Source organism: Vibrio hepatarius (genome assembly GCF_011806575.1).
GTDB lineage: Bacteria > Pseudomonadota > Gammaproteobacteria > Enterobacterales > Vibrionaceae > Vibrio > Vibrio hepatarius_A.
Window position 1 is genome coordinate 115,344 of sequence record NZ_JAATOO010000011.1, and the last position, 40,679, is coordinate 156,022.

At 46.3% G+C, this 40,679-nt stretch carries 35 protein-coding genes (1 of these 35 only partly in view); 17 read left to right on the forward strand and 18 right to left on the reverse strand.

Annotated elements, in window-relative coordinates; translation table 11 throughout:
• The 7 genes from HCZ42_RS10980 to HCZ42_RS11010 form a co-directional block, all read left to right on the forward strand.
• Positions 1-749, forward strand: the 3' portion of a protein-coding gene (locus tag HCZ42_RS10980) for an ABC transporter permease (protein WP_167420741.1). It extends 40 nt beyond the left edge of the window; only the last 749 of its 789 coding nucleotides appear in the window; the start codon falls outside the window, past its left edge; its stop codon occupies positions 747-749.
• Complete coding sequence (locus tag HCZ42_RS10985; protein ID WP_167420742.1) at positions 746-1,765, forward strand: ABC transporter ATP-binding protein; 1,020 nt, start codon at positions 746-748, stop codon at positions 1,763-1,765. The genes HCZ42_RS10980 and HCZ42_RS10985 overlap by 4 nt, the downstream gene beginning before the upstream one ends.
• Before the next feature lies 1 nt (position 1,766).
• Positions 1,767-2,426, forward strand: a complete 660-nt coding sequence (locus HCZ42_RS10990; protein ID WP_167420743.1) for an HAD family hydrolase — start codon at positions 1,767-1,769, stop codon at positions 2,424-2,426.
• Positions 2,427-2,815: 389 nt separating this feature from the next.
• The gene (locus tag HCZ42_RS10995; protein WP_167420744.1) at positions 2,816-3,475 is read left to right on the forward strand and encodes a TetR/AcrR family transcriptional regulator; all 660 of its coding nucleotides are present in this window, start codon (positions 2,816-2,818) and stop codon (positions 3,473-3,475) included.
• Positions 3,462-4,772 carry an efflux RND transporter periplasmic adaptor subunit gene (locus HCZ42_RS11000; protein WP_167420745.1) on the forward strand — a complete coding sequence of 437 codons (1,311 nt, stop codon included), beginning with the start codon at positions 3,462-3,464 and terminating at the stop codon, positions 4,770-4,772. The genes HCZ42_RS10995 and HCZ42_RS11000 overlap by 14 nt, the downstream gene beginning before the upstream one ends.
• Positions 4,769-7,870: an efflux RND transporter permease subunit gene (locus tag HCZ42_RS11005; RefSeq protein ID WP_167420746.1), complete on the forward strand. Its 3,102-nt coding sequence runs from the start codon at positions 4,769-4,771 to the stop codon at positions 7,868-7,870. The genes HCZ42_RS11000 and HCZ42_RS11005 overlap by 4 nt, the downstream gene beginning before the upstream one ends.
• 29 nt (positions 7,871-7,899) lie before the next feature.
• Positions 7,900-9,228 carry a D-serine ammonia-lyase gene (locus tag HCZ42_RS11010; RefSeq protein ID WP_167420747.1) on the forward strand — a complete coding sequence of 443 codons (1,329 nt, stop codon included), beginning with the start codon at positions 7,900-7,902 and terminating at the stop codon, positions 9,226-9,228.
• Between the two features lie 44 nt (positions 9,229-9,272).
• On the opposite strand, the gene HCZ42_RS11015 is transcribed toward HCZ42_RS11010, so the two are convergent.
• Entirely contained in the window at positions 9,273-9,788 is a 516-nt protein-coding gene (locus HCZ42_RS11015) for a cytochrome b/b6 domain-containing protein (protein WP_167420748.1), read from the reverse strand.
• Positions 9,781-10,062 (reverse strand): PepSY domain-containing protein, encoded by a 282-nt coding sequence (locus HCZ42_RS11020; protein WP_167420749.1) that lies wholly within the window; start codon positions 10,060-10,062, stop codon positions 9,781-9,783. The genes HCZ42_RS11015 and HCZ42_RS11020 overlap by 8 nt, the downstream gene beginning before the upstream one ends.
• A 455-nt stretch (positions 10,063-10,517) precedes the next feature.
• Here HCZ42_RS11020 and HCZ42_RS11025 point away from each other — a divergent pair, with 455 nt between their 5' ends.
• Together HCZ42_RS11025 and HCZ42_RS11030 are read left to right on the forward strand one after the other, a co-directional pair.
• Positions 10,518-11,717: a type III PLP-dependent enzyme gene (locus HCZ42_RS11025; protein ID WP_167420750.1), complete on the forward strand. Its 1,200-nt coding sequence runs from the start codon at positions 10,518-10,520 to the stop codon at positions 11,715-11,717.
• A gap of 304 nt (positions 11,718-12,021) precedes the next feature.
• Complete coding sequence (locus HCZ42_RS11030; protein WP_167420751.1) at positions 12,022-13,596, forward strand: ubiquitin-like protein; 1,575 nt, start codon at positions 12,022-12,024, stop codon at positions 13,594-13,596.
• Between the two features lie 206 nt (positions 13,597-13,802).
• Here HCZ42_RS11030 and tyrS read toward each other — a convergent pair whose 3' ends face one another.
• The 4 genes from tyrS to HCZ42_RS11050 form a co-directional block, all read right to left on the reverse strand.
• Positions 13,803-15,059, reverse strand: a complete 1,257-nt coding sequence (tyrS, locus tag HCZ42_RS11035) for a tyrosine--tRNA ligase (RefSeq protein WP_167420752.1) — start codon at positions 15,057-15,059, stop codon at positions 13,803-13,805.
• A gap of 89 nt (positions 15,060-15,148) precedes the next feature.
• Positions 15,149-15,946: a helix-turn-helix transcriptional regulator gene (locus HCZ42_RS11040; RefSeq protein ID WP_167420753.1), complete on the reverse strand. Its 798-nt coding sequence runs from the start codon at positions 15,944-15,946 to the stop codon at positions 15,149-15,151.
• 160 nt (positions 15,947-16,106) lie between these two features.
• Positions 16,107-18,272 carry a catalase/peroxidase HPI gene (gene katG, locus HCZ42_RS11045; protein WP_167420754.1) on the reverse strand — a complete coding sequence of 722 codons (2,166 nt, stop codon included), beginning with the start codon at positions 18,270-18,272 and terminating at the stop codon, positions 16,107-16,109.
• Positions 18,273-18,640: 368 nt separating this feature from the next.
• Complete coding sequence (locus HCZ42_RS11050) at positions 18,641-18,793, reverse strand: hypothetical protein (protein ID WP_157052293.1); 153 nt, start codon at positions 18,791-18,793, stop codon at positions 18,641-18,643.
• 166 nt (positions 18,794-18,959) lie between these two features.
• Between HCZ42_RS11050 and HCZ42_RS11055 the strand changes: the two genes are divergently transcribed.
• The gene (locus HCZ42_RS11055; RefSeq protein ID WP_167420755.1) at positions 18,960-19,424 is read left to right on the forward strand and encodes an HAD family hydrolase; all 465 of its coding nucleotides are present in this window, start codon (positions 18,960-18,962) and stop codon (positions 19,422-19,424) included.
• Between the two features lie 80 nt (positions 19,425-19,504).
• On the opposite strand, the gene HCZ42_RS11060 is transcribed toward HCZ42_RS11055, so the two are convergent.
• The 3 genes from HCZ42_RS11060 to HCZ42_RS11070 all read right to left on the reverse strand — a co-directional run bounded on the left by HCZ42_RS11060 (position 19,505) and on the right by HCZ42_RS11070 (position 22,643).
• A complete protein-coding gene (locus HCZ42_RS11060; RefSeq protein ID WP_053407325.1) occupies positions 19,505-20,107 on the reverse strand; it encodes a YitT family protein in 603 nt (200 codons plus the stop codon).
• Between the two features lie 155 nt (positions 20,108-20,262).
• Complete coding sequence (locus HCZ42_RS11065) at positions 20,263-21,627, reverse strand: GGDEF domain-containing protein (RefSeq protein ID WP_167420756.1); 1,365 nt, start codon at positions 21,625-21,627, stop codon at positions 20,263-20,265.
• Positions 21,628-21,641: 14 nt separating this feature from the next.
• Positions 21,642-22,643 (reverse strand): ABC transporter substrate-binding protein, encoded by a 1,002-nt coding sequence (locus HCZ42_RS11070; protein ID WP_167420757.1) that lies wholly within the window; start codon positions 22,641-22,643, stop codon positions 21,642-21,644.
• Between the two features lie 454 nt (positions 22,644-23,097).
• On the opposite strand from HCZ42_RS11070, the gene HCZ42_RS11075 reads away from it, so the two are divergent.
• Positions 23,098-23,976, forward strand: coding sequence for an AEC family transporter (locus HCZ42_RS11075; protein WP_167420758.1), 879 nt, complete (start codon positions 23,098-23,100; stop codon positions 23,974-23,976).
• On the opposite strand, the gene soxR is transcribed toward HCZ42_RS11075, so the two are convergent.
• Complete coding sequence (gene soxR / locus HCZ42_RS11080; RefSeq protein WP_167420759.1) at positions 23,944-24,414, reverse strand: redox-sensitive transcriptional activator SoxR; 471 nt, start codon at positions 24,412-24,414, stop codon at positions 23,944-23,946. The genes HCZ42_RS11075 and soxR overlap by 33 nt on opposite strands.
• A 104-nt stretch (positions 24,415-24,518) precedes the next feature.
• On the opposite strand from soxR, the gene HCZ42_RS11085 reads away from it, so the two are divergent.
• The 5 genes from HCZ42_RS11085 to HCZ42_RS11105 all read left to right on the forward strand — a co-directional run bounded on the left by HCZ42_RS11085 (position 24,519) and on the right by HCZ42_RS11105 (position 31,628).
• Entirely contained in the window at positions 24,519-25,709 is a 1,191-nt protein-coding gene (locus HCZ42_RS11085) for an MFS transporter (RefSeq protein ID WP_254868942.1), read from the forward strand.
• A gap of 356 nt (positions 25,710-26,065) precedes the next feature.
• Positions 26,066-27,685, forward strand: coding sequence for a methyl-accepting chemotaxis protein (locus HCZ42_RS11090; protein ID WP_167420761.1), 1,620 nt, complete (start codon positions 26,066-26,068; stop codon positions 27,683-27,685).
• Positions 27,686-28,120: 435 nt separating this feature from the next.
• The gene (locus HCZ42_RS11095; protein WP_167420762.1) at positions 28,121-28,426 is read left to right on the forward strand and encodes a helix-turn-helix domain-containing protein; all 306 of its coding nucleotides are present in this window, start codon (positions 28,121-28,123) and stop codon (positions 28,424-28,426) included.
• Positions 28,427-28,678: 252 nt separating this feature from the next.
• The gene (locus tag HCZ42_RS11100; RefSeq protein WP_167420763.1) at positions 28,679-29,845 is read left to right on the forward strand and encodes a substrate-binding protein; all 1,167 of its coding nucleotides are present in this window, start codon (positions 28,679-28,681) and stop codon (positions 29,843-29,845) included.
• Positions 29,835-31,628 (forward strand): GGDEF domain-containing protein, encoded by a 1,794-nt coding sequence (locus HCZ42_RS11105; protein ID WP_167420764.1) that lies wholly within the window; start codon positions 29,835-29,837, stop codon positions 31,626-31,628. Before HCZ42_RS11100 ends, HCZ42_RS11105 begins: the two co-directional genes overlap by 11 nt.
• A 49-nt stretch (positions 31,629-31,677) precedes the next feature.
• On the opposite strand, the gene HCZ42_RS11110 is transcribed toward HCZ42_RS11105, so the two are convergent.
• Positions 31,678-31,872 carry a hypothetical protein gene (locus HCZ42_RS11110; protein ID WP_053407315.1) on the reverse strand — a complete coding sequence of 65 codons (195 nt, stop codon included), beginning with the start codon at positions 31,870-31,872 and terminating at the stop codon, positions 31,678-31,680.
• Between the two features lie 338 nt (positions 31,873-32,210).
• On the opposite strand from HCZ42_RS11110, the gene HCZ42_RS11115 reads away from it, so the two are divergent.
• Positions 32,211-33,977, forward strand: coding sequence for an alpha-amylase family protein (locus tag HCZ42_RS11115; RefSeq protein ID WP_167420765.1), 1,767 nt, complete (start codon positions 32,211-32,213; stop codon positions 33,975-33,977).
• A 78-nt stretch (positions 33,978-34,055) separates the two neighbouring features.
• Here the strand turns inward: HCZ42_RS11115 and HCZ42_RS11120 are convergent, their stop codons facing one another.
• Genes HCZ42_RS11120 through HCZ42_RS11150 form a run of 7 tightly spaced genes read right to left on the reverse strand, consistent with a single transcriptional unit; the run spans position 34,056 to position 40,465 of the window.
• Positions 34,056-34,841: a LytR/AlgR family response regulator transcription factor gene (locus HCZ42_RS11120; protein WP_167420766.1), complete on the reverse strand. Its 786-nt coding sequence runs from the start codon at positions 34,839-34,841 to the stop codon at positions 34,056-34,058.
• An 18-nt stretch (positions 34,842-34,859) separates the two neighbouring features.
• Positions 34,860-35,888, reverse strand: coding sequence for a sensor histidine kinase (locus tag HCZ42_RS11125; RefSeq protein ID WP_167420767.1), 1,029 nt, complete (start codon positions 35,886-35,888; stop codon positions 34,860-34,862).
• Positions 35,888-37,153 carry a hypothetical protein gene (locus HCZ42_RS11130; RefSeq protein ID WP_167420768.1) on the reverse strand — a complete coding sequence of 422 codons (1,266 nt, stop codon included), beginning with the start codon at positions 37,151-37,153 and terminating at the stop codon, positions 35,888-35,890. The genes HCZ42_RS11125 and HCZ42_RS11130 overlap by 1 nt, the downstream gene beginning before the upstream one ends.
• A gap of 3 nt (positions 37,154-37,156) precedes the next feature.
• Positions 37,157-37,894 (reverse strand): outer membrane lipoprotein-sorting protein, encoded by a 738-nt coding sequence (locus HCZ42_RS11135; RefSeq protein WP_167420769.1) that lies wholly within the window; start codon positions 37,892-37,894, stop codon positions 37,157-37,159.
• Positions 37,887-39,146, reverse strand: a complete 1,260-nt coding sequence (locus HCZ42_RS11140; protein WP_167420770.1) for an ABC transporter permease — start codon at positions 39,144-39,146, stop codon at positions 37,887-37,889. The genes HCZ42_RS11135 and HCZ42_RS11140 overlap by 8 nt, the downstream gene beginning before the upstream one ends.
• The gene (locus tag HCZ42_RS11145; RefSeq protein WP_167420771.1) at positions 39,134-39,817 is read right to left on the reverse strand and encodes an ABC transporter ATP-binding protein; all 684 of its coding nucleotides are present in this window, start codon (positions 39,815-39,817) and stop codon (positions 39,134-39,136) included. The genes HCZ42_RS11140 and HCZ42_RS11145 overlap by 13 nt, the downstream gene beginning before the upstream one ends.
• A gap of 9 nt (positions 39,818-39,826) precedes the next feature.
• Positions 39,827-40,465, reverse strand: coding sequence for a hypothetical protein (locus tag HCZ42_RS11150; RefSeq protein WP_167420772.1), 639 nt, complete (start codon positions 40,463-40,465; stop codon positions 39,827-39,829).
• Between the last annotated feature and the right edge of the window lie 214 nt (positions 40,466-40,679).

A 40,679-nucleotide genomic window follows, 5' to 3' on the forward strand; every position in this document is an offset into this window, starting at 1 on the left:
ATTCGATTGTTGGGATCATGCTGATTCCGATTCTCGCCACTTTCATTTATTCGATCTCATCCCGTTGGGGCGCTACGATTCTTCCTGACGGCTTAACCTTTGACTGGTATCTCAAACTGCTGATTGACCCACGCTTTATTGAGTCATTTGGCCGCTCACTGTTCATCGGTATTTCGTCGCTGCTGCTCAGCGTGGTGTTGATCCTGCCCGCCATCTTCGTCGTGTTTTACTACTTTCCTAAACTCGACAAGCTGATGAACTTATTGATTCTTCTGCCGTTTGCCGTTCCGCCTGTCGTGTCATCGGTTGGCTTGCTACAGCTTTACGCCGACAGCGAAATTGCACTGGTCGGCACGCCGTGGATACTGATTGGCACATACTTCACGATTGCATTGCCGTTCATGTATCGCGCGATCGCAAATAGCTTTGATGCGATCAATCTGCACGATTTGATGGACGCCGCTCACCTGCTTGGCGCGAGCACCACGAAAGCATTTGTGTTGATCGTGTTACCCAATATCAAAAAAGGCTTGATGGCGTCACTGTTTCTCTCGTTTTCATTCTTATTGGGCGAGTTCGTCTTCGCCAATATTTTGGTCGGTACTCGTTACGAGACGCTGCAAATCTATCTCTACAACATGCGCCAAACCAGTGGTCACTTTACCTCGGCGCTGGTGATGACCTACTTCCTGTTTATTTTCTTACTGACTTGGTTGGCAAGTCGTTTCAGCCAAGGAGCGAAATCATGAGTTACGTAACCGCACAACAACTCAGCAAATCATTTGCTGACAACACGGTGTTTGAAGACATCCATTTTACGATTGAAAAGGGTGAATTTATCACTCTGCTAGGACCGAGCGGCTGTGGTAAGTCGACCCTTTTAAGAAGCCTCGCGGGACTCAACCCAGTCGACAACGGCCAAATTTGGGTAGACGGCGAAGAGATCACCCATCAAGCGCCACAACAACGCGGCATTGGTATGGTGTTCCAATCGTATGCCCTATTCCCCAACATGACTGTTGAAGCCAACATTGCTTTCGGCCTGAAAATGAAAGGTTTATCAAGCTCAGCTATTAAGCCGGATGTAGCAAAAGTGATTGAACTGGTTGAGTTAACAGGCAAAGAGCACCATTACCCGCATCAACTGTCCGGCGGACAAAAGCAGCGCGTCGCGCTGGCTCGTGCACTGGTGGTGAAACCTCGCATTCTGTTATTGGACGAACCACTTTCCGCGTTGGATGCCAAAATCCGCAAACACTTGCGCCAGCAAATTCGTGATATCCAGAAAGAGATGAACCTCACCACCATTTTCGTCACGCACGACCAAGAAGAAGCGATGATCATGTCAGACCGCATCTTTTTGATGAACAAAGGTGAGATCGTGCAAGCCGGCACTCCAGAAGATATTTACACCCAACCAGCGGATGAGTTCGTTGCAGGATTTATGGGCCACTACAACCTAGTGACAGCCGATAAAGCCAAAGACTGGTTTAACATTGAAGCCGATTCCAAGGTTGCGATACGCCCAGAATCTATCTATGTCAAAGAAGCGGGGCGTCACTACGGTAGCCACATTTCTGCCCCACAACTTGCGACCATCAAAAACCATCAACTGCTTGGCAACGTGATTCGCTACCAAGTCGATGTACAACAGTGCGAACTGACCGTTGATTTACTCAACCGTTCATCTGAGCGATTATTAGCTAATGGTAGCCAACTTGAGCTTCTGTTTAACCTCAACGAAATCCAGCCAGTGAGAGCCTGATATGTCTAAGCCTTTATACGTTTTTGATATGGACGAAACCTTAATCAACGCTGACTGCGCAATGATTTGGAACGCTTTCTTAGTCGAAAAAGGCATCGCAACCGACCCTGACTTTATCGAACAAGACCAACGCTTGATGGCGCTCTACAGCCAAGGGAAGATGGATATGGAAGACTACCTTGAGTTTTCTATTGCGCCGTTGACCTCAATACCCAAACCGCAAGTCAAAGCACTGGTCGAAGAGTGCGTTGTCGAGCGCATCTTACCGAAGCAGTTTGCACAGGCAAAATCTCTGATCGAACAGCTGCATAACAAGCAAATTGAAATGGTGATCATTTCTGCGTCAGTAACCTTTCTGGTTGAGACCGTCGGTGAACAATTGGGCATCCAGCACGCGCTCGGCATTGATTTGGTCGAAAAAGACGGTTGCTTTACCAGTGAGATTTCTGGCATCCCTAGCTACCGTGAAGGGAAAGTGTCGAGGTTACACCAGTGGCTAGCGGAGCAGCCTGAATCTTACTCAGAGATCCACTTTTTCACCGACTCGATAAACGACTTACCACTGTGTGAAGCCGCAGACTTTGCCTACTTAGTTAACCCGTGCACTCAACTAAAGCAGTACGCAGACAGGCCAAACTGGCGCCTATTAGAGTGGCATTAGTTCAACAACCTTGTAGCCCGAACTTTTCATTAGTGGAATTTATCTTTTCACTTTTGATTGTTTAAACAAACGTGACAAAAGTGTTACTTTAAACACCATTGGTTACACTGATATAAAGTGAAGTTAAAGACCGCAATAGCTTTATAACAGTTTGGATATGGATATTGGACCAAAAATCTCCAAACTAACAACTAAAAATTGTTGCCCTTTTTGCCCGCAAGGTTTGCCCACTTTGCGGGTTTTTTCTTTTTAACACTCGCCACTTAGCACCCAGCTCACAGTTTTCCAATAAATTAATCATTTGATTAAATAACGTTGAATTATTCCCGTGTTGTTCACTTAAGCATCACTCTATAATTAATCATCTGTTTAATATTGAGTGTTCAAGGATGAGTCAACACCAACGCAAAGTCGGACGCCCGAGTGACAACATCGATGTTCGCGAAAAGCTAATCCATCACGCGCGGGAACTGTTTGTTGTGATGGCGTATGACAAAGTCTCTACCCGGATGATCGCCACCAAGGCAGGAGTCAACGTTGCCATGATCCGTTACTACTTTGGTAGCAAAGAAGGCTTGTTCGAAACCATGTTGCGCGAGACCCTCTCCCCGATACAAAAGCAGCTACAAACGCTCATTGCCGACAACTCTGAAAAAAACTTCCTCGATATCATGCGTACCTACTATCAGGAAATGATTAAAGTGCCGCAGTTTCCGCGTCTGGTCGCGCAAGTCATGCACATGCCACCATCTGAAACCCAGCGTAAGTTGCTGGAAAAAGTGTTCAGCGATATCAGTAAACCGATGCAAGGCATGATGTTTAACAAACTGGTTGATAGCGGGATCTTAAGAAAAGACGCCGACCCGAAACTGTGCCGCGTATCGTATATCAGTTTAATGGTCTTTCCCTTTATCGCACCACCAGCGTTGTTGTCAGTGCATGGCATCGAACTGTCAGAAGAATTCTTGAGTCAGTTGCTCGAACACAACATCAAATTAATGAAATATGGATTCCTAGATACCCAAGGCGGTAGTCATGAAAATCAATAAAAAGCTTCTCTTCTTCCCTGCTCTTGCGGTTGGTATCGTTTTTCTCGTATTGGCTATCAAGCTCAAACCCGAGTTGCCAGTTAAACCCGCTGGAGACCGAGCAAGATTAGTCGAAACGATTCCACTGGAACTCAAAGCGATGGCTCCGGTAGCAGTCGGCTTTGGCAAGGTGGCGCCGAAAGTCGAGTGGAAAGCGATCGCAGAAGTCACGGGTAAAGTGATCTACCGTCATCCTCAACTTGAGAAAGGTCAAATACTCAAAGCGGGAACTGAGATCTTACGTATAGACCCGCTCGATTATGAGCTCAAACTGGTGCAAGCACAGGCTGATTTAAAGTCTTCTCAAACCTCTTTAGCCAAACTTAACCAAGAAGAAGCTAACCTCAAACAAACGCTCAAAATCGAAAAGAACCGTTTGGTGATTGCCAATAGAGAGCTGGAACGTAAACGCAACCTACGACAGAAGAATCTAACCTCGCAGTCAGACGTTGACCAACAAGAGCAGTCTGCCCTTTCGCAGCGCAAACTGGTGTTGGATATTGAAAATCAGATCGGTCTGATGCCTGACGAGAAGAAAGTCGCAGAAGCACTGGTGAAAGTGAGCGCAGCGAAAGTCGAAGAAGCGCAGCGTTCGCTGGACAAAACGGTGATCACGTTGCCAATGGACCTACGTATCTCGCAAGTGGAGATTGAGCAAGACCAAGTCGTCAACCTACAACAGACCATGTTCGTCGCTCACGGTATCAAGGTTATGGAAGTGGAAGCGCAACTATCAATCCACGATATGCGCACGCTGGCTTCAAGTATTGGCGAGTTCAGCCGTGACGAATCCGGTATCCCGCGTCCAGATATGACATTTGTTAAAGCTGAGATCGAACTGAACAGCGGCAACTTACACGCGACTTGGCCCGCACGCGTGTCTCGCATTAGTGAAACCGTCGACCCAAGTCAGGCAACCGCTGGCGTAATTTTAGAAATCAAGCAGGACTATCGAGACCTAAGCCCAAGCAGCACACCTCCACTGGTCAATGGCATGTTCGTTCGCGCCAACATTGAAGGCCAAGAAAACCCGAGTTGGGTGATCCCAGAACGCGCCTTGCACGGTGACAAAGTCTATATCAAAGATGAAAACAACACGCTAAAAATTGTTACGGTTGATGTGCTCTATCGCCGCGATAATCAAGTGATTATCGATGGTGAGTTGATGCAAGGCGAACGCTTGGTGATCAATGATGTGTTGCCAGCAATCGAAGGAATGGCGCTTAAAGAAGCAAACCACGAGGAGTCTGATTCATGATTCGATTCTTCGCCAAACACCCAACCGCCGCCAACCTGCTGATGCTGTCGTTGCTGCTGTTGGGTATCACCACCTTACCCAACATCAAGCGCGAAACGTTTCCCGAGTTTGACCCTCCTTACATCATGGCAGGCGTGGTTTATCCGGGCGCCTCTCCACAAGAAGTGGAAGAGAGCTTATGTGTACGCATGGAAGACGCCGTCGACGGCCTTGCCAACATTGAAGAAACCCAATGTGAAGCGATTGAAGGCTCTGCACGTCTGATCCTTAAGCTAAATGAAAAAGCCGATATCGGCCGAATGTTGGTCGATGTACAGACACAAATCAATTCGATCAACGACTTCCCTAAAGAGATCGAATCACCAGTGGTTCAAGAACTCGACTGGAACGAACCCGTTGTTGACGTCGCCATCACCGCCGATACCACTTGGCCGGAGCTGAAAGCGTACTCAGAGCAACTTAAGCGCACATTGAAGCTCGATTACGGAGTCTCACTTGTTAGCGTCGCGGGCTTTTCTGACCACCAATATCGTGTTGAGCTCGATACCCAGGCGATTCGTCAATTGGGCTTAAGTGTCGGTGATATTGCTGAGCAAATCGGCCGTCAAAACGTCAAACTGCCGAGCGGTAACGTCGAGACACCGGATAAGAACTTTTTGATCCGTTTTGATGAGCGACGAGTAACACCGCAAGAACTTGAATCCATCGTGGTTGGCTCAGGTGAAAATGGCTCTATCATCCGCCTTAAGGACATCGCGAAAATCACTGACCGATTCGAGTTGGACGAACAGAAAGTGCTGTTTGATGGCCACCCGTCTGCTCTACTTAAAATCAGCAAGAACAAAGAAGATGACGCGCTAAGAATCAAAGACCGTGTCGCACAGTTTGTTGAAGACCAACAAGCTATCGCGCCCGACGGTGTCAAACTCGAATTGACCAATGATCTCTCCTCTGTACTTTGGGACCGTTTGACCATGATGGTTCGTAACGGCTGGCAAGGTATTGTATTGGTGTTCGCTACCATGTGGCTGTTCTTCAGCTTGCGCTATTCGTTCTGGGTTGCGGCTGGTTTACCGGTTGCTTTCTTGGGCGGGTTGTTCTTGATGGCGCAACTGGGTTTGTCCATCAACATCATGTCTCTGGTCGGCTTATTGATGGCCATTGGTATCATGATGGACGATGCGATCGTAATAGCGGAATCGATCGCCTCCCACCTCGACCGTGGCGAAGATATCGATAGTGCAGTGGTCAAAGGCGTAAAAAAAGTGCTCCCCGGCGTACTTTCATCTTTCCTCACCACAGTGTGCATCTTCGGTAGCTTGCTGTTTCTTGAAGGGGAAATGGGTGCGGTGCTTAAAGCCGTTCCGCAAGTGCTGATCTTGGTACTGACGCTCAGTTTGATTGAAGCGTTTCTTATCTTACCAAACCACTTATCGCATTCACTGCAGAAAGAAAAACAAGACAAGCCGCCAGCCAAGTTTAAGAAGAAGATTTTGGATGGGTTTGAGAACTTTAGAAATACCCGTCTTATCAACGCAGTAGAAAAAGTAGTGGAATACCGTTACGCGTTTTTGGGTTCAGTAGTCGCTGTACTGCTGATATCCATCGCTACCATCGTTGGCGGTATCCTTAAGTTTCAACCGTTTCCCGACTTAGACGGCGATATCGCCGAAGCGCGGATTATCCTGCCACCCGGCTCTTCGTTATCTCAGACAGAAGCGGTAGTCGATAAAATCGTAGCGTCGGCGCAAAAGTTGGCAGTGGAATGGAGTGAGAAAAACGAAAATGGCACACCGTTGGTCGAGCATATCACTAGCCAATTCAATGCCAACGCAGACGCAAATGAATCAGGACCACACATTGCAACCGTGCGTTTAGACTTACTAGGTGCAGAAAGCCGCAATACCGTCATCGACGACTTTATCAACGCATGGCGCGACGATATTGGTGACCTGGCCGATCCAATTTCTCTGGTGTTTAAGCAACCGACAATGGGCCCCGGTGGACGTGCAATTGAGATTCGCGCCAAGCACGACAATCTCGATGAGTTAAAAGCCGCGTCCATCGATATTCAGCAGTATCTGAAAAAGTTTGACGGCGTACACGGTGTGCTCGATGACATGCGTATGGGTAAAGAAGAAATTCTGGTCAAATTGCGTCCGGGCGCAGAAGCGTATGGCATCAATGGTCAGTTGATCGCCGCCCAGCTTCGCGCCGCTTTCTTTGGCCAAACCGCCGATGAAATTCAGGTTGGGGTTGAGAATATCTCGATTGAAGTGCGCTTAGACAAAGCCCAAGCCGGTGATTTACAGCAGTTGGCTAATTTCCCGATCATTATGCCAAACGGCAGTCAGATCCCATTGGCGACGATGGCGACACTCGATTTCCAGCGTAATTACGTGCGTATTCAACGCATCGACGGCTTGAGAACCATCAGCGTATTTGGCGATACCGATAACACCAAAGCGAACTCGACAGCGATCATTCGTCAGTTCCAGTTGGAAGAAGCGCCGAAGCTCGTCGCTAAGTATCCAGGTTTGCGTTTCGATTTCGAAGGTGAAGCAAAAGACGCAGCGGAAACTGGCGCATCAATGGGTAAGGGGTTCTTACTCGGCTTGTTCGGCGTCTTTGCCATTTTGAGTTACCAGTTCCGCAGTTATCTCGAACCGTTTGTGGTTATGCTCGCGATACCACTCGCCTTTATCGGTGTCGTTTGGGGGCATATATTGCTGGGTCACTCGCTGAGTATGCCGAGTATGATGGGCTTTGTTTCTTTGGCGGGGATTGTGGTCAACGACTCCATTTTGCTGGTGCAATACATTCGCCACCACGTCGATGAAGGCGACAGCGTGCACGATTCAGTAGTCAAAGCGAGCCGCGAGCGTTTTCGCGCCGTGTTCCTGACCTCAATGACCACAGCGGCAGGTTTGTTGCCATTGCTGACTGAAACCAGCTTGCAAGCGCAAGTCATCCAGCCACTGGTGATATCAATCGTATTTGGTATCTTTGCCTCAACTCTGCTGGTACTGTTTATGATTCCTGCCGCTTATGCGATTCTCGCCGACTTTGGCTTGGTCCATAAACACGAAGAAATATAAAAGATAAAAATCAGCCCGTTAGGAACCCTATGACGATTGATATTGAAACGCTTAGCCGCGACTTTCCACTAGTGAAACAACTGATTGAACTGGAAGAAGTCACCTGGTTTAACCCCAATGTGACCAGCTTAGAACAAGGCTTACCTTACGTGGGGTTGAACGCTAAAGACATTCAAGATGCGAGCGATAGGCTCAGCCGCTTCGCTGTGTATTTGGTCAAAGCTTTTCCAGAGACTAAAGCCAGCAACGGCATTATTGAATCAGAGATCGCAGCAATTCCAGCAATGCAAACATGGCTGGAACAAGAATATCAAACCAAGATTCAAGGCAAGCTACTCTTGAAGAAAGACAGCCACTTGTCGATTTCTGGCTCAATTAAAGCCCGCGGCGGTATTTATGAAGTGCTGACCCACGCAGAGCAGTTAGCCATCAAAGCGGGTTTACTCTCAACCAGTGACGATTACAGCAAGTTATTCAGCGATCAGTTTCGCGACTTTTTCAAACAATACAGTATCGCGGTAGGCTCGACGGGGAACTTGGGTCTGTCGATTGGCATCATGAGCGCTAAACTCGGATTTTCGGTATCCGTTCACATGTCAGCGGATGCTCGTCAATGGAAGAAAGACAAACTGCGCTCCCACGGCGTTAATGTGGTCGAGTATCAACAAGATTACGGTGTCGCGGTTGAGCAAGGTCGAAAAGAAGCGGAACAAGACCCGAACTGCTTTTTTATTGATGATGAAAACTCGAAAACCTTGTTCCTCGGCTATTCGGTGGCTGGAGAACGAGTGAAACAGCAATTTGACCAACAAGGCATCCGTGTTGATGCAGAGCACCCTTTATTTGTCTATCTGCCTTGTGGCGTAGGCGGTGGTCCGGGAGGCGTTGCATTTGGTCTTAAAATGGCGTTTGGCGATCACGTGCACTGCATTTTCGCCGAACCGACTCATTCACCATGCATGCTACTCGGTGTGCATACCGGATTGCACGACAACATCTCGGTACAAGATATCGGCATCGACAACATTACCGCAGCGGATGGTCTTGCGGTTGGTCGCGCGTCAGGCTTTGTTGGCCGAGCAATGGAACGTTTACTCGATGGCTATTACACGCTCTCAGATGAGCACATGTACCGTTTACTCGGGCAGCTTAACCAAACCGAGGATATTCAGTTAGAACCGTCTGCACTTGCTGGAATGCTTGGTCCAATATTGGTCAGTCAGAATCCAAGTTATTTGAATCGTATGAACATCAGCAAGCAAGCATTCAAACAGTCAACGCACCTAGTATGGGCAACAGGTGGCGGCATGGTTCCGGCACAAGAAATGGAAAGTTATCTAAACCAAGCCGCTGGTTAGACTCTCAGTGTGATACGGCATCGAGATAAAACGCCACTACGTTTTTAGTGGCGTTTTTGTTTCCAAAGCATAGTGCGGATATAGCTATTTCCGGTCACTCGGCTCATCAGCGCAATGGCGGCAACGTGAATACAGACACACGCGAAGGTTAGATTCGCCGCTAATTCATGAAACTCTTCGACCCAATCCTCGCCCCAAAACTGATCGGTTTCCATCAAATAACCCGACAGCCCTGTCATCAGCAGCCCAATCCACATGCACCAGATCATCACCGAACCCGCAGGGTTGTGACCAGTATGTTGGTCCTCTCTGGTCTCAAGTACCTGCTTTAAGTGCAGCAATGCCGAACGCGGAGAAGGTAGAAACGAAGACAGTCTCGCCGGCGGTGAAGCAATCATTCCCCACAACAAACGGATCACTACTAATCCAACCACGCTGTATCCGACCCACTCATGGATATCGCTGCCCTCTTCGGTGACCAAGTAGTTAGCCAAAAACAGAGCAGCGACAGACCAGTGCGTCACACGCACCAATCTGTCCCAAACAAAATGCTTAGTCATCTTTTTCCTCTTTCACGACTTTGAGGTTGGTTGGGTCATAATAGATTTCTACGCGTTTACCCTGAGCATCTTTGCCATACAGCTCGTAGCAGCCCGTGTCTGTCGTTTTGAATTTTTTAATGCTGTAGCCTTGATCCATCACTTGCTGTTTGGCTTGTTCGAACGGGATCCAAGCTTCTTTACTCGCTTTAGTACAAGTTGGGTCGGCGTACGCAGAAGTTGCAAACATACCCACTACTAACCCAGAAAGAACAAGTGCTTTGTTGATCGTCATGGTCTATCTCCATTGATGTTTGAATTCATAAACCACATTAATCAGTGAATCTTAAGAAACCCTTAAGAAAATTAAACTAATTGAATAATGCACCAAATGGCTTATCTGAACTCTCAACAATATCGCGCCTGAATCCACGCGAAAATTGCCACACCGCCCATCTCACGGGACCTCGAAATCACGTTCAACAATTTCTATCCTGACAACAAAAATGTTTTGCTTTCAAAAGCTCCATTGGGTGTTGCGCAAGAAAAATTATCCACTTAATATCGCCCTGCTTCTTGATGATAGCCAATCCGAGTACATCACAGCGTGTTTTGTGGCAAGGCGATAGAGCAACTATCCAAGAGTGACTTTGACTGCGCAATTGCGCTTTTTTTGACGCTCCACTTTTCATCATTACCTCACTGTACAAAGTGCGAATGAAAAGTGCCTTTACACGTTGGAGGTTTTCTATGGCTCACGCTCATTCTGTATTGGATTTTCAATCTTTTTCTTCTCAAACTCTGTCTGCTGCTGAAGTCTCTCTTATCGAGTCTTCTGTTGAACAGTTCGGTGCGCCATTACTGCTACTCGATTGCGACGTAATTCGCAGCCAGTACCGCGCGCTGAAAAATGCGCTACCGACGGTTACGTTACACTTTGCACTTAAACCGCTGCCACACCCAGCAGTTGTAAAAACTCTGCTTGAAGAAGGGGCGAGCTTTGACCTCGCCACTACAGGCGAAGTTGAGTTAGTCGCGCGGCAAGGCGTACCAGCGGAGCGGACTATTCACACGCACCCAATTAAACGCGATTCAGACATTCGTGACGCGTTAGCGTACGGCTGTAATGTGTTTGTGGTGGACAACCTAAACGAGCTGGCGAAATTCAAAGCATATAAAGATGAAGTTGAGCTGCTGGTGCGTTTGAGTTTCCGTAACTCTGAAGCGTTTGCTGACCTTTCGAAGAAGTTCGGCTGCTCACCAGAGCAAGCTCTGACCATCATCGAAACAGCGAAAGAGTGGAATATCCGCATCAAAGGTCTGTCGTTCCATGTTGGTTCACAAACCATGAATCCACAGAAATACGTTGATGCGATCCGTACTTGCAAACAAGTCATGGAACAGGTGGTTGAGCGCGGTCTTCCAGCGTTGAGTACACTAGATATCGGTGGTGGTTTCCCGGTAAGCTACTCAAAACACGTGACACCAATCGATGAGTTTTGTGTGCCGATTAACGAAGCGTTGAATGAGTTGCCAGAAACGGTTCACGTCATTGCCGAACCTGGACGTTTTATCGTTGCGCAGTCAATGATGAGTGTCGCATCGGTGATGGGCCAGGCAGAACGCGAAGGTCAGATTTGGTACTACTTGGATGATGGCATTTACGGTTCGTTCAGCGGCTTGATGTTTGACGATGCCCAGTACCCGCTAGTAACGCTAAAACAAGGTGGCGAATATCTACCAAGCGTATTAGCCGGACCAACTTGCGACAGCATTGATGTGATTGCAGAAAATGTCATGCTACCGAAACTGGACAACGGTGACTTGGTCGTTGGCCGCATGATGGGCGCTTACACGAGCGCAACAGCAACGGATTTTAACTTCTTCAAACGTGCACAAACGATTGTGTTTAACCAAGAAGAAGCGGCGCAGGAGCGCATGATTGGTTAACGGCACTTAAGTACCAATTAAAACAATGCCAAAGGTTTAGCGTAATTGCTAAACCTTTGATTCATCTACACGACTAACGTTCTATATCGTATTCAACTTTTTTGCTCGCCGTATAGTTTCTTGCTATTTGCAAACGTCACTTGTTAGTTCTTTAAGCAATACAATGCACTATCTAAACTTAAGTTTGACTATAATGTTAAACCAAAAGACTTATATCTATTGACAACAATAAAACTTGCTCCCATTCTTTATTTAACCTTTTTTTGACATTTTTCTGACACTTATTTGTGTATAAGGGGCATGGATGCCGAAGTTTAAAATTGTTATTCAAAGCATTTTAATATGTTGTATTGCTTGGAGTTCATCAGCGTATGCCATGCAAATTTTCATTAAAATGACCACGGGCAAGACCATTACGTTAGATCTTGAGCCTTCTGACTCGATAGAAACGGTGAAAGTTAAGATACAAGAAAAAGAAAACATATCACCAGATAAGCAAACGTTAGTTTTTGCAGGGAAAGAACTGGAAGATGGTCGATCACTGTCTGATTACAATATCCAGAAAGAGAGCACTTTACACTTGATAGTTAGCTCTACAGATAATGCTTCAACGTTGGAAACAGAACTTAAATCCAAAAGGCAACTCTCTCAAGTTTCTTCATTATTAGAAACTAATCAGCTTCAGAAAAACGTGTACTCAAGAGTACGTACCATCCGAGAAAACACCCGTTTTACCAATAAAATTACTACATCCAAAAATAATTTCCCAAATCAATACCAACACAACGTCGACTTTTTTGATGTTAGTCAGTTCGAAGAAGGCTCAACAGCGCAACTTTTGGCGTTAACCGAGTTTGAACTTAACCTCAACAATGCCAGCTATACAGATCCTGTACAAAACATGAGTAGGGATGCTTCTCAACAGACGGGGCAAATTGCCGTTTGGGGACACGCCTCATTCTCAGATATTTCCGGAAACTCACTCATTGAAGACGCAAATCTGTCTTATTCTGGCACAAGTTGGTCGTACAATTTAGGCTCTGATATAAAAGTGACTGAATCTACATACGTGGGCGCCTCTATTGGTTTCACTCATGGAGACATAAATACAAGCCAGGATAGTAACGACTACAAAGAAAATAGTTGGTCGATCAACCCTTACATAGTCTATATCCATTCAGATGAACTAATGTTTTACCTGTTGTCAGGATACTCTATCGGCGAACTAGAATTTCAAGACGAATCAACCGATACAAATCTGTGGTATGTCAAACCGACGATTAACTACAATGTGTCCCCAGATAGCGAATCTCCGTTAAAGCTTACTTTAGGGCTCAGCTTTTTCGCTATGGCCCAAGATTTAGATATAGATGACGAAGGTGAAGACATCTCCTTACCGTCAAAACGAGCGAATACTCGTCAGATCAATCCAAGCATCGAAATCTCATATCTTTCAACTTGGGACGATGCCGTAGTAAAACCTTATGCGAAAGTGATCGGTCTATTTGACCTAGCCGACAGCATCAATGACGATGACGTTGCTTATGAGTTATCAGCAGGTATCACGAGTCAATTGAGGGAAGGATGGTCCGGAAACTTATCAGTGAGCTCGATAGAAGGAAGACGGGAGTACGATGAACGTTCAATAGATGGTCAAATTGTCTATGAGATACCTTTAAGTTCGAGCAAAAGGTCCGATCAAGCCAGCTTAGAAACCTATTTCGGGTCTAGTTTGGAAGATGAAATCGCCATCTACAAAACCGGACTACGCTACACTTTGAGTTCCGCTGTAGTCGAGCTTTCTTATCACCTTTCTACCTCTACAGCAGATTTTGTTGATTCTGACACTATATTTCTCGAAGCCAATATAGGGCTCTAAATTGACTTAGACACATCTAGGTCACTTAGCACAAAACTATCGCGGATAAATTGTAGAACAACTAATTCAACACATGACGTTTACCCGCCCCTTAAAGGGGCGGTACAAGCAATTAGTTCGACGTATACTCACACAAAGCATCAGGCTCCACGCCCCGCTCTTTACAAATCAATATTGAGTAATACTGACTACATTAGTGATTCCTGTTAACGACTCAACAAACGGAACGCTTTCTTGCCACGTTGAACAATCCAATATTTGTCGAACAAGGCAAACTGTTGCTCGAGAGACTCCCCCGATACCACCTCGCCATTGACTCGAATTGCATTGCTGGTCAAAAGCTCACGCGCAATACGCTTTGACTTGGCTAAATCACTTGCCACTAACGCGGTCGCCATATCCCAGTCAGGCTCAATACTGAACGTCGGCAGGCCGTCGAGTGCCAATTGGTCCACCTCAGAGCGGCTGAGCGTTTTCAGTTCGCCATCAAATAGCGCTTGAGTTATGCGTTTAGCGCTGGCTAAGCCCTCTTCGCCATGAACGAATCGTGTCACTTCTTCTGCCAAAATACGCTGCGCTTGTGGTTTACCGGCTTGGTTTTGATCTTGCTGTTCGATCTCTTCAATTTCGCTCAACGGCAAGAAAGTGTAGTAACGCAGAAAGCGGTAAACATCGTCATCGGCGGTGTTGAGCCAGAACTGGTAAAAGGCGTAAGGCGAAGTTTTCTCCGCGTCCAACCACACTGCGCCACCTTCGGTTTTGCCAAATTTCACACCGTCCGATTTAGTGATCAACGGAAGCGTCAAACCAAACACATTGTCGTTGTTCATACGACGCGTCAAGTCAATCCCGCTGACGATGTTGCCCCACTGGTCACTGCCGCCGATTTGCAACTTGCAACCAAACTCTCGGTTAAGGTGAACAAAATCGTAGGCCTGCAGCAGCGCATAACTAAATTCGGTAAACGAGATACCTTGATCTGGGCGCTGCAAGCGCTGCTTAACCGACTCACGGTTGATCATCGCATTGACAGAGAAGTGTTTGCCGATATCGCGTAAAAACTCGATCACATTGATTTGACCTGTCCAATCGGCGTTATTGACGATCTTAAGCGGGCGACTTAAGTGAGAACCCATCACTTGGTTAATCTGTTGCGATAACTGCGATACCCAAGTTTTGACCGTTTCTTCGCTGTTCAAGCTACGTTCGGTCGCTTTAAAGCTCGGGTCGCCGATCATTCCTGTTGCCCCACCAATCAGTGCGATAGGTTTGTGTCCTACGTTTTGAAAACGTTTCAGCATCATCAAAGGTACTAGGTGACCGATATGCAAACTACCCGCCGTAGGGTCAAAGCCACAGTAAAGCACTTGTGGCGTTGCTAGTTGTTCACTAAGTTGTTCTAGGTGGGTGGTTTGCGCGATCAAACCGCGCTGCTGTAAGTCTTGAATAAGTAGCTGTGTCATGGCTTCCTCTCTCTGCTAGACAGTCAGAGTACTGGTGCAGGAAACCATCAGACATATCCCTAAAGGGACAATTTTGGTGTTATTTTGCTTTACCCTGCTGCGATAAGCTGACTTAGAAAGACACGAAACAGTTCGCTGAGCGACGAAATGTTTAACTTGGCGTAAATACGCTTACGATGATTTTTGACCGTGCCGACGCCAATCTCTAGCTGGCTGGCGATCTCTTTAGAATCAAACCCCTGCACCAACAGAGCTGCGATCTCTTGTTCTCGAGATGTGAGTAACTCTGCGCCTAACTGCACTAGCGTCTTGTCTATCGCGTGACGTAAATGAAGCGTCTCATCGCCCACTTCCGGCAACGAAAAAGCTGTTTTTGCCCAATGTTGCTGGCATAACGAGCTCAATACAGCAAAGCGCGTTTGCAGATCCACCAAGTGCTGCGCACTAAACGACGCATCCGCCATGACACCAAGGTAAATCGCGATACCACGCGACGCATCTAATGGAATCGACAAACAAAGCTCATCATTCCAACCCGTTTCTAAATAAAACTCACGTTGGTATTGCTTGTACTCTGTCGCCAAAGACAACACATCTTTGAGGCGATAAATTCGTGCTTGCGGGTATTGCTCAATTTGTCGATAGAAAGGGTCATTTTGAAATGAATCGGTAAGGTAACGCTGAAATAACAACTCACGCGATTCGTTGATCGAATCATAGAGGTAAACCGGACGTTTTCCTTGGCGATAGCCGAGCACCACAGAGCAATCAAACGGCACAACCGCTTGGATGAAAGCACAGAGTTGGGAAGTAAAACTCGTAGAATGCACCGCACTGATCGCGTTCGCAAGTGCCTGATATTCATTTGGAGCTACGTCTGATTTCATCGTCTAAACCTAAAAAGTAGATAGCGTCAGCTTACTCAATTTCAGCCACGATTCAAACGCTTGCTCTCGTCTTGTTAACCCAGAGTGAGTCTGACTAATCGAAAAAACAAAGCCACCCAGAAGGGTGGCTTAATTTCTTTACACTTAGATTCGCGTAATACTAGATATCGAAGCGGTCAGCGTTCATCACTTTAGTCCAAGCTGCGATGAAGTCATTAACGAACTTCTCTTGGTTGTCGTCCTGTGCGTACACTTCTGCGTAAGCACGTAGGATTGAGTTAGAACCAAACACTAAGTCAACACGAGTTGCAGTCCATTTGGTTTCACCAGACTTACGCTCAACGATATCGTAAGAGTTGCGACCTGTTGGTTTCCAGCTGTAGTTCATGTCAGTCAGATTAACGAAGAAATCGTTGGTTAGACTGCCGACACGGTCGGTAAACACACCGTGCTGACTACCACCGTGGTTGGTGCCAAGAACACGCATACCACCTAATAAAACCGTCATTTCTGGCGCGGTCAGGCCAAGCAGTTGTGCTCTGTCTAGCAACAATTCTTCCGGTTTAACCGTGAAGTGTTGCTTCTGCCAGTTTCTAAAGCCGTCAGCGACTGGCTCCAGAACGTCAAACGAATCAACATCGGTTTGTTCGGCGGACGCATCACCACGACCCGGAGCAAATGGAACGGTGACGTTAAAGCCAGCCGCTTTCGCCGCTTGCTCGATACCGACATTCCCTGCTAGCACGATGGTATCCGCGATACTTGCTCCCGTTTCAGCTGCGATCTGTTCTAGCGTGTTGAGCACTTTGCTCAGACGCGCAGGCTCGTTGCCTTGCCAATCTTTTTGTGGTGCTAGGCGAATGCGTGCTCCGTTTGCACCACCACGGGCATCCGAATGACGAAACGTTCTCGCGCTATCCCAAGCGGTCGACACCATATCTGCCACGCTCAAACCACTTGCAGCAATCTTCGCTTTTACTGTGTCTACATCGTATTGCGTGTTACCTGCTGGGATTGGGTCTTGCCAGATTAACTCCTCCGCAGGAACGTCTGGACCAAAGTAGCGAGCGCGTGGACCTAAATCACGGTGAGTCAGTTTAAACCAAGCGCGCGCAAATACTTCTTCAAAGTATGCTGGATCATTATAGAAACGCTCAGCGATCTTACGATACTCAGGGTCCATCTTCAGAGCCATATCCGCGTCGGTCATGATTGGGTTGTAGCGAATAGATGGGTCTTCGACATCAACTGGCTTATCTTGCTCTTCAATGTCGACGGGTTCCCACTGCCACGCACCTGCGGGACTTTTGCTTAGTTCCCAGTCGTATTTAAATAGCAACTCAAAGAAGCCGTTGTCCCATTGTGTCGGATGCGTTGTCCACGCGCCTTCTAGACCGCTAGTGACTGTGTTTCGGCCGATTCCACGTGATTTGTGGTTCATCCAACCAAACCCTTGCTCTTCAAGATCTGCGCCTTCTGGCTCAGGACCAAGGTTCGCTGCGTCTCCATTACCGTGCGCTTTACCCACGGTGTGGCCACCAGCGGTCAGCGCAACAGTCTCTTCATCATTCATCGCCATACGCGAGAATGTCACACGCATGTCTTGTGCGGTTTTCAGTGGGTCTGGATTACCATCCACCCCTTCTGGGTTTACGTAAATCAGACCCATCATTACTGCTGCGAGTGGGTTCTCTAGGTCACGCTCGCCAGAGTAACGGCTGTTCTCAGAACCACTTGGCGCTAGCCATTCTTTTTCGGCACCCCAGTAGGTGTCTTTCTCTGGGTGCCAAATGTCTTCACGACCAAAGGCAAAACCGAACGTTTTGAAACCCATAGATTCATACGCCATGTTACCAGCAAGAATCATGAGATCCGCCCAGCTGATTTTGTTGCCGTATTTCTTTTTGACTGGCCACAATAGTCGGCGAGCTTTATCTAGGTTGCCGTTATCAGGCCAAGAGTTAAGAGGTGCGAAACGCATGTTACCCGTGGCCGCACCACCACGACCATCTGCAGTTCGGTAGGTACCCGCAGAGTGCCATGCAAGACGAATCATCAAACCGCCGTAGTGACCCCAGTCTGCTGGCCACCACTCTTGGCTATCCGTCATCAGTGCTTTTAAATCATTCTTAAGGGCTTCTACGTCTAGTTTCTTAAGCTCTTCACGATAGTTGTAGTTTTCGCCTAACGGGTTGGTCTTAGAATCGTGCTGGTGCAGGATGTCCAGATTCAGTGTTTTTGGCCACCACTCTTTCGCCGTGTTATTGGATGTCATGCCACCGTGCATTACTGGGCATTGACCCGCTGTGCTTTTATTATCTGTCATTTAAATTTCCCTTCTGTTGTAGTCGGTATTGGATTTAAACAAATGACCCGAGGGGTAAATCAGCCATTTCAAATACGCCTCTACTCAACGTTATTTGTAGATTTGAGTACGACGTGCATTATAAGTTTGCTCTCTGATAACCAGTTTAGATGAAGTACGCAAAAACCACATGCTGGTAATGGTTATCAATTCAATAGGAGAAAGCTATCAGCAGTATTAAACTGTAGTAAAAGACAATAAATAGTGAATATAAGAGGCGTTTTTAATTTTTGTTAAATATAGATTAAGCTTAATAACAAATAAAAAAGGCTTGGTTATAAACCAAGCCTTAATAATTTATAAAAGGTCTTAAGACCGAGATCTCATGATTACACTTTTTTTAGGTCTTTCGCTGGGTAAGTCAGTGTACTTTCTCCAGCCTTAACATGGACATAGTAACCACCAGCACTTAAACCAGTAACAACCATCTCACCTAAATCGATACCTTTGATCGCTACTACAACATCGTTAATTGATAGCATTTTTATACCCTGACTGAAATATGATTGGATTTCAGTGCGGTATTTAATACGAGCTAAATCATTTGTCCAAATCAGGTTTATTATCGTCTGGATTAATTTTGCTTTTGAAGCGCAAACGCTCCACACTTGATGTACCAAGGAAAGACAGCAATACACCGAGGAATAAATGACAAAAACGTATTTATTTGATTGGGGCGACACCTTGATGGTGGATGATCCAAACAACAAAGACAAAATGTACTTGTGGCCAAATGTCGAGGCGATCGCAGGCGCAGAAGAGACGTTAAAAGCACTCTCAGCCGATCACACCATCTATATTGCCACCAGCGCCGAGCAATCGACAGAAGCCGACATCCAGCAAGCGTTTCAACGTGTCGAACTCGATCGCTACATCAATGGTTATTTCTGCCGAGCGAACCTTGGCATAGAGAAAAACTGCGCTGAATTTTATCTCGCGATTGCACAGGAACTTGGTGAAGAACCATCAGAGTTAACCATGGTGGGCGATGTGCTCGATAAAGATATCTATCCCGCACAGAAAGCAGGTTTGAATACGGTGTGGTTTAACCCAAATGGCGACGCAGTGCCTGACAACGTCACTAGTATTACCAAGCTAGAAGAGCTGATTTAACCAATGTTAGATAATTCTTGAAAGCCATAAAAAACGGCTTAGTGAATCACTAAGCCGTTTTGGGTTCTGTCTCAGAGAACTTAAGCCGCTTGAGGCTGATAACGCCCAGGCTTATGGTTCATCGCAAGAATCAGGTTTGTCGCTACCGCACCCAGCACCGATAGCAGGATCAACTGGATATCAACAATAAACAGTGACATCACAACGATAGTGCAATCGAGTGCCATTTGTACCTTACCCGCTCGAATACCGAATCGCTCTTGAAGGAACAAGGCTAATATGTTGAATCCACCTAGGCTCATCTTGTGGCGGAAGATCACCAGCATTCCGATACCTATTAACCCGCCACCTAACAGTGCCGCATAGAAAGAATCGATACGCGCAATCTCAATCACGTGGTGTAAATGGTCAACGGCGAGAGAAACAATCGTGACCGCAATAAACGTATTGACGGTAAAGCGCCAGCCCATACGTGTGACAGACAAAATGTAAAACGGTAGGTTGAGTAAAAAGAAAACCTGACCAAAACTGAAGTCACTAATTTTGGTGAGAAAGATAGCGAGCCCTGCCGTACCACCGGTCAGCAAGCCTACCTTGTTGAAGAAGATAACGCCGAGTGACACCAACGCACTACCCAGCACCAACGCGAGCATGTTCTCGCGAAAACTATGTTCTTTGTCCATTGCGAAATCCTTTCCCTTAGGCGATTCACCCAAAAGGTGGTGAATCAAACGGGCATAAGATGTCGATATTTGGGATTAATGTCGAGATTCAGGCTTAATTCTGTTGATAAATAGGTGTTAAAAGAAGTTTACACCTTGGTTATAGATACCAAATCTCATTGCTTTACTGAAGCGAGCGTCACTACCGACTCGCAAGTTTCAGGACTAAGGTTGGTATTACTTTCGTTGCAGGCCGAACGTTTAAGCTGTTTAGCACGGTACATAGCCTCATCGGCAATGCTGAGTAGCGATTCTTTGTTAAGGGTTTGATCGGGAAAGTAGCTCACCCCAATACTCGCTCCTACTGTGAAACTGTGTTCGTTAAACGTAATCGGTTCGTTGATGACATTGATCAACTGCTGAGCCTTGCTTGGCACGATATCAAAATCATGCAGATGATCCAAACAGACAAGGAATTCATCGCCACCAATACGCCCGACAAAGTCGGTATCCCTAACCGCACTAGCCAAGCGTTCCGCCACGGCAATAAGGATCGCATCTCCGGCGTCATGGCCACGCGTATCGTTCACTTCCTTGAAATTATCTAGGTCGATAAAAAACAGCGCCAGTTTGGTGTGAGTTAATTTGGCGTTCAAGATGGAGCTTTCAAGCTGACTATCAAACGCGCGACGGTTCATAATATTAGTCAGTGAGTCGTGCTCGGATAAGAAGATCAACTGCTCTTGCTTTTGTTTTAACTGTTCAGTTTGACGCCTAACCTCTAGCTCCAACTCTTCTTTGGTGACAGTGGTTTCTCGCAGGGTTTTGGTCATCTTGTTAAAGAATTTGGCAATGGCTAAAAACTCACTATCGAAGTTTTCTCCTTTAATTTGTGTATCAAGCTTGCCTTCCGTGAGATCGACAATCGCGTTCTTCATCGCGCTAAAACCGATGCGGAAGCGAAAAAACATCCACCATGCGATTCCTGTTACCACCACCGAGCAAGCAATCAACCAAAGCGCAGCCTGTTTCATCACAAGGTTCTGCCGCACATCATTGTGATTCATTACTGCGCTATGTACATATGCCAGCTCTTCGGTCATGTTTTGCACGATCATATTATACCGAGAATGCAGCAGACCACGCGCAGTAATGTCATCCGCCCCAAGCGCTTCCAGTCCACCTGATTCATCAAAGTAGACCGCTTTTTCTTGTTCGAGAATCGAACTTAGGCTGCGATTCATGTGGATGATGTTGTCGAGCATATTATTGCCCTGCTGGTACTTTTGCAGTTTGGTCGCGAGTTCCTCTTTAGCGTATTCCACTTGTTCCAAACTCTGCTTGTCGCCAAATTGAAGAAAAACCCACAACTGACTGCGCAATAGGTCCACACTAAGTTGCAGATCGACGACTTGATCGAGTTCAGCTTTGGTCTCTTCCCTTTCTATACTGACCCGAGAGAACGACAAAATAATCGACAAGGTTAGAATCATTGTCGTAATAGAGAGCGCCAGTAGTTTTTTGTATAAGGAACCCAGCATATGCCTGTCTCTATCTAATCTCTCGTGATCCGAACCTGTCGATAGGGTTCGGAATAAAATACTTTTCTAAAGTCAGGAAGTGTATCGTCTACCAGACCGCGCTCGATTGCCCAACGAGCTTGCAACTGAATATTGGAAAGCAGCGAGTTACCCAGCGCGAGTCTAAACATCAAGTCTTCCCACGACCATTCCACCTGGTTGACCGACAGATTTAACTGTTCGGCGATCAATTCCAACGCCTGATTCGGGTTTTGATTTATCCACTTAACCGCGGAGTCGAGCGCTTGAATCAGCTTTATCGGTTCTTCCCCTGAAGTCTCAAGGTATTCTGTTACCGATAGCAGATTGAACGAAAGTTGATAAATGCCATGATTACCTAGGTTGATGACTTTGGCGGCAGACAAAGTATCCGCTTTATAACCGAGTGGCTCCCAAGCCGAAATCGCATCAACCTGATATGAAATGAGAGATGCAACCATCTCTTGCGGTGACAGATAGACTTTCTCTATATTGAGGTTCTTTAAGTTGTTGGCAATCAAAACGGAGTCAAAATAAAACTCACTGGCACTGCCTTTCACCACTCCGACTTTTTTGCCATCGAGATCGGCCACCGAAGTGATGTTGGACGGTTCTAAAGTTAACAGCTTTAGATCGTTGTCTGTTTCAACAAAACTAACGAGCAAAGCGATGTCGTTATGTTTAAAGCTCTGGAACATAACCACAGATTCCGATGCGGTTGCGTATTCGACCTCACGATCAGTCATCATCTTGGTACATGCAACACCGCCATCACACGGTATCAAACTTACGTTTAATCCCTGTTGCTTGAAGAATCCTAGTTTATCTGCAACCAGAAACGGCGCAGACAACGGAGTGCTCGACACGGCAATGGTAACAGTGGCGTCGTTGATTTTCTGTTCTTCGCCTTTCCAGCTCTGTGTTGCGTAAACAACGGCAGTGACAAGCAAAACAGAAATAAACCCAAAAGCAGTAAATGTTCGCTTGGTTGGCGACATATCAAACAAATCCATGTTAAGAAAATAAGTTCATATAATAATTAGCGCATTAATTCTTTCGCAGGCGTTAAAAATCTCGCTTTCTAGCAAATGACGCGAACACATTTTCCAAAGTGTGTTCGGTATCACTCGCACGTACGGTAATTTGGTTTCATTACGTCAAGAATAAGTTGCATCCATATCAACTTATATGACTAATAATAGGCTATGTAGGCGGGTTATGTAGGGGGTGATAAATTATTTGACTAAATAAACAGTACGTCACACTTACAATGTTCAATGATCAATACTTAACATCTACTAATCTTTCATAAGCCAAAAATACATAGCAAGAAACTTAGGATTTACAAACGGTGAGCACGAAACAACTTTTGGCCTTAATGACTGTTTAATCGCTATGATTTCAGGTAGTTTGGAAATATAAGGAAAAGAATTCAAAGCGTTAAGGGAAGTCATGCTTCAACAAGTCATTGGAATATTATTTCCAGTGTTCGCACTGGTAATGGTCGGATTCTCTGTCGGCCGCTGGTTGAAGCCAGATTTTCGACCTATAAATCGTATAAACATGGATACATTCACGCCTGCTTTGGTGTTCTCATCACTTGTTTCCATGCCGCTAGACACCGAGCAGGTGCCACTCCTTTCTGCTTCATTGGTTGCCGTTTTGCTGCCCGGAATAATTATGATTCCAGTGTGTAAATTTTCAGGTTTGAATTTCAAAGCATGGGCGCCACCACATATGTTTCGCAACAGTGGCAACCTCGCTATCCCACTATTTACTTACACCTTTGGTGATACTGCATTAGCATCAGCAGTACTGCTATTCGTTGTCTCAGCGTGCGTACATATTAGTGTTGGCTTAACGTTGCTTAGTGAAGGGAATCCTCTCAAGCAAGTGGTGCGGATGCCCGTTTTCTTAGCGGCCAGCAGCGCTTTGATTCTGAATCTATCTGGCATTGGCGTATGGCTGCCTCTGTATGAAGCGACCAAATTGCTCGGACAAGCCGCGGTTCCGGTGATGTTGTTGTCGCTCGGTGCACAAATGTGTCACTTGCGTTTAAGCGGTTTGCGAGTCGGTTTATTGTGCACGTTACAGTCACTCTTTACCGGTGCCATTGCGTTTTCGGTGATCTACTTCTTTATTCCATTACCGACCATGCAGTTGCAGATGATGGTGCTGTTTACCATGCTACCGCCTGCGGTGATGAACTATTTATTCGCCGAACGTTTTCATATTGAACCGGTCAACGTCGCGTCTATGGTTTTGTTCGGCAACTTTCTCAGCATCATCACACTGCCATTATTGCTCACTTTCGCCCTCTCCTTGGGATGACCATTCTTCCGGCGCGGTAAGCAGTGTTTTGCCTTTGAATGTTTCTGCACGGATATCTTTAGGATTGTAGATCGCGCAAGAATCCATCGACAAACAACCACAACCAATACAGCCACCTAGGTCTTCTTGCAGCGCCTTTAACTGCAGGATGCGGTGCTCTAACATATCGTGCCAACCGTGTGCCATCTGCTCCCATTCTTTACGGCTGGGCGCCTGATGCTTAGGTAAATGCGCTAACGAAGCAACGATCTCTTCGAGTGTCAGCCCAACTTCTTGCGCTGCTTTAATCACTGCCAGTCTACGTAGCACACTGCGGTCATAACGTCTTTGATTGCCTTGATTTCTCCAGCTATGAATCAGGCCTTTCTGCTCATAGAAGTGCAAAGCCGAAACCTTGATGCCTGCACGTTTCGCCACTTCACCAACCGACATATCCATATTTACGTCCTTTTAAATAAAAAGTGCTTTACCTAAAGTTTACTTGAGGTTTTACAGTATTACCAAATCCTCCTTTCATCGGAACAATCTAAATGGAATTTTTAATGAAAAACAAATCCTTGTCTTACCTAACCGGACGTTTCTTTGACGGCATTTCCTCGGGTTTGTTTATGATGGCTCTGCCTTGGATCATGCTGGCCACGCCCAATATGGGATCGTTTGTTGCGATGGTCGCGTTAACCTGTACTGCGGTTTCATTCTTTCTTACGCCCTTTTTTTCAACACTGATTGACCGTCACTCACGCAAAGCGCTATTGATTTGGGTGCAGGTGATTCAAGCGATGACCGCAGCCGCTTTGTTTGTCATCTATTGGTTTGATCTTGGTTCTCCCTGGATACTCGCGGCTGCACAGTTGGTGTATTGGGCTTCAAGCGATTTGGGCTGGTCGACCAATAATGCCTTTACGCAAGAAAACTATGACCGCCACGAATACGCGTCGATATCAGGTAAACAAGAGATCATCATGCAAGGCACAACACTTGGAGCAGGCGCTCTTGGCGTTGTGTTACTGGAGAGATGGGGAATGCTCGAATTCGCAGCATTTGCGGCTATCGCAGCTAGCATCGGTGCATTAAGTTACGTGGTCACACCATATCGACGACAGCTAAGGATGAGTCGGAACAGCTCGTTTGTCGATCAGCTCAAAGAGAGCAAAGACATTTTTACCCAAGCTCCGCGTTTCTATGGTTTCTTGATGTTGTCTGCACTCTCTTACCCTATCCTCACCTATCTTGAAAAATTGGTGCCAATTTGGTTTGCTGAAACCGGCGTTTCCGGAGACTGGTTGGCGGGTTACAACATTGCCTTTGGTCTAGGATCGTTGATTACCGGAATGTTTGTGGCAAAACTGCTATCGTTGCACAGCCACGTGAACACGATGGTCTACTCGATGGCGATTGCCGCATTCGCAGTAGTCGGAATGAGTTTTTCGCCTCACCTTATCTATCTACTGGCGTTTACCCTCGCGTTTGGTTTTTTCAATGCACTTAACCGCATTGCGCGTACCAACTGGATGCATCACACCATTGCGGTAGAACAACGCGGGCGTGCTGATGGCGGCCTGCAAATGTTTGAAACCATGGTGCAGAGTATCAGCTATGTGGTGATTGCACTGCTAAGTCATTACGGACTCACTCAATACGGATTCATTCTCGCCGCATTAACTATGCTTGGGGCGGTATTCTTAATGCACTTTCTGGCGATAAATAGTTCTCGAGATCAAAACTTTGTCTAAATTAACTGATAAAAATAAAACTAACGCTATAGTTTTATGCATTTATTCATGCCACTAAAGGCAATAATATAAACAAACTAAAGTTTATTGATAAAAATACTTATAAAGAAACTTGTAAAGAGATTCATCAGTATTTTTATCCTCCTTTCGCAATTAACAGCTTTACAATTGAGTATTTCTTCAACAATTATTGTTATCCACTCCCCAAATACAATCGATAGTTTGACTAAACACTAGTTATTTTCATGTAACAATATGAATACTTTTTTTTATGATTTCGCTAACTAGCACTAAAGCGTGAGATTGCTAGAGTAATTAATTGGATAATTAAATTAACTTACTCGAGTCAGAGCCCCATGAAATTAAGCAACTTACCAGTAAAACTAAAGCTATTCTCTATTGTATTGCTTGCTTTTATATTGATCGTTGTTGCGTGCGCTTATAACTTAGTCCAACAACGTAACACTTCTATGACAGAGCGTGAGCATAAATTAAGCGCTCAAGTAGAAACAGCACTGAATGTTGCCAAGTACTTTTACAACCAACGTGAACAACTTGGCGAACAGGCTGCTAAACAAAATGCACTTAATGCAGTAGCGTCTCTGCGCTACGACGGCGATAACTATTTCTGGATACTTAACCAGAAAATGAATGTTGTCATGCATCCGCTCAAACCAGAACTCAACGGGAAAAACGCAGAAAACTTTAAAGATGGCGCCGGTAAGTTTCATTGGCGAGAAATGGTCAACATCTCAAAAACCACTGAACAAAAAGGCTTTTTAGATTATCAATGGAAAAGCCCAAACGGAGCGTTAAAAGACAAAATCTCTTACGTAGCCCTGTTCCCAGAGTGGGGTTGGATTGTTGGCTCTGGTATTCTTGTCTCCGACATCAATGAAACGTTTTACACTCTCGTTACCCAACAGCTGATCTTTGCTTTGATCTTATCTGGCGTATTGTTTGCTCTCGGTTACGCCATTTCAAACAATATCGTCACACCACTCAATAAACTGATTGAAAATACCCACTTAATTGCAGAAGGCGACCTGCGAGTACGCATGAACTTGACTCGCAAAGACGAACTTGGCCAAATGGCAAAAGAGATCGATAGCATGCTGAGCAAGCTGCAAAGTACACTTAAAACGGCACATGATTCGGCGGGCATATCGAGCAGTATGGCCAGTAACATTGCTCAAGCAAGTGAAGAAGCGGCAACCAGCGTTAACTCTCAGCATTCACAATTAGAACTGCTTTCAACGGCGATGACTGAAATGAGTGCAACCATATCCGATGTCGCCAATAACGCCGAAAGCACCGCGGGCAGTACCAATAAAGTAATGGAACACACTGAGCATACCGACCGCACCATGCAGCTCACCTCGAAAGCAATTTCTGAAGTATCTCAAGATATTGCGATGGCAAACGAGTTGGTAAAAGAACTGCAAGACGGGGTCAATGAAATCAGCAACGTGGTTTCTGTCATTCGCGATATCTCTGAACAAACCAACCTACTGGCACTCAATGCAGCGATCGAAGCTGCTCGCGCAGGTGAACAAGGTCGAGGTTTTGCCGTCGTTGCTGATGAAGTACGAAATCTGGCAAGTCGAACTCAAAACTCAACCAAAGAAGTACAGCAAACTATAGACACATTGCTTGAACATGCAGGGCGAACGTTTACGGCAATGCAAAACAGCAATAGCAGCGTTGATAGCTCGGTAGAAGCGTCACAACGTACCCGTAGCCAAGTCGATGAAATCGTAGTTGAAATGCAAAATGCTAACGACATGGTGGCGCAAATTGCCGCGGCCTCAGAGCAACAAAGTGCGGTTGCCTCTGAAATGAATCAGAACGTCACAAGCATTCATCTATCAGCCAACGAAGTGTTACAAGCGTCGCAATCTTTGGCCAAAGAAAGCCAAGAGATGGCGAATACCGCTGAACACCTTTCTGCGCAATTACAATATTTCAAAGTTTAGACACTCCAGGCGGAGAGAATTATGCTCCGCCCGTTCCTACGTGGCAAAAATAGCGGCAAAGTGACGTTGTAAAAGCGGTCAAAAACATTTTGAGCTTGAAGCTCTTTGAAATAGGTTTTGCTCAATTCAAACACAACCTCACCTCCATTCTCTGCAATTGAACAGTATTTTCAATCTTAACATCTAAGTGTTTACCTAGCGAAACAAACAAGTTTTTCCTAATTTTTACCTGAGAGCGAGACATATACTTAATCTGTTACAAAAAATAACAGAATAAAGCTCTATTGAGAGAGTTATAAGTTTGAAATCCGGCTAAATTTGAAGAAAGTGCGTAATAGATTTCCCTAAATTTCTTAAATCTAAAAATTCCTTAGTCATATAACGAACAGTATAAGGGTAAAATGCACGAGCTTTGATTGTGGAGGTACTCATTGCATGAATAGCCCTTTACCTAGCAGGCTAAGATATATTAGAAAGTTGCAAGGAATTACCCAACAAGAATTGGGAATAAAACTAGGGATGGATCAAGCTGGTGCCAGCGCGAGAATTAGTCAGTATGAGACGGGAAAACACGCTCCTGACTATGCGACTGTAAAACGAATTTCAGAGGCTTTAAATACACCTGTCGCGTACTTTTACTGCGAAGACGACATTATTGCCGATATTGTTATCGAGGTATCAAGTCATAACTTAACGACAAAACTAGAGATTTTGAACTTAATCGAGTCTTACCAAAACTAACAACGCCGTACCGTTAAGTGGTTAGAGTCTCTACTTGGTGTCTGATGCGCATCAAACATAATTTTAGTTTCACTCCTAGTTATTGCTTTAGCACCACGCTTAGAATGGTGCAAAGCACCACGTTCTTTTAACACATGTCTATTTGTATATTTAGATGCTCATGATTTTGTTAGACATTTCACTCTCTCCGCGAGATGGAGTGTCTACAATCAAACGAGTAGAAGATAAATTTCAGAGACAATCAAGCATATAATGAATATAAGAAAAGTCTTTTTGTCGTGCGCAGTCGTGTGTGGTGCACTGTTGACATCAAGCTGTACGCAAGAGCAAGAAAACATCAAGATTGGTGCGGTTTTACCACTCTCGGGGACATTTGCGATCTACGGTCAGCAGGCTTTGAAAGGTGCACAGTTGGCAGTAGAAGAGATCAATCATTCAGGTGGTGTACTTGGTCGTAAGCTGGAAATCGTGGTACGCGACAACGAAACCAACCCAGCTAAGACGGTAAACTACAGTCGTGAACTGATCGAACAACAAGGCGTGTTCTCGTTGATGGGACCAGTGAGTAGTGCGTCTCGTTATGCGATGGCGGAAGTTGCTGATGAACTGAAAACTCCGATGTTCTACGGTATCGACTACGAAGGTCGGCACTATAGCCGCTATTTAGTCTGCTACAGCACCATTCCTGAGCACTATATCGAACCTGTCATCCCTTACTTAATCAACAACATTGGCAACCGTTTCTACATTTTTGGCTATGACTATATCTGGCCACACCGCATGTCGAAGCGCATCATTGAATCCGTCGCTCAGTATAACGGCACCGTCACCAATACTGAGTTTACTGGCTTCAACACCAGTGATTACACGCCAGTATTGGAACGCTTAAAGCAATCCGGTGCACAGAACCTTATGCTAATCTTACCGGGCGCAGACGGTTTTAACTTCCTCACTCAAATGAAGCAATTCGATTTTGGACGCGATATCCAAGTTGTTGCTTTCGCTGCAGATGAAACCTACATAAACAATGTAGATAGTGAAGCGTTAGAAGGCGTGATGACCGCCCTGCACTTCTTCACATCCATCGATAGCCCGATTGCGAAGTCATTCATCGCTCAGTATCAAGATTTTCATGGGAAAGAAGCACAGGCGACCTATTCGAGCAAAGCGCATTACGACTTAGTTTATCTTCTCGCCCATGCTTTGACGAAAGCAGGTGAAGTGGATAAAGAGGCAACCATCGACGCGTTACCGGGCATAGAACTCTACAAGGGCGATATGGAAGTACGCGTGAGAGAAGACCATCACCTCGATTTACCCATGTATCTCGCTCAATTTCAATCAGGCGAGCTGAAAGTGATTCAAAACCTAGGCAAAATCAGTCCGACGGACCAAAGACTCAAACACGATGAAGAATAAACTCAGCGTTAAAATATTTTTTATCTTGTTACCACTCGCGATCAGTATCCTGCTGTTCAGTTATGGTTACTATCAAGCGAGAGAAAAGCTAACGATTGACCATGTATTCCAATCTGGTCAGTTGTCGGCGTCGATTGGTTCAAGCGAAATTAGCCACTATATTGAAGGCCGCTTTGCTGAGTTCGACCGTCTTAGTGGTGCAATGTCGACTTGCGAAGTAAGTACAGACACATTGCCTAAGTTATCTTCTAACGCGATCAACTTTACGCGCGGCTTTTCCGCCCTGATTATTTCAGATCTTTCAGGTCGAGCGGTTAACTTCAACCTCTCTGCGAATAAAAGCAATCGCTATATTCTCAGGCAAGATATCGAACAGTTGCAGGTCCTAACACCGTTAGTTTTAGAGCGTTTAGAAAGCTCTTATCAGCAATGGTTGACCAGCTATCCTAAAAACCTCTCCTTAGAGGAGCAAGCACTCAACAAGCTGCTTGACCTTAAACAAAGAGGCGAAGAAAACTCTCAAGCAAGCCGAGACATCAGCAACCAATTAGTTAAACTGCGTGAGCAACGTAACTACCCAAAGCTCGTGTTGAGCTTCGCAACGACAGACATCGTCTCTCAACTCGGGCTTATTTTTAACGATGAAACCTATTTTTTCACCCGTCCACTGGTTGATTGTGAACAAAATCTGATTGGGTACTATACAGCGGTACTTGACCGCACATTAATCAAAGATCATATAGCAAATATTAAACAATCCTTGGTAGATAGTGGTCTTGAACGTATTGACGTTTTTCTGGTGCGTAACCACGACACCCAACCTTTGTGTGGTGTTAACTATCTATCAGTCGATAAATTTCAGCAATACGGCCTTAATGACACAACCGAACCCAGGATAAGAAATGAGCTGGATGGCATCATGATCACTCACCCGATCGATCTAGAGCTCAAACAGTATCTCATTTTTGAAAGCCTCTCAGCACAAGGGGTTTCTGAGCCAGAATTTGACCTTTCACTCGCGGTGTTTATCTCAAATTCCGAGCTAGAACAGAGCCACATCGACCACATAAAAGAAGTGTCACTGTACCTTCTTATCGCGCTTGCGCTATTTGCCGTGCTAACCATTTACTTGTCCCACTACATTGCCTCACCGATCATCGACCTGCGCAAACGAATTTTGGTCCTTTCGCGTCAAGGCGAAATCCGTGCAAACTTCGACTTGCGTGAAGACGAAATCGGTGATTTATTCAAAGCATTCAGTGATATGGCGCACAACATTAAATATAAAGAGTCGCAGCTAACGAAGCTCGCCACAGAAGATCCTTTGACAGGGATTCTTAATCGCCGTGCACTGGTGGATAAGGCCCTAGACCACCACCGAGTTTACACGCCATCTTGCATTTGCATGATGGACCTAGACCACTTTAAACAGGTGAACGACAAATGTGGTCATTCTATCGGTGATAAAGTGCTCGTTGCCTTTTGTGAAATAGTTGCAAGCGAAATACGACACTCAGATTTACTCGGACGCTTGGGTGGCGAAGAATTCGCGTTAGTATTACCGCAAACTAACCTAGATGACGGCATACAACTCGCTGAAAGGATTCGTCAACGTGTAGAAGCTGAGCTGGCGGCAAGTGTTTGCGGCAGTTTTGATATCGCAATTACGGTCAGTATCGGCGTGGTTGAATGGCATGCGGAAGATTTCAATAAAGCGTTGTCTCGCGCCGACAAATGTCTGTACGAAGCGAAGGCGTTAGGGCGGAATCAAACCTGTTCATAACAAAAAGGGCTCTATTGCAGAGCCCTTTTTCCATTCTAGTTAAGTTTGGTTACACGTCTAACGACAGACCAATTTGGCTGAGTTTGGTTCTGAACTCATCAATACTCTCAGCCTGATAGGTGGGAGCGCCATTAAAGTATCGAGGCTTTTCCGGTAACATCGCGTTTTTCAGAGTGTTTTCTTGCTCAATGTCATCATGATAAACCGTAACACGATGTGGGATGTCCTGTTTAAATGTCGCCATCAATGATCTCCTTTTTGTCTGACGTTGTTTTTAACTAAGCGTAGAAAAGAACCCATGTTTGTCAAAAACACTCATAAGAAGCACAAGATCTCTTATCCGCCTCAACGCCTCGTAGTATCAGGCTCTCATAAAATCTCATCCTCGTTATTAACCTCAGTGTTATTAGCCAATTTGTGATTTCTACTCCACATCGGGCATTTGGTTGACCTCAGAGAAATCTTCTAACCCACTCACACTTTATCCTTCTACGCCCCCTAAATTTACCTCTAGGGATGATTAGCACTCTCTAACCGTGCATTAGCCTATGATTAAAGGTGAATCACGGGGCTAACCAATCAATGAAGAAGAATATTTATCAGGTCTTTACGCGTCTATTTGGCAACACGCAAACCAATAACTGCCCTTGGGGAACCATTGAGCAAAACGGAATCGGAAAGTTCAGCGATTTCACTGACAGAGCGCTAGGAGAAATTAGGCGGCTTGGCATTTCGCATATCTGGTATACAGGTGTGCCCCATCACGCACTCATTAATGACTACACGCAGTTCGGCATTAGCAACGACCACCCAAGTATTGTTAAAGGCCGTGCGGGCTCACCCTATGCGGTTAAAGACTACTACTCGGTCAACCCTGACTTGGCCGATGACCCAAATCGCAGGAACCAAGAGTTTTTCGACTTAGTAACCCGGACCCATCAAGCTGGGATGAAAGTCATTATCGACATCGTGCCCAACCATGTGGCACGTGTTTATCAAGGGCGAAATAACCCACAAGGTGTTGAAGACTTTGGCGCGAGCGACGACTCATCCGTTGAATACCATAAACACAACAACTTCTACTACATCCCCAAACAAGCATTTTCAGTGCCTGAACAACTCTCGGCTCACCCTCCACTTGGCGGCGAACAGCACCCTAATTTAACCCCGCCATATCAGGAGTTTCCCGCAAAATGGACGGGGAATGGATCTCGACTAGCGACGCCAAATTTTGATGACTGGTACGAAACGGTCAAAGTCAATTACGGAGTCAAGCCAGACGGCACCAAAGACTTCCCACAACTGCCAGAGGAATACCGTCAACTCGACCACCGCGCACACTTTGCGTTTTGGCAGGGCAAAGAAGTTCCGGACTCTTGGGTTAAGTTTCGTGATATTGCCCTCTACTGGCTAAAACAAGGGGTCGACGGGTTTCGCTATGACATAGCTGAAATGGTCCCCGTTGAATTCTGGAGCTATCTCAACTCGTCGATCAAACATATCAATCCAGACGCCTTTTTACTCGCAGAGGTGTACCAAAGAGATTTGTATCGTGATTACATTCATCTGGGCAAGATGGACTACCTATACGATAAAGTTGATCTATACGATAGCCTTAAAGCGGTCATGCAAGGACACGGCTCTACCAGTGAGATCGGGCGAATCCAATATCAACTGGTAGACATCGAACATCACATGCTGCACTTTTTGGAAAATCACGACGAACAACGTATCGCATCGCCAGAATTCGCGGGAAACGCTGAGAAAGCCAAACCCGCGATGTTGGTGTCCGCCTGTTTATCCTCTGCACCTACCATGATCTATTTTGGCCAAGAAGTTGGTGAGCCCGGCGCTGAAAACGCAGGGTTTGGGCAACCGTCCCGTACTTCAATTTTTGACTATATCGGCGTGCCTCACCACCAGCGTTGGATGAACCACGGCCAATGTGACGGTGCGCTTTTAAACCAGTCAGAGCATTCTCTACGCTCGTTCTACCAAACGCTACTTAACCTCACTCTGAGTGAGTCCGCTCTAACTGGCCGATACCACGACTTATACGCAGCGAACTATGACAACTTCGCCGAAATGCAGCATCAGTTGTACGCTTTTGCGCGTTCAGATAAGCAGCAAAAGCTGATTGTCGTCGCCAACTTCAGCGATAAGTATTCCAAAGCACTCGATCTAATCATCCCGCCCGAGTTGATTCAGGATTGGCAGCTCAGTAATGGTGAATACGCACTGTTTGATAAACTCAACGGCCGTCACCACACCTTACGCGTTATCAATCAGCAAGGCTTAATTGCGCTCAATTTTGAACCGCTCGCCAACCTGTTTCTGTGCCTTGAATAACGAGCATATGTTTTACAAAAGAGAAGAGCTCAGCGCTTGGATTGGCGCTGAGCTCTTCTTTTCTTTAGGACTGGGGCGTTACTTGGTAAATCGGCTTTGCATTGCGCGGCTAACTGGCAGTTTGCTCTCTCCCACCAGCGCGACCATCTTTCCGGTAAACTCTTTTTTCACCTTATCAATCGCCGATACGTTGACAACGATTGAACGGTGTATCTGCCAGAACAACTCAGGGTCTAGTTGCTTCAGTAACTCTTTGAGCGAAGTTCTTAGCAAGTACTCCTCTTTCTTACCGAGCTCCATGCGAAACAAAGAGACGTATTTGTCTTCAGCCTTAAAGTAGAGTACTTCCGATGCGGGGATCATGTGGATTTCCTCTCCCCGGCTGGCGCGGATCCAATGTAAATAAGACGGTGATGTCTTTTCGGTAAGATGTTGGATTTGTTCTAGAAGTTGACTGAGTTCAGGAGTTGGCGCACTATTTTGTGGTTGCAATCCAGCTTTAATCTTCTCCACGCATTGAGTCAAGCGCGATTCAGAGACAGGTTTTAACAAGTAGTCAATGGCATTGGCCTCAAACGCTCTGACGGCAAACTCGTCATACGCGGTGATAAACACAACTTTGGTAGTGATGTTTCTCTGAGCCAATTTCTTAGCCACGGACATGCCGTCTAACTCCGGCATTTTGATATCGAGGAAAGCGATGTCTGGCGCCCGCTGCTCAATAAGATCCAGCGCGATCTGGCCATTTTCAGCACAGGCAATCACTTCCAGTTCCGGCCAAACTTCGCCCAAAGCTTTATTGAGATGGTGACGAAGTAATGGCTCATCATCGGCAATTAACGCGGTTACTGACTCACAATGCATTGTTGTTTCTCCTTAAAATCACACCACAGAGCGCGCTATTGTTAGTTTGGCAATCACACCGCCTTGCGGCGCTTCGACTAAGTTTAACGAGGCATTGTCGCCATAAAGCGTTGTTAAACGTTCGCGAATATTTGCCAAGCCAATTCCTTGACCAGTATGAGCCGATTCACCGCTAAACCCGAGTCCGTCATCTTTTATTTCGATCAGTAGCTGGTCTTGGTTCAATTGTGCTGAGATATCCAAACAACCACCAGCCGCCTTAGGTTCAATCCCATGTTGAATAGCATTTTCCACCAATGGCTGCAGAATGAGTGGTGGTACGTTCAGCGCAGTGTCGACTTGGTTGTCGATGTGATACGCCAAACGGTCGCCCAGCCTAATCTTCTGGATTGCCAAGTAAGCGTCTACTAGCTCCAACTCACCTTGCAATGTTGTGCTTTCTTGGCGGCTTCTGGTCAGGGTAGCACGCAGTAGCTCCGTGAGCTTCTCTAGCATCAACTTAGCGCTTTTGCTATCACTGTCTATCAACACACTAATATTGGCTAAGGTATTGAACAAAAAGTGCGGTTCAATTTGACTCTGCAACTGTTTTAGTTGACTGAGAAGCAGCGTCTTTTCTTGTTCGGATTGAATCCGTTTCGAGCGTTCAAGTTGCTTTTGCGCTTCAATGCGCTGCTCGTGAGCATAAAAATACAAAAAGCACGTTGAAGTAAAAATAAGTCCTAACACGATCACTGGCTTCAACTCGCTAAAGTCAGCAAACTGATCGTACTGTCGCAGCCAATAATACGCATTCGCCGTACCAACAATCATCGAGCAACAAATCGCAAATAGGTTTATCAGCCGCGGGGAGATGTCTTGGCGGAACCAAGCGATGATATGCGCACTGAGTACTGCACTGATGCCGAAACCTAAGCTGATTTTGATGTGAATAAGGAAAGAACCGTTCCAGATGGTTTGAGTTGAAAAGGCAATCACCACGCAAAAGAGCGAGGTAAATACCAGACTTTTCATTCCGTTAATCGCGTGTTGTTTGAGTTCAGACATTAGAACCTGCCTTTTAAATTTAAAAAAATCATACTCTTATCGGAAAGCAATGCATACACAGAATCACTCTCGCCAGTCATAAACCGGATCGCCATCTCGATATTGAGCGCGGCGTTACCAGAATCGTATGCTTGATAATCGAGCCATTGAGTTGCAATCAAACCGCCATCTTGCGGTGAGTACATCACATCAACGGTGGGCGTAAAATGATTCAGCCAAGTGAGGTTGTTTGACCATTGCCAATGACTCCAAGCGTTGCTGTCTAGCGTCCAGTGAAACAATAGGCTGTGCTGCACGAGGTTGGCGCTTTGCAGCCCTTGGGCATACGAATATCCGAGAGCACGAGTTGAATCGTTAGCGTGTAGTAACTCTGCTCGATCAAACGCCCGCTCCCACTGGTTTTTGTTCCAACTTCGACTGTCGTACCAATACTCAACAATGATGTTGTTACCCACTGCATTCGCCCAGTTCAAACCCAATAGCAACTGATAGCCGTGATTGTCGGTCTCTAACTCGACAGGAGAATCCCACGCATTGTGTTGATAAATAACGTACTGGCGCTGGTACAGTGCTGAACTGTGCACAGCCCAAGACAGGTCTAGCACCGAGACAAACGACGCCCCCACCAGACCATGGCGAACGTTGTCGTAATACGCCAACATCTGCCATTCACTCTCGCCGATTAAGGCGTAGCGACGAAAGCCGATTCCAGTTTGCTCTGCCGCTTTTTCCAACGTACTACCCGCCTGCTGGGTAAAGGACGAGTCCGATGCGACCAGACTCCATTCGCCTTGTAAGTCAAAGTAAGAGCCCAATGCGATCAGCGCGCCCTCTTCTACCTGAATACCGACCGGATTACGCCGATATGGTTTAAAGATATCCAGCGGACGATAGCCATACCCCACGCCCCAGTCCAACCTGAGCTTACCAGCGGTAAAATCCATCGGCAGTTCAAACAGTGTCGCTTCGCCTTGCCAAAATAGCTCTTGAACCACAAACTCGGCGTCGTAAGGCGCAGAGCTATCGTTGCTGAGTATGTTACTTCCTTTCGCTGCCAGTAATGCGGTCCAGTCGTAACCGCTCACTTCTACATCGAGCAAGGCATCCATCGCTTTCGTGTCATGGCTCGGCGGCTCACCGAGTAACGCAGAATCCTGGTGCTGGGTTGAACTCGCACTCACGGTCCAGTCCCATTCATAACTGAGCTCTTGGCCACTCACATTGAACGCATAAAGACCCGCTGGCAGTATCCATAGCCACTTCATCGCTTATAACTCCGAGTCCAGATTGCGAATCAGATACGCAGGGTTGTAATATTTCTCCTCCAACTCATAAGATGTGATTTGCTGGTAAGCGATAACGGTTTTCTTCGCTGGTTGGATCTTGTCTAGCAAGGTCATCGCCACGACGCGGGTTTGCCCATCTCGCTGCCCTTGTTCAAAAATCGCCTGTTTCGCTAGCTTTCCAGAACGCAGATAAAGGTCCGCTTTGAGGGGAAAATCCGTTTCAGCATCGAGCCACAACTCAATCCGTTCGTAGCTCGCGCCTTTGGTGACCGATTTCAGGCGCAACTGGTTGGTTTCTGCAGACTGCTCGACCAAGGTTGCTTGGTAGTCCTCACTCCAAGTCAGCGTTGAAATGTCCCCGACCGAGGCTTCACCGAGCAGCTTTTGCATTGGCGTAATTCGGATCGGACGACGGCTTTTCGGCATCAGCAACCAATAGTTATCGCCAAGCATCAACATTTTTTGTCCCGCTTCTACCTGCGACTTAAACACCACCAGTGATTCACGATTAGGACGAGTGTAAACATGGTACTGACGCGTTTTATCCAGCTCGTCGTTTTCAAATAACGACACTTGCGATACGACTTTAGCAACCAGATACCCTTGACGATAATCGTCGGCATTTTTAATCATCTGTCGAACGTCACTAACACTCGCTGCCGCTGATGCACTGATCACAGTCAGTAAGAGAGTCGCCATTGTTTTTATTGCATTACACATAAGCCAACGCCTCAGTAATCGGTTTATTGACACCCTTGCGGGCAGAAAGCCAAGCAGCAAAAGTACAAATAGCGATCACTCCTAAGGCGCAAAATACAAGCAGTTCAAACGAGAAGTAGATATTCAGCGGGTAGCCTTCACTTCGCCCCGGAGGCGGTGGCATTTGAATATCAATCACAAGCAGCAGCACCGAGGTCATCGCGCTGAGCAAACCGCCCAATATCGCGCCAATCAACGCTAGCAGTCCGGCTTCACGGACAAATCCGGACACGATTTCACTTGGGTAAGTACCGAGCACCGAGAGTGTGCCGATTTCTCGCGTTCGCTCGGTGACCGACATCGTCATGGTGTTGAACAGCGCAACAAACACCACCAATGCCATCACTGCGCCCATAATACCGAATATGCGATCATAGAGGTCTTTGACTTTGGTGTAGAAAAACGCTCTGTCTTGCCAAGGAGTCAGTTCGATAGGTTGTTCAAGCTTCGTTTTGGAAAGCTGACCGGACACCCACTGCTGAACCTGAGCGGTCTTTTCTGTTTCAAACAAGAAGACGGATAAGGTGCTGACTTTATCGCTGGTTAGCAATTCCTGAGCGGACTGAATGTGCAAGTAAAGTTGGCGCTTATCTAGTTCAGGTACACCCGTCGAGTAAATGCCATGCACCTTAAAATCAAACGCATTGAGTGCGCCGTCACTGGTCGTAGCAAGGAGGGTGACCCAATCACCTACCGCCACTTTAAGGTTCTTCGCCAGTTCAACTCCTAACATCACTTCAGGTTCAGCAGGGTTGTAACGCGAAGCGCTGACACTCGACAAGGTTTTACCGGCTCTGACATCGAGAAACGGCCCCTTCATGTCGAACTCACGCTCATTCACGCCAGTACCAACGAATATGGTTGATTTGCTGCCGTTAGAAATCAGTCCGTTAAATTCAATCCGCGGTTGTACGCCACGAATCTCGTCATTTGCGAGAATAAGGCGCGAAATAGACGCCGCATCCGACAAACCGTTTTCTAGCGGCATGTCTTCGTCTTGTTCAAAAAATCCTGGTTGACTGATCGTAATATGACCGGTGTCGCGTGCGGTGGATTCTTTCAGCGATTCGTAGGTATAGAGTCCAAAGCCGCCAGCACAGGTTAGCGCAAATACAGCAATGGTAATGATTAATACAGAGAGTAGACTGCGGCGACGGTTTCTCAATAAGTTGAGGTACGCCACACGCAGCGAGAGTGGTATTAGCTTGCCCATTTCATTAGCCCCTTGTGAATTTGTCCGTCCACCAATTCAATACTGCGGTCGCATTGAACCGCCATGCGCGGATCGTGGGTCGCGACAATGAACGTCGTTCCCAATGAATGACCGAGTGTTTTCATCAACTCAATCACGACATTGGCAGTATGGCTGTCTAAACTGGCCGTCGGTTCATCGGCGATGACGATTTGCGGGCTGTGAACCAGTGCTCTGGCAATGGCAACACGCTGTTGCTGGCCACCGGATAGGTTGTCGGGTCTGTGGTTTGCAAACTCGCTTAATCCAACTCGATCCAAAATCTTAAGCGCTTTCACACGCTGCTGGGCAAGGCTGTCACCGTTTAACATCAGAGGATAAGCGACGTTTTCCCATGCACTCATCACTGGGATAAGATTGAAACGTTGAAAAACGAAGCCAAATTGAGAGCGGCGATACTCGGCGGCTTCTATTGGGTGTGTTGGGTAAGGCTGACCATCGATATTAATTTGTCCTTGGTAGTTCATCTCCAGCAAACCCAAAACGTTTAGCAGTGTGCTTTTGCCTGAGCCCGAAGGCCCACACAGCGCCACCATTTCGCCTCGTTCGATCTGACCATCAACGCCTCTGAGCGCCTCAACCCTTTGCTGACCCAACTGGTATGTTTTAAAAATCTGAGAGAAACTAAGCATAACGCCACCTTAAGCCGCTGAATTGATCATGCTGGCCGCTTGCTGTGTCAGTGGATGTTGCGCTCCACGTTGCTGCATCTGTTCTAGCCAAGCCTTAGCCTGAGGCATATCCTCCGCCTTTAGCGCCGCTTCGACGGCATAAAGATAGACCCACGCTGTCGCGGCATATTGCTGTCGCTTGAATTCGTCGTTTTCAAGCAGTTCTAAAAACAGTTCATAACCGCGTTCAAAGTGATTAAACATCTCCGGCAACGAGGTGAATGTGGACGCCGCGATAGATTTTGCCAAAAAAGATTCTGGTAAACCTTGGCGTGTTTGTTGTTCGGCCAGCGGCGTTGGGTTAGCAGACAGGAGATCCAACCCTTTCGCGATCGTTGCAAGTCCTTTTTCGGTATACGTCATTTTGTTCCACGGCATCCACGCATCCCGTCCCATCAAAGTTTGTGTACTACCGAGATACACCAAGCTCAGCGCCTCCGCGCCTCGTTGGGCGATATGCTGTTCAAAGGATTGATGTGCGACCTCAACCAAGCTCTCGTCACCTTGTGCAGCTTTATTGTAAATTTCGATCACGGCATCACTTGGAATTGCCAGCGCGTTGGCACTAAACAAACACGCGGTCACTAAAGCCAATCTGAATGTTGTCATTTCATCGTCCCTTAATGTTGATTCGATACTGAAAGATTAACGAGCAAATAAAAGGGCTGTGGGGGTTTGCGACGAGCTGTCGAGAACTGGAGTGAATGGTCGAAATAGGGTGTAAACGGTGAATCTGTAAGCAGGCAGCCACCCAGCTAGTAGAATTAACAGAACAGGACAGTTAAAGTGCTCTACAACAAGCAGCACTGATTTGTACAAGAAT

Coding starts and splice junctions, on each gene's coding strand:
- HCZ42_RS10985 (WP_167420742.1), top strand. CDS start 746: ATGAGTTACGTAACCGCACAACAACTCAGCAAATCATTTGCTGACAAC.
- HCZ42_RS10990 (WP_167420743.1), top strand. CDS start 1,767: ATGTCTAAGCCTTTATACGTTTTTGATATGGACGAAACCTTAATCAAC.
- HCZ42_RS10995 (WP_167420744.1), top strand. CDS start 2,816: ATGAGTCAACACCAACGCAAAGTCGGACGCCCGAGTGACAACATCGAT.
- HCZ42_RS11000 (WP_167420745.1), top strand. CDS start 3,462: ATGAAAATCAATAAAAAGCTTCTCTTCTTCCCTGCTCTTGCGGTTGGT.
- HCZ42_RS11005 (WP_167420746.1), top strand. CDS start 4,769: ATGATTCGATTCTTCGCCAAACACCCAACCGCCGCCAACCTGCTGATG.
- HCZ42_RS11010 (WP_167420747.1), top strand. CDS start 7,900: ATGACGATTGATATTGAAACGCTTAGCCGCGACTTTCCACTAGTGAAA.
- HCZ42_RS11015 (WP_167420748.1), bottom strand. CDS start 9,788: ATGACTAAGCATTTTGTTTGGGACAGATTGGTGCGTGTGACGCACTGG.
- HCZ42_RS11020 (WP_167420749.1), bottom strand. CDS start 10,062: ATGACGATCAACAAAGCACTTGTTCTTTCTGGGTTAGTAGTGGGTATG.
- HCZ42_RS11025 (WP_167420750.1), top strand. CDS start 10,518: ATGGCTCACGCTCATTCTGTATTGGATTTTCAATCTTTTTCTTCTCAA.
- HCZ42_RS11030 (WP_167420751.1), top strand. CDS start 12,022: ATGCCGAAGTTTAAAATTGTTATTCAAAGCATTTTAATATGTTGTATT.
- tyrS (WP_167420752.1), bottom strand. CDS start 15,059: ATGACACAGCTACTTATTCAAGACTTACAGCAGCGCGGTTTGATCGCG.
- HCZ42_RS11040 (WP_167420753.1), bottom strand. CDS start 15,946: ATGAAATCAGACGTAGCTCCAAATGAATATCAGGCACTTGCGAACGCG.
- katG (WP_167420754.1), bottom strand. CDS start 18,272: ATGACAGATAATAAAAGCACAGCGGGTCAATGCCCAGTAATGCACGGT.
- HCZ42_RS11050 (WP_157052293.1), bottom strand. CDS start 18,793: ATGCTATCAATTAACGATGTTGTAGTAGCGATCAAAGGTATCGATTTA.
- HCZ42_RS11055 (WP_167420755.1), top strand. CDS start 18,960: ATGACAAAAACGTATTTATTTGATTGGGGCGACACCTTGATGGTGGAT.
- HCZ42_RS11060 (WP_053407325.1), bottom strand. CDS start 20,107: ATGGACAAAGAACATAGTTTTCGCGAGAACATGCTCGCGTTGGTGCTG.
- HCZ42_RS11065 (WP_167420756.1), bottom strand. CDS start 21,627: ATGCTGGGTTCCTTATACAAAAAACTACTGGCGCTCTCTATTACGACA.
- HCZ42_RS11070 (WP_167420757.1), bottom strand. CDS start 22,643: ATGTCGCCAACCAAGCGAACATTTACTGCTTTTGGGTTTATTTCTGTT.
- HCZ42_RS11075 (WP_167420758.1), top strand. CDS start 23,098: ATGCTTCAACAAGTCATTGGAATATTATTTCCAGTGTTCGCACTGGTA.
- soxR (WP_167420759.1), bottom strand. CDS start 24,414: ATGGATATGTCGGTTGGTGAAGTGGCGAAACGTGCAGGCATCAAGGTT.
- HCZ42_RS11085 (WP_254868942.1), top strand. CDS start 24,519: ATGAAAAACAAATCCTTGTCTTACCTAACCGGACGTTTCTTTGACGGC.
- HCZ42_RS11090 (WP_167420761.1), top strand. CDS start 26,066: ATGAAATTAAGCAACTTACCAGTAAAACTAAAGCTATTCTCTATTGTA.
- HCZ42_RS11095 (WP_167420762.1), top strand. CDS start 28,121: ATGAATAGCCCTTTACCTAGCAGGCTAAGATATATTAGAAAGTTGCAA.
- HCZ42_RS11100 (WP_167420763.1), top strand. CDS start 28,679: ATGAATATAAGAAAAGTCTTTTTGTCGTGCGCAGTCGTGTGTGGTGCA.
- HCZ42_RS11105 (WP_167420764.1), top strand. CDS start 29,835: ATGAAGAATAAACTCAGCGTTAAAATATTTTTTATCTTGTTACCACTC.
- HCZ42_RS11110 (WP_053407315.1), bottom strand. CDS start 31,872: ATGGCGACATTTAAACAGGACATCCCACATCGTGTTACGGTTTATCAT.
- HCZ42_RS11115 (WP_167420765.1), top strand. CDS start 32,211: ATGAAGAAGAATATTTATCAGGTCTTTACGCGTCTATTTGGCAACACG.
- HCZ42_RS11120 (WP_167420766.1), bottom strand. CDS start 34,841: ATGCATTGTGAGTCAGTAACCGCGTTAATTGCCGATGATGAGCCATTA.
- HCZ42_RS11125 (WP_167420767.1), bottom strand. CDS start 35,888: ATGTCTGAACTCAAACAACACGCGATTAACGGAATGAAAAGTCTGGTA.
- HCZ42_RS11130 (WP_167420768.1), bottom strand. CDS start 37,153: ATGAAGTGGCTATGGATACTGCCAGCGGGTCTTTATGCGTTCAATGTG.
- HCZ42_RS11135 (WP_167420769.1), bottom strand. CDS start 37,894: ATGTGTAATGCAATAAAAACAATGGCGACTCTCTTACTGACTGTGATC.
- HCZ42_RS11140 (WP_167420770.1), bottom strand. CDS start 39,146: ATGGGCAAGCTAATACCACTCTCGCTGCGTGTGGCGTACCTCAACTTA.
- HCZ42_RS11145 (WP_167420771.1), bottom strand. CDS start 39,817: ATGCTTAGTTTCTCTCAGATTTTTAAAACATACCAGTTGGGTCAGCAA.
- HCZ42_RS11150 (WP_167420772.1), bottom strand. CDS start 40,465: ATGACAACATTCAGATTGGCTTTAGTGACCGCGTGTTTGTTTAGTGCC.